41 protein-coding genes, 1 tRNA gene, 1 riboswitch and 1 other annotated feature are annotated in these 57,671 nt (G+C 40.0%); of the genes, 8 read left to right on the top strand and 34 right to left on the bottom strand.

The window, feature by feature from the left end; all coding sequences use genetic code 11:
• Positions 1-27: 27 nt before the first annotated feature.
• A tRNA-Ser gene (locus EO122_RS01045) sits at positions 28-118 on the bottom strand.
• On the bottom strand, positions 72-569 hold the full coding sequence (gene tadA, locus EO122_RS01040) for a tRNA adenosine(34) deaminase TadA (protein WP_127009080.1): 498 nt from the start codon (positions 567-569) through the stop codon (positions 72-74). Before tadA ends, EO122_RS01045 begins: the two co-directional genes overlap by 47 nt.
• 148 nt (positions 570-717) lie before the next feature.
• Between tadA and ispE the strand changes: the two genes are divergently transcribed.
• Positions 718-1,602, top strand: a complete 885-nt coding sequence (ispE, locus tag EO122_RS01035) for a 4-(cytidine 5'-diphospho)-2-C-methyl-D-erythritol kinase (protein WP_127008988.1) — start codon at positions 718-720, stop codon at positions 1,600-1,602.
• Positions 1,599-2,288 carry a GntR family transcriptional regulator gene (locus tag EO122_RS01030; protein ID WP_127008987.1) on the top strand — a complete coding sequence of 230 codons (690 nt, stop codon included), beginning with the start codon at positions 1,599-1,601 and terminating at the stop codon, positions 2,286-2,288. Before ispE ends, EO122_RS01030 begins: the two co-directional genes overlap by 4 nt.
• Positions 2,289-2,557: 269 nt before the next feature.
• Here the strand turns inward: EO122_RS01030 and EO122_RS01025 are convergent, their stop codons facing one another.
• The 10 genes from EO122_RS01025 to EO122_RS00980 form a co-directional block, all read right to left on the bottom strand.
• Positions 2,558-7,711 (bottom strand): TonB-dependent siderophore receptor, encoded by a 5,154-nt coding sequence (locus EO122_RS01025; RefSeq protein ID WP_127008986.1) that lies wholly within the window; start codon positions 7,709-7,711, stop codon positions 2,558-2,560.
• 495 nt (positions 7,712-8,206) lie between these two features.
• A complete protein-coding gene (gene gltB / locus EO122_RS01020) occupies positions 8,207-12,793 on the bottom strand; it encodes a glutamate synthase large subunit (protein WP_371413165.1) in 4,587 nt (1,528 codons plus the stop codon).
• Positions 12,794-13,162: 369 nt separating this feature from the next.
• Positions 13,163-14,182 (bottom strand): branched-chain amino acid aminotransferase, encoded by a 1,020-nt coding sequence (locus EO122_RS01015; RefSeq protein ID WP_127008985.1) that lies wholly within the window; start codon positions 14,180-14,182, stop codon positions 13,163-13,165.
• Between the two features lie 347 nt (positions 14,183-14,529).
• On the bottom strand, positions 14,530-15,108 hold the full coding sequence (locus tag EO122_RS01010) for a hypothetical protein (protein ID WP_127008984.1): 579 nt from the start codon (positions 15,106-15,108) through the stop codon (positions 14,530-14,532).
• 171 nt (positions 15,109-15,279) lie between these two features.
• Positions 15,280-16,182, bottom strand: coding sequence for a hypothetical protein (locus tag EO122_RS01005; protein ID WP_127008983.1), 903 nt, complete (start codon positions 16,180-16,182; stop codon positions 15,280-15,282).
• Between the two features lie 70 nt (positions 16,183-16,252).
• Positions 16,253-17,113 (bottom strand): hypothetical protein, encoded by an 861-nt coding sequence (locus tag EO122_RS01000; RefSeq protein ID WP_127008982.1) that lies wholly within the window; start codon positions 17,111-17,113, stop codon positions 16,253-16,255.
• A gap of 949 nt (positions 17,114-18,062) precedes the next feature.
• Complete coding sequence (locus tag EO122_RS00995; RefSeq protein WP_127008981.1) at positions 18,063-19,505, bottom strand: [FeFe] hydrogenase, group A; 1,443 nt, start codon at positions 19,503-19,505, stop codon at positions 18,063-18,065.
• Positions 19,506-19,820: 315 nt separating this feature from the next.
• Positions 19,821-21,005 carry a methylmalonyl Co-A mutase-associated GTPase MeaB gene (gene meaB / locus EO122_RS00990; RefSeq protein ID WP_127008980.1) on the bottom strand — a complete coding sequence of 395 codons (1,185 nt, stop codon included), beginning with the start codon at positions 21,003-21,005 and terminating at the stop codon, positions 19,821-19,823.
• A 36-nt stretch (positions 21,006-21,041) separates the two neighbouring features.
• Positions 21,042-23,225 carry a methylmalonyl-CoA mutase gene (gene scpA / locus EO122_RS00985; protein ID WP_126937583.1) on the bottom strand — a complete coding sequence of 728 codons (2,184 nt, stop codon included), beginning with the start codon at positions 23,223-23,225 and terminating at the stop codon, positions 21,042-21,044.
• Positions 23,226-25,400, bottom strand: coding sequence for a methylmalonyl-CoA mutase family protein (locus tag EO122_RS00980; protein WP_127008979.1), 2,175 nt, complete (start codon positions 25,398-25,400; stop codon positions 23,226-23,228).
• Between the two features lie 314 nt (positions 25,401-25,714).
• A riboswitch (cobalamin riboswitch) is annotated at positions 25,715-25,891 on the bottom strand.
• Between the two features lie 324 nt (positions 25,892-26,215).
• Here EO122_RS00980 and EO122_RS00975 point away from each other — a divergent pair.
• Positions 26,216-26,554 (top strand): TM2 domain-containing protein, encoded by a 339-nt coding sequence (locus tag EO122_RS00975; RefSeq protein ID WP_127008978.1) that lies wholly within the window; start codon positions 26,216-26,218, stop codon positions 26,552-26,554.
• Between the two features lie 98 nt (positions 26,555-26,652).
• Here the strand turns inward: EO122_RS00975 and EO122_RS00970 are convergent, their stop codons facing one another.
• Positions 26,653-27,588 carry a LysR family transcriptional regulator gene (locus EO122_RS00970; RefSeq protein ID WP_126937580.1) on the bottom strand — a complete coding sequence of 312 codons (936 nt, stop codon included), beginning with the start codon at positions 27,586-27,588 and terminating at the stop codon, positions 26,653-26,655.
• A gap of 391 nt (positions 27,589-27,979) precedes the next feature.
• Between EO122_RS00970 and metF the strand changes: the two genes are divergently transcribed.
• Positions 27,980-28,861 (top strand): methylenetetrahydrofolate reductase [NAD(P)H], encoded by an 882-nt coding sequence (gene metF, locus EO122_RS00965; protein ID WP_126937579.1) that lies wholly within the window; start codon positions 27,980-27,982, stop codon positions 28,859-28,861.
• A 179-nt stretch (positions 28,862-29,040) separates the two neighbouring features.
• Here metF and alr read toward each other — a convergent pair whose 3' ends face one another.
• The 15 genes from alr to EO122_RS00890 form a co-directional block, all read right to left on the bottom strand.
• Positions 29,041-30,150, bottom strand: coding sequence for an alanine racemase (alr, locus tag EO122_RS00960; protein ID WP_127008977.1), 1,110 nt, complete (start codon positions 30,148-30,150; stop codon positions 29,041-29,043).
• 187 nt (positions 30,151-30,337) lie between these two features.
• A complete protein-coding gene (locus tag EO122_RS00955) occupies positions 30,338-31,633 on the bottom strand; it encodes an SLC13 family permease (RefSeq protein WP_127008976.1) in 1,296 nt (431 codons plus the stop codon).
• A gap of 558 nt (positions 31,634-32,191) precedes the next feature.
• Complete coding sequence (locus tag EO122_RS00945) at positions 32,192-32,572, bottom strand: biotin/lipoyl-containing protein (protein WP_127008974.1); 381 nt, start codon at positions 32,570-32,572, stop codon at positions 32,192-32,194.
• A 58-nt stretch (positions 32,573-32,630) separates the two neighbouring features.
• On the bottom strand, positions 32,631-32,795 hold the full coding sequence (locus tag EO122_RS08180; RefSeq protein WP_164725921.1) for a hypothetical protein: 165 nt from the start codon (positions 32,793-32,795) through the stop codon (positions 32,631-32,633).
• 63 nt (positions 32,796-32,858) lie between these two features.
• Positions 32,859-34,388 (bottom strand): carboxyl transferase domain-containing protein, encoded by a 1,530-nt coding sequence (locus EO122_RS00940; protein WP_127008973.1) that lies wholly within the window; start codon positions 34,386-34,388, stop codon positions 32,859-32,861.
• 36 nt (positions 34,389-34,424) lie between these two features.
• The gene (gene mce / locus EO122_RS00935; RefSeq protein ID WP_127008972.1) at positions 34,425-34,847 is read right to left on the bottom strand and encodes a methylmalonyl-CoA epimerase; all 423 of its coding nucleotides are present in this window, start codon (positions 34,845-34,847) and stop codon (positions 34,425-34,427) included.
• Positions 34,848-34,948: 101 nt separating this feature from the next.
• A complete protein-coding gene (gene meaB / locus EO122_RS00930) occupies positions 34,949-35,890 on the bottom strand; it encodes a methylmalonyl Co-A mutase-associated GTPase MeaB (protein ID WP_126937573.1) in 942 nt (313 codons plus the stop codon).
• A 67-nt stretch (positions 35,891-35,957) separates the two neighbouring features.
• Positions 35,958-36,353 (bottom strand): cobalamin B12-binding domain-containing protein, encoded by a 396-nt coding sequence (locus EO122_RS00925; RefSeq protein ID WP_126937572.1) that lies wholly within the window; start codon positions 36,351-36,353, stop codon positions 35,958-35,960.
• Between the two features lie 30 nt (positions 36,354-36,383).
• Positions 36,384-38,030, bottom strand: a complete 1,647-nt coding sequence (locus tag EO122_RS00920; protein WP_126937571.1) for a methylmalonyl-CoA mutase — start codon at positions 38,028-38,030, stop codon at positions 36,384-36,386.
• Between the two features lie 20 nt (positions 38,031-38,050).
• The gene (locus EO122_RS00915) at positions 38,051-39,559 is read right to left on the bottom strand and encodes an acetyl-CoA hydrolase/transferase family protein (RefSeq protein WP_127008971.1); all 1,509 of its coding nucleotides are present in this window, start codon (positions 39,557-39,559) and stop codon (positions 38,051-38,053) included.
• A 597-nt stretch (positions 39,560-40,156) separates the two neighbouring features.
• Entirely contained in the window at positions 40,157-41,383 is a 1,227-nt protein-coding gene (locus EO122_RS00910; RefSeq protein ID WP_127008970.1) for an O-antigen ligase, read from the bottom strand.
• On the bottom strand, positions 41,356-42,648 hold the full coding sequence (locus tag EO122_RS00905; RefSeq protein WP_127008969.1) for a folylpolyglutamate synthase/dihydrofolate synthase family protein: 1,293 nt from the start codon (positions 42,646-42,648) through the stop codon (positions 41,356-41,358). The genes EO122_RS00910 and EO122_RS00905 overlap by 28 nt, the downstream gene beginning before the upstream one ends.
• Positions 42,649-42,659: 11 nt before the next feature.
• Positions 42,660-45,320 (bottom strand): valine--tRNA ligase, encoded by a 2,661-nt coding sequence (locus EO122_RS00900; RefSeq protein WP_127008968.1) that lies wholly within the window; start codon positions 45,318-45,320, stop codon positions 42,660-42,662.
• 33 nt (positions 45,321-45,353) lie between these two features.
• Positions 45,354-45,564 (bottom strand) — a binding site (T-box leader).
• A 47-nt stretch (positions 45,565-45,611) separates the two neighbouring features.
• Positions 45,612-46,205, bottom strand: coding sequence for a 5'-deoxynucleotidase (gene yfbR, locus EO122_RS00895; protein ID WP_127008967.1), 594 nt, complete (start codon positions 46,203-46,205; stop codon positions 45,612-45,614).
• Between the two features lie 164 nt (positions 46,206-46,369).
• The gene (locus EO122_RS00890) at positions 46,370-47,251 is read right to left on the bottom strand and encodes a mechanosensitive ion channel family protein (RefSeq protein ID WP_127008966.1); all 882 of its coding nucleotides are present in this window, start codon (positions 47,249-47,251) and stop codon (positions 46,370-46,372) included.
• A gap of 326 nt (positions 47,252-47,577) precedes the next feature.
• On the opposite strand from EO122_RS00890, the gene EO122_RS00885 reads away from it, so the two are divergent.
• Positions 47,578-48,315, top strand: a complete 738-nt coding sequence (locus tag EO122_RS00885; RefSeq protein WP_127008965.1) for an adenosylcobinamide amidohydrolase — start codon at positions 47,578-47,580, stop codon at positions 48,313-48,315.
• A 4-nt stretch (positions 48,316-48,319) separates the two neighbouring features.
• Here EO122_RS00885 and EO122_RS00880 read toward each other — a convergent pair whose 3' ends face one another.
• A complete protein-coding gene (locus EO122_RS00880; protein ID WP_127008964.1) occupies positions 48,320-49,297 on the bottom strand; it encodes an asparaginase in 978 nt (325 codons plus the stop codon).
• A gap of 206 nt (positions 49,298-49,503) precedes the next feature.
• Here EO122_RS00880 and EO122_RS00875 point away from each other — a divergent pair, with 206 nt between their 5' ends.
• Positions 49,504-50,949, top strand: coding sequence for an aminoacyl-histidine dipeptidase (locus tag EO122_RS00875; RefSeq protein WP_127008963.1), 1,446 nt, complete (start codon positions 49,504-49,506; stop codon positions 50,947-50,949).
• A gap of 231 nt (positions 50,950-51,180) precedes the next feature.
• Here the strand turns inward: EO122_RS00875 and EO122_RS00870 are convergent, their stop codons facing one another.
• The gene (locus tag EO122_RS00870; protein WP_127008962.1) at positions 51,181-52,794 is read right to left on the bottom strand and encodes a class I SAM-dependent methyltransferase; all 1,614 of its coding nucleotides are present in this window, start codon (positions 52,792-52,794) and stop codon (positions 51,181-51,183) included.
• A gap of 462 nt (positions 52,795-53,256) precedes the next feature.
• Here EO122_RS00870 and EO122_RS00865 point away from each other — a divergent pair, with 462 nt between their 5' ends.
• Positions 53,257-53,871 carry a sigma-70 family RNA polymerase sigma factor gene (locus EO122_RS00865; RefSeq protein WP_127008961.1) on the top strand — a complete coding sequence of 205 codons (615 nt, stop codon included), beginning with the start codon at positions 53,257-53,259 and terminating at the stop codon, positions 53,869-53,871.
• Positions 53,872-54,205: 334 nt separating this feature from the next.
• Here the strand turns inward: EO122_RS00865 and EO122_RS00860 are convergent, their stop codons facing one another.
• Positions 54,206-54,409 (bottom strand): hypothetical protein, encoded by a 204-nt coding sequence (locus EO122_RS00860; RefSeq protein ID WP_127008960.1) that lies wholly within the window; start codon positions 54,407-54,409, stop codon positions 54,206-54,208.
• Positions 54,410-54,421: 12 nt separating this feature from the next.
• Positions 54,422-54,655, bottom strand: coding sequence for a DUF2922 family protein (locus tag EO122_RS00855; RefSeq protein ID WP_164725920.1), 234 nt, complete (start codon positions 54,653-54,655; stop codon positions 54,422-54,424).
• Between the two features lie 565 nt (positions 54,656-55,220).
• On the opposite strand from EO122_RS00855, the gene msrB reads away from it, so the two are divergent.
• Positions 55,221-56,189 carry a peptide-methionine (R)-S-oxide reductase MsrB gene (gene msrB / locus EO122_RS00850; protein WP_127008958.1) on the top strand — a complete coding sequence of 323 codons (969 nt, stop codon included), beginning with the start codon at positions 55,221-55,223 and terminating at the stop codon, positions 56,187-56,189.
• 276 nt (positions 56,190-56,465) lie between these two features.
• Here the strand turns inward: msrB and EO122_RS00845 are convergent, their stop codons facing one another.
• Positions 56,466-57,278, bottom strand: a complete 813-nt coding sequence (locus EO122_RS00845; RefSeq protein WP_127008957.1) for a class I SAM-dependent methyltransferase — start codon at positions 57,276-57,278, stop codon at positions 56,466-56,468.
• A 317-nt stretch (positions 57,279-57,595) separates the two neighbouring features.
• Positions 57,596-57,671: hypothetical protein (locus EO122_RS00840; protein ID WP_164723757.1), on the bottom strand; the 76-nt coding region annotated here is incomplete at its 5' end.

Here is a 57,671-nt window from a genome sequence, read left to right as displayed (position 1 = left end):
ACATGCCAAAGGCATATGCTCTTTATCTGGCGGAGAGAGGGGGATTTGAACCCCCGCGCCAGTTTCCTGACCTACCGCATTTCGAGTGCGGACTCTTCAGCCACTTGAGTACCTCTCCGTATACGACGGCGCTCTTTAAAAAAGTCTTTCATAATTTGACTGCATTCTTCTTGCAAAACGCCAGCCAAAACCTCTGGCTCATGATTCAAATTAGGATGTGACAACACATTAAATAAAGATTCTACCGCTCCGCCCTTGTAATCACTGCTGCCATACACAACACGATCAATGCGACTGTTGATAATAGCTCCAGCACACATAGGACATGGTTCTATCGTAACATAAAGCGTGCAACCGGTCAACCGCCATCTTTCTAGTAAGGCATTTGCTTCACGAATTACGAGTACCTCTGCATGAGCCGTTGCATCATGATCGATTTCACGACGATTATGATGTCGGCTGATAATGTTGCCTTCATGAACTAATATAGCCCCGATGGGAATCTCCCCCATATCATAGGCCTTCCTCGCCTCTACCAAGGCTTCACGCATGTATAGTTCATCTGTCATAGTATCACATCCTTTCTTATCGTTACACAATAGAATACCATATTTTCCATCAATCGTCACTGCTGCTGCCATGTATTATATTAATTTATGGTATAATAAAAAATATATGCAAATTGATTTAATACATCTACTGAGGTGAATGAATTATATGGAACAACGCGCTTTTAGTAAAATTAATGTAGGCCTAGCCATCACGGGTAAACGCGATGATGGGTACCACAATATAGATACCATTTTCCAATCTGTTTTTTTAGGGGATTCTCTGTATTTTGCACACCACCATTCTGTAGTATTCTCCGGTGATGCCCCTGAACTTCCCTATTATATGGCTCAAATGATCCCTTATACAGAAAGTAATATCGCTATGAAAGCTCTCCGTATGGTGCAAGAGTACACAGGATGTACGCAAGGTGCAGCCATCCATTTATTGAAACGTGTGCCTCCTTGTGCTGGCATGGGTGGCGGTAGCGGCGATGGTGCTGCCATGCTATTAGGTCTTAACAAATTTTGGGACCTTCGTTTAACCGATGAGGAACTCTTGTCTATGGCTTCCAAGCTTGGTTCTGATGTGCCATTCCTTTTAAAAGGCGGCACTGCTCGCGGCACCGGACGTGGTGAAATCTTGGAATCATTGCCTACAGGACAAGCGCAGTGGCTCCTCATTGTGAAACCAGAAATTAGTATCTCCACAGCAGATGCGTATGGTCGTTTCTCTGGATCTTCTCGTGTCACTACGGACACGATGGATACTGTTACCGCACATATGAAAGCCAAAGACTTTCGTCAGGCTTTCACATCCAGCGACAATACCTTTGAAGAGTTAATCTTTCCTATACATCCAGAGCTTGTGGCATGCAAACAGTTTTTCTTAGATCGTGGATTCCCTACGATTATGACTGGTAGCGGCCCGACTATGGTGGTGCTATTAGAAAAAGCACTAGATGCAATTCGATTACAAGAAGAAATCAAAAAAGCTGGTTATAACTGGCTTTCACTAATTACGAAAACACATGATGAGGAGGCCTTACCATGAATGTACCACGTTTACAACCCATCCGTTTAGATGCGTACAAACCACTTCGTGAAATCGTTAGCGATGCCCTACGTCAGGCCATTCGAGATGGTGTCTTACCTCCTGGAGAACGGCTGATGGAAATCCCTCTTGCGGAAGAGCTCGGTGTGAGTCGTACTCCTATTCGTGAAGCCATTCGCATTTTAGAACAAGAAGGTCTTGTGGTGATGATTCCACGCCGTGGCACCTATGTAGCAGATATGAGTTTGAAAGATGTAACAGAAGTGTTTGAGCTTCGCTCTATCTTAGAAGAATTAGCCGCAGAGCTCGCAGCAGAGCGTATTACCAACGAAGAAATCGAAGCCTTAGAACAACATCTTGTAGAAATCGGCAACTACATGAATGAAAAAAATCTCGATAAAGTCGTACAGGCCGATATTCTATTCCACGAGATTCTCTATAAGGCTTCTCGTAACGATCGCCTTGTGGAAATGATTCATAATCTACGGGAACAAACCTTGCGGTTCCGTACCTTATCCATGAGCCAAACAGGTCGTCTTGCTAAAACTTGGGATGAACATCGTCAACTCGTAGAGGCTATTTCTGACCGCGATGTAGAACGAGCACGACATATTGCTCGTATCCATATGGAAGAATCAGAAAAAACATTGTTGGCTGGCATGCAGCTAACAGGACATGAAGAATAACTTGGGTCACAGAACATCAAATACTGAAAAGGGTCCTTCGGGACCTTTTTGTTTATAAAAGATGCAAATATACAAACACAAAAAAATAGAGGAAAGTTGATACTATTTAATCAACTTCCCTCTTTTTATGTATGAACTATTTTGTTGTAGTCCCTTTATAGACATAGAGGAATGCTAACACCATATCATCAACGGTCCTCTATGCTATTTAATGACTAGTAAGTAAATACACTTCTTGTAAGAAATTACACGCTATCCAATAGCATCTATTAGAATTTGTAAGTCATCTGTACTGTGGAGTAGTTACCTAATTTAAAACGTTCTGGTCCAAATAATGTATCTCGTTGTCCGATACCTTTAGCACCAAATGTATAACTTGCTTCTACTAACCAGTTTTTCGCTGGTACATAGGAACCACCTAATGTGAAGCTTTCAATACCATCTAAGTAACGATCAGTTAAACCATTCGTACCATTGCCACCAAAGAAGGAGCCATGTTCAAAGTGTTTATAGTCCGCATACATAGACCAAGTTTGCGGTCTCGCTATATCTGCCATACCTACTTGTGCACGCATTACCCAGAAAGTAGGAGTGCTACCCATTTTATGACCCAAGACAGCAAAGGTATTCGTAGACGTATTGTAATCATATGCTGTTTGACCATTCAAATGTTTACCTAAATTGGACAAGTTTTTACCATAGTCGAAGGAGAACAAGGCTCTATTACCTAAGTTATATCTTGCCCCTAATGCTACCACATTAGCTACTTGATTGTAACGATGAGTTTCATTGCCTTTTACGCCAGCTGTTTCTTTTGCCGTTTCAAAGACTACATCACGATTACCTTGAGAATGTAAGTACCATGCAGATACGCCTAAATTAGGTTTCACTTGTTGTTTTACTTCCACAAAGAAAGCTCGTTTAATGCTTGGCACTTCTGCGCGATCAAGAACATAGCCTTGTTGTAATACATGAACGCCTGTCGCTTCGCCTAATGGTACACGAGGGAATAGACTACCTTTTTCAGTGAATCGTAAATCTGAAGTGATTTTGTTCGCATAGGCTGCTACTGGTGCTACTAGCCCTTTATTGTCCACCCCGTCGGCAGGCAATGTATTTTCTTTTTCTAAAGTTGCCCGTAACACTTTTTCATCCACAGTGCCACCTACGATATCGGTAGCCGTAAATGGAGGACGGTTGATATTCTCCGTATCATCTTTAATTTTATCGTTGTAATAATCTACAAGCCAAGATGATAAATCCTGTTTTTTCAGTAACTCAAAATGTTCTTTTTCTGCATCCGTGAAAGTGCCATTCGCACTTTCTTTACCTCGATAACTTTCTAATGTACCTAGGCCTGTTGGATGAGCTGCTACAAAGTCAGCCAATTTTTTATTTACTGTATCTAAGTCGTTTTGTTTTTCATCTCGAGAAGCTGTATGAGATTTTAAATCATCCACTGCATAGCCATATTCTTCTTTGGCACTATCTTCTGCACTTTTGATAGCTTCTTTGATATTTTTATTATACCGCTCGATTAAAGTAGCTCCATGCTCTGCCAAGAATTTTTTCACAAATTCACTGCCATCACCTTGGATCGGTGCATCATCGTCATAACTATATCCTAAAATATCTTTATTCAATGATGGGTATAAATCCGCCGACATGGTTCTAGGGAATGTTTGTGACGCTGTAGCATATTTATCCGTATCTGTACTATAGAATGGATACGTACCAGTTTCTGTCAGATATTTAACCCCTGCTTCACCTACTTTTTCAGGTACTTTTCCAGTAGCTGGATCATAGGTTTTTGTATAGCCATACACAGCTTTTGGAATGCTGATATAGTATTTTGTTTCCTCAGACTTCAAGTAGTTTGGATACGCTTGTTTCGCCCAGTTGTAGTACTTACGAATCGTTTCATATTGGCCTGCTACATCGCCCACTTTTTCACGAACCGCTATGTTCATTGGCTTAAATGGTTTTGTTAGTTTCAACCCTTCTACACTATTCAAGAACTCATTCACTGTCAATGGACGTTCCATAGTTTTATAGGACATTTGCGTATACGCTGAATCTGTGATGCCTGTATTTCTAGAGAAATCACCATAGCCGACACGAACTTGCGTATTATCTTTCGTCCAAACAGCACGAACCCCATCAAAAGTTTGGTTGAACCAATAACCAGTTTCCCCTAATTTTTCTGGTAAACGTCCTACAGAGAAATCCCAAGATTTTTCTTTTCTTGTGATATTCGCTTCTTCTAATTTCACTTTACGTAAGCTTCGATTCGTATCCACCGTATCTTCTGTAGCATGGCCTGCATGACCGCTGGCGCTAGTGATAACTTTCACCGCCGTTTTATCATTAATACGACCTTCTACGCCGACTTGTACTTTTTGTTCCCAACCGTTTTCAGATGGATCTTGCATATTTTTCATAGCAGAACCAATAGCAGATGTTAACGTAGTGCTTACATCAGGACGGTTTTGACCTTCCATATAGTGCGTACGCCATTTGTAGTCCCCAGCAAAGCGCAAATCAGAGCTACTAATCTCACCAAATGGTGTCGTGATAAACTTAGCAAAGTCTACTGGACCTAAATCAATATTTGCCACTTCTTTACCGGACTGATCTTGTAATACTTTGTGAACATGTCCATCACTGCCAATTTTAAAGTTAATGCCAACGCGATATACACGACCTTGCATAGCTCGGTCATCATCACGGTAATTAAACAAGTTGTCTACACCAATGTAGGCTTTCATATCATTGCCCCAAGATTTTTGAACAATGAAATTCCATACACTATATGTTTTGGATTGATACTCTTGTTTTTTACCTTCTTTAAAGTATGTATCAATATGTGAAATATTAGGATTTTCATTCTCTGCTGGGCCATAGGAATCGATGAAGTTACCATTGCCTGCTAGGGAACGACTATCCAACATGTTCATATACAGATTGCCATATAAGGATGCATGCAAACCAGAATCTTTATCATCATAGTTGATGCCTACATCAATTTTGTGCTGTGGTTTATCCAACAATTGTTTCGGCAAGGTTGGATCCGATTGGTTTTCGGTATGCAAGAAGGTATATCCTAATTTACCAGACCATTTTTTATTAAAGTTATGTTTAACTTCTGCCTCTAACCCTGTAATGGATACTTTTCCAATGTTTTTAAAGCTATAGATCATATCTGGAGAATGTTGATATTTTTCAGACCCCAAATGCGTCCGTTCATTATATTCTGGATAGAAGTCTAATAAATGACCTGTGAAGTAAATGGAATGGTAATCACGAATGCGATTGTGGAAGGCACTAGCACGGTAGGATGTCGTTTTATTTTCATGTTCCCAACCTATATCCACATTGATGGATTTTTCAGGTTTTAAGTCAGGATTGCCAACCCAGTACCACCCCATTCGAGCCGTACCGCCACCAAGGCCACCACTCAATGGGTTACCAGAATACATTTCCCAGTTGTAATATAGTTCGCCCATACCTGGCTCATTATAACTCGTGCCAATATTCGCTTTCAAACGAGTATGTACATCCCCATGTAAGTTATGTAGCATACCTACATTGAAAGTCAAATTACTGCCAAATAAATTGCTATGGTCAAGACGTACGATTGGCGTTATCGTTGTATTCTTGTTAAGTTGCCAATCATCTTGCACGTACACATATTCTTTTTGAATCTCCGCTTCGCCTACCGTCACACGGTTGTGTAAGGCATCGCCCTTTTTGAATTGTACATCGTTCAACTTCACATCGTATGATTTACCATTGATGACCATCGGTTTACCTGTATAGTAATAATATACGATGGCACTTTGTCTCACACGAGATTCACTTGCATTGGCAGCTTTAATCTCAGGATTTTGCTCATACAATTTGTTTACTAACTCATTAAAACGATCTCTCGTTTCGGACGTAGTATGCTCCAAGAAATAGGAAATGCGGTTATTACTATTCATGTGAGAGCCTTCGATTTCTTTTGGTACATTGTCCACCAAATCAAAGGCATGTTCTTGGCTGAAAAATTCTTCATACGTAAAGGAAGGTAAATAATCCTTACCTTGTACACCTTTTTCATAGCCATACCACTCTTTCAAACGGTTCCAATATGGCGTGCCATCTGCATCCTTTTCAATCGGATAATCTTCCACACGAGATGCTACTTCATGCGTGATTGGATCTTCTTTCAGATGTTTATCATAATCCCATGGGTTGATGAACTGTTTTGTCGTTTTAGGCGCACTTTTTAAACGACTACCGCTACCTTTTTCTTTTTTAATACCAAATCCAGTATTGACGAAATGCTTGTCATTGACAGCAATATGAAAGTCCGAATGCACATTAAATTGGGAATGATCAATAGTATCCACTTGATTCAATTCATTGGCACCAAAGAAGGGTACATGACCTACTGTATTCGTTAAAGTCACATCATTTTCTTTCAATTTCGCGTAGTTCACTTCTACGTCCCAATTGATTTTTTCTTGATTTTTCGCATGCCAACCGATACTATATTGGTTCCGTTTGATACTCCGTTTAAATTGCACTTCTGGGGCCATTAAAGAGTTAGACCCTTTATTAAAACGATGCAATTCTTCTTTATGTTGGTCCACACGAATGTCTACCCCATGGTTTTTATTCGCTTGCCAATGGGCACTCATACCAATATTAGATTGTTCTCCAAAGTAACGCAAAGAGTTCTTTGCAAAGACAGTCATATCGTCATGCGCTAATTCCACACGCTTTCTTGGGTTCACTGCATACACAGGCATCACATCACGTTTGCTACCATAAATAGCCATATTGATATTGCCAATTTTACCTGTGTCGGCACGCATAAAGAAGTTAGAGTATGGCATAGACCCGTTGTCACCTTTTGTGCGCAAAGATTCTACATTAAATTGAAATCCGCTCTTCTTTGTCGGTTTCTTCGTTACTACATTGATGACGCCACCAATAGCACCCGAACCGTATTTCGCAGAGGCTGCCCCTTGGACCACCTCAATGTGATCTAAATTTTCTGCCCCCAGGCGCATCAACTCATCACCTTGCCCTGCATATTTAGCAAACTCACCAATAGCGGGTTGTCCATCAATTAAGATCAATGTATGGCGTGGGTCTGCACCCCGAATGGATACTCCTACACGACCCATCGCATCTACGGTACGAGATACACCCGTTTCATGGAACACTACATCTTCTACATTTTTAGCCTGTTTTGCTTCAATATCTTTTTGCGTAATGATCGTCGTATGCTGCGTCTCATATTGTTCCGCCGCTTTCAATCGATCCGCTTCTACATATACGGCATTTTCTGCGGCTACACCATGGAACAAACCCATCCACGTCATAATAGCACCGTATAATAGTAGGTGCTTACCTGTCTTTCTTTGATACATCCTAACACCTCATAGTCTTTCAAAAATAAGTTTACTCACATACAGACACACACATATCCGTATACTACATTATGATGCCTCGCAAGGTTTGACTACTATTACAAGTGAAAGAAACCAATTTATTACCTACACACACTTTTACTTGTCTATTGTAACCCTTTGCAATATTTTCATATTAACTATATCAATATTGAAAATGAAAGTCAATAATTTCTTCATCTTTTATTCATCTTTATCATATATGCCAATCATTTTTTCTGTGTTATATCAGCATTTATACATGTAATATAAATTTTATATAGGTATCGATATCCACGCCATATTGAGTGTATATATCAATAATTACTATTTGTAAAGGTGATTTTTGCTGATTCTATTACAACTATATACCTATGAACTCCACACCAAAAGAGGAATGGCGCTACATCATCAGTTCCATTCCTCTTTTATATTCTTATTCAACTAGACATAGCTAATATCTATCTATGACGCAGCTTATTTGCCACTCATGTATTTCGCTTTGAATGCTGCCAATTGTGCTTCTTCTAGTGCCATGCCTTCACCTTGGAATTGAGCGATACTTTGTTGCATTTCTTCGTAAGCTGTTGGCACAATTTTTGTAAAGCGATCTTTGTACAATACCCAGTTTTCTAGCATATGACGACCTTGTTTAGAGTTCGTATGCAATACATGTTGTTGTACTAACTCATGGATCCGTGCTAGGTCACTTTCACTAGGTTTGCGAAGTTCCACAAGTCCTGTGTTGCAATAGCGTCCATCTAAATCAAGCACATAGGCATAGCCACCGGACATGCCAGCCCCAAAGTTACGGCCCACACGACCAAGGACAAGGACCTCGCCGCCAGTCATGTATTCGCAACCATGGTCGCCCACGCCTTCTACAACGGCGGTAATACCGCTATTACGAACGCAAAACCGTTCCCCAGCGACGCCGTTGATATAAGCAGCACCGGAGGTAGCCCCATAAAATGCCACGTTACCGATTAAGATATTTTCATGAGCCTCATAGGTAGCTGCTTTTGGTGGGTACGCAATAATAGTACCACCGGACAAGCCTTTACCAAGGTAATCGTTGGCATCCCCTTCGAGTTCTAATGTCATACCATTCGGTATAAAAGCGCCGAAACTTTGACCTGCAGAACCAACGAAGTTCAATTTGATAGTATTCTCTGGCAAGCCTGCTTCGCCGTAGCGACGAACCACTTCGCCACCAACCAAGGTACCTACTACACGATTCACATTGCTGATAGCCAGTTTAGCACGAATTGGTTTTTGATCATCCAAAGCAGGACGACACATGCGAAGCAATTTTTTCATATCCAAAGTGCGTTCCAACTCATGGTCTTGGTCGATGCTATGCATATGACCTACAGAGGCATCTGTGTATGGTTTGAACAAGATTCGTTTTAAGTCCACACGAGACAATTTGAAATTATCGTCTTGAGAGCGTTGGCGTACCAAATCGATACGGCCTACTAACTCACGAACGCTACGGATACCTAAACGCGCCATAATTTCACGTAATTCTTGAGCAATGAACTTCATCAAGTTTTCCACATATTCTGGTTTACCTGTGAATTTAGCACGCAATTTTTCATCTTGTGTCGCCACGCCGTACGGGCATGTATTCATATGGCAAACCCGTGCCATACGACAACCTACTGCTACTAATGGCAAGGTACCAAATCCGAACAATTCTGCCCCTAACAAGGCTGCGATAGCCACATCATAGCCAGTCATGAGCTTACTATCTACTTCTAATTGCACACGGTCACGCAAACGATTCAACATCAAGGTTTGATGCGTCTCTGAAAGTCCCAATTCCCATGGCACGCCCGCATGTTTCACAGACGTACGACCGGCTGCGCCAGTACCACCATCATAGCCGGAGATAAGGATGCTATCTGCTTTCGCTTTTGCTACCCCAGCGGCAATGGTACCTACCCCAGCTTCTGAAGTCAATTTCACGGATATGGCTGCGCTTGGGTTAACGCATTTTAAGTCATAAATTAACTCTGCCAAATCTTCGATGGAGTAAATATCATGATGTGGTGGCGGAGATACCAGCTCTACCCCTGGTGTGGAGTGACGAGCTTTCGCAATGTCTGGATATACCTTTTTACCTGGTAATTGACCACCCTCACCTGGTTTTGCCCCTTGGGCACATTTGATTTGCAATTCTTTTGCGTGCACCAAATAATTTGTAGTTACCCCAAAACGGCCAGAGGCGATTTGTTTTACTTCGCTGTTGCGATTATCTCCATTGGCATCGAGAACAAAGCGACTTGTATCCTCTCCGCCTTCCCCAGAGTTCGATGTAGATCCTAAGCGGTTCATAGCGATAGCAATGGCCTCGTGCGCCTCTTTACTGATGGCACCATAACTCATAGCACCAGCTTTAAATCGTTTCACAATGTCTTCCACTGGTTCCACTTCTTCTACAGGAATACCGCCACCTACAGGGAAATTCAATTCCATCAAGCTACGCAAGGTCACGTGATAGTCATTACGAATCATTTTGGAATATTCTTTGTATGTATTGTAATCCCCTTCGATTAAGGATGTTTGCAACAACTTAATCGTATCTGGATTGAATAAATGCTCTTCCCCATCTTTCATAGGACCGTACCAACCGCCTGGTTCAAGGACTTTCACATCCTCTTTGAAAGCTCGTTGGAATCGCTCTAAGGTTTCATGAGCTACACCACCTAAGCCGATACCGCCAATGCGTGTCGGTGTATTCGGGAAGTAGGTACTAATAAAGTTCGTATTCAATCCCAATGCCTCAAAGATTTGCGCCCCATGGTAACTGCGTACAGTGGAAATACCCATTTTCGACATGACTTTCATAATGCCAGATACAGAGGCCTTGATGTAATTTGCTTCTGCCTCTTCTGGTGTAAGGTCACCCAAGCGATTAGTCGCTTGTAACTCACGAACCGTTGCTAATGCCACGTATGGATTAATGGCCGTTACACCATAACCTAAGAGTGTACAGAAATGATGTACTTCACGAGGTTCCCCAGATTCTAAAATTAATCCCATTTCTGTACGCAACACGGTGTTAATCAAATGATTGTGCACTGCAGCTACTGCCAATAACGCAGGGATTGGCGCATGGTGTTCGTCCACGCCACGGTCAGACAAAATTAACACATTTTGGTCGGTACGAGCTGCTTCCTCTGCATCTTTACACAGACGATCTAAGGCATCTTTCATACCTTCTGCACCTTTGGCTGGATCAAACAAGATAGGCAATGTCACAGATTTCATGCGACGGCAGTCCAATTGTTTAATACTTGCCAATTCCTGGTTCGTCATAATAGGAGTTCGCATGGATACTGCGTATGTGCCCACTTTATTAGGATCCGTCAAGTTACCGCTATTGCCAAGCATCACTCGTGTGGAAGTGACCATTTCCTCGCGGATCGCATCAATTGGCGGATTTGTTACCTGTGCAAATAGCTGTTTGAAATAAGAGTACAACATTTGCGGTTTGTCAGACAGAATCGCCAACGGTGCATCGGCACCCATAGATCCTACAGGATCTTTGCCATCTTTCGCCATAGGGATAATCATACGCACCAAATCTTCTTGTGTATAGCCGAACACTTGTTGTTGCATGAACAAGTCCCCTACCTCTGGGATGCTATCTTCCGTAGCTTGTTGAATCTCCGACAAGTGGATTACATGTTCTTTCACCCACTCATGGTACGGTAATTCTGTGGCTACTCGTTGCTTGATTTCCTCATCAGAAATGATGCGACCTTCTTCTGTGTCGATTAAGAGCATTTTACCTGGTTCTAATCGGCCTTTTGCACGAATCATATCATCTGCTTCGTTCACTACACCTACTTCAGATGCCATGATGACACGGTCATCAGCTGTCACATAATAGCGTGCAGGGCGCAAGCCATTTCTGTCTAACACACCGCCGATCACAGTCCCATCAGTAAAGCCCATTGCAGCCGGTCCATCCCATGGTTCCATCATGAAACTATTGAATTCATAGAAGTCATGTTTTTCTTGGCTCATCAAAGTATTGCGTTCCCATGGTTCTGGAATCATCATCATGATTGCATGTGGCAAGCTACGACCTGTCATATGCAAGAATTCAAGGGTATTGTCAAACATGGCAGAGTCAGACCCTGTATCGTCAACAACAGGGAATACTTTTTTAATATCTGGGAACAACGGAGACTCTGCTTTACCTTCACGAGCATTGATCCAGTTTACATTACCACGAATGGTGTTGATTTCCCCATTATGTACTAAATAACGGTTAGGATGAGCCCGTGCCCAGCTTGGGAATGTATTCGTGCTGAAACGAGAATGGACCATCGCCAAAGCAGAGGTGAAATCTAAATCGTTTAAGTCAAGATAGAAGTTTCGTAATTGTACTGGTGTCAACATACCTTTATAAACGATTGTTTTAGAAGACAAGGAAGCAATATAGAAATCGCTACTCATTTCTTTACTCAATGGGACGATTCGTTTCTCTGCAATTTTACGAATCATATATAATTTGCGTTCAAACTCTGCTTGATTTGTCACCTCTGAACCTTTACCGATGAGGATTTGGATCATCCAAGGACGAATCAATGCTGCCTCATGACCAACTGCTGTAGAGTCTACTGGCACTTCACGCCAGCCCAATACGATTTGACCTTCTTCGCGAACTACCTCTTCTAAGATCCGCTTTTGCTCATTCCGCAATGTTTCGTACTTATGAGCAAAGACCATGCCTACCCCGTAATCGCCAGCTGGTGGTAAATGGATACCTAACACTTCGCACTCACGGCGGAAAAAGTCATGTGGAATTTGCACTAAGATACCTGCTCCATCGCCAGTATCCTTATCGGCGCCAGCACCACCACGGTGCTCCAAACGCTCAAGAATACGCAAGCCATCGTCGATAATATCATGGGACTTTTTACCTTTAATATTCACTACAAATCCCATGCCGCATGCATCTTTTTCAAATTGGGAACTATACAAACCATTTGCTTCCAAATGGCGTTGCTCCTCATGTTGTTTTGCAATGGTACTCATTTCCATCATAACCCTCTCCTCCTGTAGGCTCTCTATGACTATACTAGTGTACTTAACACTAGGTATACATATACTGAAAGTTCTTATTTCCCTATGCTTAGTGACTATACGTATAGCAGTTCAACTATGAACCGTATTAGTATATACCTTTTTATTCTTCCTTCTTTCAGCATTAGACTCTTATCATAAAACATAACTTCAATTTATAGCAGTCATATATGACAGTTATCTTTCTATAGAATATAGAACTGCATACTATACTAGCAAAAATTAGTATATATTTCAATACATTTTACTTATGTATACATGTATTCTTACAAGAAAACGCACAGCTACCCTAAGATAACCATGCGTTTACATCATTGTAAAAGTATTCTATTATACGATGCGAACAATCCAGCCTTCTGGTGCTTCGATTTCACCATGTTGAATGCCCAGTAATGTTTCGCGCAATTTTGTTAATGTTGGGCCCATTTCATCCATGCCGCTTGGGAAGAAAATGTCTTCTTCTTTTGTATGCACCATGCCAACAGGAGAAATAACAGCCGCTGTACCACAAAGGCCACATTCAGCGAAGTCTTTCAACTCTTCTTTGTACACTTCGCGATGTTCTACCGTCATACCCAAATAATGTTCTGCCACATACATCAAAGAACGACGTGTGATGGATGGAAGAATACTATCAGATTTAGGCGTTACTAATTTACCATCTTTAGTAATGAAAATAAAGTTCGCTCCACCAGTTTCTTCTACTTTTGTACGAGTTTGTGGATCTAAGTACATGTTCTCTGCATACCCTGCTTCATGGGCTGCCTCTAAAGCATGTAAGCTCATAGCATAGTTCAAACCCGCTTTAATATGACCTGTACCATGTGGTGCTGCACGGTCAAAATCGGAAATTTGAATTTTTAACGGTTTTACACCGCCTTTGAAATAATCTCCTACAGGAGTACCAAAAATACGGAATTGGAACTCATCTGCTGGTTTAACACCGATAACACTGTTCGTACCCATCAAGAATGGACGAAGATACAAACTACCACCAGTACCATAGGCAGGTACATATTCTTGGTTTGCTTTCACCACTTCTTTCACAGCCTCGATAAAACGATCCGTTGGAAATGGTTTCATCACAAGATATTTCGCAGAATCATGCAAACGCTGTGCATTTAAATCTGGACGGAAACACACAATGTGACCATCTTTTGTGTAATACGCTTTCAAACCTTCAAAAATCGTTTGCGCATATTGGAATACACCTGCACATTCATTGAGGACAATATTCGCCTCACCCGTTAAACCGCCTTCATCCCATTGACCATCTTTGAAATTAGACACATAACGGAATGGCGTTTCTTTATAACTAAAATCTAAATTGTTCATATCAATCTTTGCCATACTGTCCTCCTACTATTTCATACCTGTGAAAGCCGTGAAAGTATACGTATATCCATCCTTCTAGCCCTTCACATCATATGAATATTTACTGATTTGTATTTTAGATAAAAACTATTATACACCCAACACGGAAAATGTACAAGAGTACATGCTAAAAGATGGGCGGGGATCTAAATATGCAGCCTATCCTACCATTGGGGAACTTTTTTGTACTATTTTTCTAAAAAAGTTCCCCAATTATTTATCACATTAGTTTCACTATAGCAAGCAACCCTAGGATTAATTCGCAAATCACCTTGCCAGGCAGTTCTTTTCAAGTAAGTTTCTAAATCATAATCTGTGAAACCTTACATTGATTGAATACATATAATCTCATCAAGTGTCAGCTCCTTGCCTTTCGCTTCTTCCCAACCTGTATCCTTATATATTTTTTCTAAAATACCATGTGAAATCCAAGCTCCTCCTGATAGATATCCAGCATTAGTAGATTGATATACTTCTACATAAGACCATTTTGCCTCAGTCTCCTCGGTCTCTTCATCTGCTGATATTTGATGAAGCAACATAGTAGCTAGATCACGAATCTTTTGTATTTTCTCCGCATCAATTTTATAAAAAGAATCAGTAATGGTAGGCACGCCTTCTCCATGACCTATCTTTCGTACATGATTCCTCAATGCACTATCATTCTTCAAGGTACATATATCGATTGCTTTATCCCAACACATTTCATGAAGAATCATTACATCAGCTTTTGCTATATCTATATGATTAGCATAAAAACTATACACATATTTTTTCTGATTAGGCCTATCTTCCACAATCCTGACAAGTAAATTATCCAATACTACAGAAGGCCCATCTATTAACTTAATCCCCTCGATCCGTTCATAATAGGAATCTATGTATCCCTCAACTTGCCACATCACCAATATAGGAGATTTCCTATGTTCTATATACTTTTGGTCTATCAAATTACTTTCACCTCTATGTGTACCATATAAACTACTGCTCTTATTTCTAAAAGTATTCTATCATTGGGGAACTTTTTTGTTCTATTTTCTAAAAAAGTTCCCCAATTATTTATGAATCTCCTTCTACCACTCTTCAGTTACATACAAGGTAAACTCTTTTTTCCATGATTCTGGCATAGGCGTACTTTCATAAAACCAATAACATATACAATATTTTATAAAACTCAAGCCCACTCTAAGTGGTACATCATCATAACTCTTACTCTCATTTCTACAATAAGAGAGAAAGTCTTTTAAGAAAAACACAATTTGTTTCGGTTTTGTCGTATCGCGCAACCCTCTAAGCATATATCGTTCTAGTTCATCCAAAGAGTCAATCTTTCCATTCACATACTTAGACATAGCATGAATAAATTCCGCAGCATCATGTGCTTCTGTTAGGTCCACTACAAATATATCTTCATTAGTTGTTATCTTGTCTCGCAACAAATCATACTCTGATTCTTCCAAATAAATAATTTCATTATGAGGCGGATCTATCGTTTCTGTCCAAGAAGTCTCTTGCACATAGTATAACTTGCACAGCTCTAATGGTATGGATGACCAAGATTCCATAGCTTCTGTTTCAACAGCCCATCTAGGCATAACATTACCAGCAAAAAACGTCCACACCAATAGAGCATCTAAATCTCTATGCATATTAAAAGAAAATATGTCCCTCAAATAACCTAGAACTCCACTTTTTCTTTTCATCGCTATATCCAGATTTCTAAAAATGATATAGAGTTCTCGAACGGGTTCTACTCCTTTAGCATTACCATACAATAGGATATCTTCCAAATGATACAAGTTAACAATATTTTCATCAATGAGTAACTTTTCCTTAACAACCTTGTATATATCATCCCAAGTATCAATATGATTTCCATCAAACTCTATCATCATTCTATGGTCCGTACTATTCTCCATATACAAAGACCTATACTGTGTTTCCGAAATCGCTTCCATAGAAACTATACGTGCCACTGGATATTCCCCTTTCTCTTTTTATATTCATTCTCCAGAGAGCTATTTGCATCTCTCTTTTATCTTCTAACTATTGCACTATCTCTCCACGTTTTTCCTTAACCTTTTTAACCGCCTCTACATAAAATTTATATATCTCTTGAGATGAAATAGGCATCTCATCTATATTATGTACGTATATGCTATTAAAAACACTAGGTTTTTGATAATCATGATTTCTAACTTCTGTACTAGTATTAATCACATGTACAAATTCATTATAATTCATAATCGCTTCTTTGCTAGAAAAAGGGAACTCCTTATCTCCAATCGTATAGATTTGTTTCTGCTTCAAATCTATAATCAGAATGCCAACCTCAGTATATACATACACATTCTTAGATTGAATCCTTATATATTCCGGATATGTTAACAAACGATGTTGCGTTATATCCATTAACACTCCATCATATCTGAAAGGTAAATATGTTAACTCTGATACTATATCTTCACTACCTACTGTTTGGTCTGAATATTCCTTTATCCACTTTTCCCAACTCTGTTTTCTATATTTTGAAAGTAAAACCTCACCTCGTTCAGCAGAATACTCCTTTGTCCACATTCTTTCAGAATAACCCCCATTATATGTTTCAGAATATACCAAGGTTTCACCTAGAAAAATATAATATCCATCAAGGGTTACCACTAAGACCTCATTATCATCCTCACTGTAATAGTCTAACACTGACTGTAAAACAGTCGCATTATCTCGATTCCTAACTAAAATTAAAGTCCAATTTTTATCATCCCAAGTATGTGTATCTTCCACCTTATAATACTGAAAGCCATGCACAACATCATTACTAAGCATATAAAATATGCCACCAACGAGAATAGAACAGAGCAATAACAACATGCCACAAACCGTCAGAATTATCTTAACAACCTTCATTAACACCTCACAGTTTCAATCAGATATCATCACTCTAAATGCAGTAGTATTACCAATTATGCCAACTAATATGCCCAACAGTATTTATTTATATTCTATCATAACTACTCTCCATTTTCCTAAGATTGATTCGTGGATCATCGCTGGGTATACCTATCCTATCGTGCTTATATACTTAGAAAATTGGAACATGTGCCTCCTCCCCAGGATGCCACTCATTCGTAGATTATCTTGGGGCGGTCCACTCTTCTACATTAAGCAAGCCTAGAAGAGTGGACCATGTAACGGAATAAGCTTCATAAGCAGTAGACTGTGGGTATAATACTCCTACATCAAGCAAACAAAGAAGAGCGCGGCATATTCCGGAGCAAACCTACCGTAGAATCAATTTATGGAGGAATGTGCCGTACTCTTCCTAGAATTGCCCTCATTCGTAGATCATCTCTTGGGGACTCAGTCCTATACAGGCCAAACCAGAAGAGCACGACATAGTCTGAAGCAAACTTCATAAGTAGTAGCCTGTGAATATCTTATATCTACATCACACAAACGAAGAAGAGCGTGGCATATTTCGGAGCAAACCTACCGTAGGATCAGTTTGCGGAGGAATGTGTCACGCTCTCCCACCACCTTAGAATTGCCCTCATTCGTAGATCATCTCAGGGTATTTCTCTACATTAGATAAACCTAGATGAGCAGGACATGTTCCGGAGCAAACCTACCGTAGGATCAGTTTGTGAAGGAATATGTCCTGCTCATCCCTTTGCCAAAGTCAAGATAAAGTCCCGAGATGGAATAGAATAGAAAAGACTCCTATGGGATGATCCCCATAAGAGTCTTTTCGTCTTGCAGTATGTTGTCATGCTTAGATGACTATATAATAACTTCGTTCAGCAGCAAACCAACTTACACATTCGCTGACTCACCGGAGTTGAAGTTACTAACTAAATTATTCCGGCTTTTTAAATTTTGGAGATGTTGGACATGTTTCAGGAGTCACGTCTTTACGAGCCCCTAAGTCACCGCTACGATCTACATACGTAGTATGTAATAATTCATGAGCAATATGTCCTAATGGTTTTTCCAAGAAATTAGCGTATGCATCTTTAATCTCAGGGTTTTCATAAGAAGAACGAAGCTTCATGTTGGAATCCCAATTATAAAGACCATCGATACGCTCACCTTTTACTTTATTAGCAACTGGTAATTTTGCACGTGGTTGTCCACCACCGCCGATACAGCCACCTGGGCATGCCATCATTTCGATGAAGTCATATGTTTTACCAGATTCTTTCAATTCGTTCAAGAACTCACGGATATTTTTACCGCCATGACAAACAGCCACATTAATAGTATGTCCACCGATTTCTACGGTTGCTTCTTTCACACCGTCCATACCACGCACATCTGTTAAGTTAAGAAGTGGAGCTGGAGATGGTTCGTCACCAGTGATGAATTTGTAGGATGCACGCATCGCTGCTTCCATAACACCACCAGTATTACCGAAGATAACGCCGCCACCAGTCGCAGCACCGATGAATTTATCGTATGCAGAGTCTTCTACTGCGGCAAAATCTAATTCTGCTTCACGAATCCATTGTGCAAATTCACGTGTAGTGATGCAGATATCTGTATCTGGACCTAAGTCTTCACCACTGTAACGAGATGCGTTATTTTGCTCAGGACGACGAATTTCTGCTTTTTTAGCAGTACAAGGAGCTACGGATACGGATACAATTTTCTTAGGATCAATGTTCATATTTTTTGCAAAATATGTTTTGACCATAGCAGATTCCATAGCGATACAGCTACGAGCTGAAGAAATATGAGGTACATATTCTGGGAAGAATGTTTCACAGAATTTTACCCATGCTGGACAACAGCTAGTAAATTGTGGTAATGGACCTGTGCCATGTAATTTACGTTCTAACAATTCGTTCGCTTCTTCCATGATAGTTAAGTCAGCACCGAAGTTAGTATCTACTACATAGTCAGCACCTAACGCACGAAGAGCGCCTACCATTTTACCTTCTTGGTATGTACCAGGCTCAAATCCAAATTCTTCACCGATAGATACACGAACAGCTGGAGCTGTTTGGATAACTACAATTTTCTCTGGATCTGCAATGGCTTCTTTTACTTTATCTAATTCTGTACGTTCGTACATTGCACCGAATGGGCAAATCACCGCACATTGACCACATTGGATACAAATAGGATTGTCTCCTGTTGCTTCCAAATCATAATAGTCAAGTACGCTCATAGTGTCAGCACATGCTTTACGACAAAGAGTACAGTTCTTACATTTTTCTAAATCGTGAATAATCGCCACATTATCCTCAGCAATTGGGGCACGGCGATCAAGATGTTGGAATCGACTTTCGAAACTCATTATTATGCACCTCACATAGTGTAAACAATACTAGTTATGTATTCATTAACTTTCCGTCATATTATAACAAATAATTGGCTTTGTGAAAAGAAATCTATACGCCATTTATTTTGCTATTCTTTTAAGTTCTAAATAAATTTTACACATCCATTGATTATGTACATTTATATCATTTTTATGTTACTTTTATCACACATGTAGATTTTTATTACATATTTTTCATTTTATATCTTTCAAAATCCATATACCCCAAGAACTACTAGGATTTCGCCTATTCATGCAGAAAACAGGAGAGTTTCCCCTCCTGTTTCTATGTTATTTCAATTCAAATAACGGAACATTTTTAGCTTGGTCTCCCAATGCTGTTTGTGTGAAAGTAGTAATAAACTGTTGTACTGCCAAAGTCGGTGTCAAACGCCCCTCGATGACAGCATCTTCAATACCACCTCGACAAGCTACAATTTCTGGAGCTCGATAGAACAAGTTTTGCAAATGTTCTTCCACCATGGAATATACCCATGATAAAGTTTGATCACGGCGACGCGCTTGTAGCACTCCATTGCCTTGACATTGTTCCATGAATTTTTCGATAACACCTTGCCACAATTCCATGATGCCATCCCCTGTGTAAGCAGAGCATGTGTACGCATGGGTTGTCCATTGTTCCGTGGCATCGCGAATGAACCATAAAATACGTTCGTATTCTTGGCGCGTCACTTTGGCACGTTGCAAGTTATCCCCATCGGCCTTATTAACAACGATGGCATCTGCCAATTCCATAACACCTTTTTTCATACCTTGTAATTCGTCGCCAGCACCAGTCAATACAACGAGTAAGAAGAAGTCTACCATGGAACGTACTGTAGTTTCACTTTGACCTACCCCTACGGTTTCTACAAGAATCGTATCATACCCTGCCGCTTCACATAACAGCAAGGTTTCTCTACTTTTACGAGTCAAACCGCCCAAGGTCCCTCCTGATGGAGATGGACGAATGAATGCATTCGGCTCCCGTGACAATTGTTCCATCCGCGTTTTATCCCCTAGGATAGAACCACCTGTCACTGTACTCGATGGATCCACCGCAAGAACAGCCACTTTATGACCGTTTTGACATAGCTTTGTACCTAGTGCTTCAATCAAGGTCGATTTACCAGCCCCAGGCACCCCTGTAATCCCTACACGAGTAGATTTACCTGTGTACGGTAACAAACGTTGGATGACTTGTTGTGCCATTTCAAAATGGGCTGCTGCATTACTTTCAATTAATGTGATAGCACGGGATAAAATCATCCGATTACCAGCCAGTACCCCTTCCACATAGTCATCAACGGTCAGTTTTTTCCGTTTTACTACTTTAGGAGCTACCGGTTTTTGTGGTGCATGGGTATGTGCATCCATCCCATCATGACCACCGTCCACGCCACGCATAACACGGCATGCAAATTTATCATCTTTCTCCTCAGGAACCCAAGAAGGCTTATAGGTATCATCACTCATAAGACACCCTCCTTTCACCGATTCGAATATGACCGATTATTCTTCCTCTTCTAGACGTTCTTCTAACAATTCAAGTACTTTTTTAGCACACACTGGAATGATGGTACCAGGTCCGAAGATGGCTGCTGCACCATGCTCATAGAGATAATCATAATCTTGAGCTGGGATAACACCACCGATAACAACCATAATATCTTCACGGCCTAATTTTTTAAGTTCTTCACATAATTGTGGCATCAATGTTTTATGACCTGCTGCTAAGGAACTCATACCTACGATATGTACGTCATTATCTACCGCATCTTTTGCTGCTTCTTCTGGAGTTTGGAATAGAGGTCCGATATCTACGTCATAGCCCATATCTGCGAAGGCTGTAGAAATTACCTTAGCTCCGCGGTCGTGACCATCTTGACCCATTTTCGCTACGAAAATACGAGGACGGCGACCATGTTTTTCTTCAAATTTTTCAGTCATGCTGCGTACTTCTGTGATTACATCGTCATCGCTGAATTCGCTGCTGTATACACCGGAAATAGAGCGAATGATCGCTTTATGACGGCCGCATACTTTTTCAACTGCATCAGAGATTTCACCTTTAGAGGCACGAGCACGAGCTGCTTCTACGGCTAATTCAAGCAAGTTTCCTTCTCCTGTTTCCATCGCTTTTGTAATGGCATCCAAACAGCTACGTACTTTGTCATTGTCACGATTAGCACGCAATGTTTTCAATCGTTCAATCTGTGCCAAGCGTACAGCTGTATTGTCTACTTCCAAGATATCTAATGGATCTTCTTTATCAAGGCGTAAGTAGTTAACACCGACGATTTTTTCACTACCGGAGTCAATGTGCGCTTGGCGACGAGCTGCCGCTTCTTCAATACGCATTTTTGGAAGACCTGTATCAATCGCTTTAGACATACCGCCTAAAGCTTCAACTTCTTGGATATGAGCCCAAGCTTTGCGGATTAATTGGTTAGTCAAGAATTCTACATAGTAAGAACCGCCCCATGGATCGATAACTTTACATACGTTTGTTTCATCTTGAATATACAACTGCGTATTACGAGCAATACGAGCCGAGAAATCTGTAGGCAATGCAATCGCTTCGTCAAGCGCGTTCGTATGCAAGGATTGCGTATGACCCAAGGCTGCTGCCATCGCTTCGATACATGTACGAGTGATGTTATTGAATGGATCTTGTTCTGTTAAAGACCAACCAGATGTTTGGGAGTGCGTACGCAATGCCATAGATTTAACATTTTTTGGACCAAAGGATTTAACAATTTTAGCCCATAGCATACGGCCTGCACGCATTTTAGCGATTTCCATGAAGTAGTTTTTACCCATCGCCCAGAAGAAGGATAAGCGCGGTGCGAATTGGTCAACTGTAAGGCCCGCTGCCACACCTGTACGCAAGTATTCCAAACCATCGGCCAATGTGTAACCTAATTCAATATCCGCTGTAGCGCCTGCTTCTTGCATATGGTAACCGGAAATGGAAATACTGTTGAATTTAGGCATGTATTTAGATGTATAGGCAAAGATATCACCGATAATACGCATAGAAGCTGCTGGTGGATAAATGTAAGTATTACGCACCATGAACTCTTTCAAGATATCATTTTGGATCGTACCTGCCATAACGGATTTATCTACACCTTGTTCTTCACCAGCTAAGATATAGAAAGCCATAACTGGTAACACGGCGCCATTCATTGTCATAGATACAGACATTTGGTCCAATGGAATACCAGAGAACAAAATTTCCATATCCAAGATAGAGTCTACCGCAACGCCGGCTTTACCAACGTCACCAACTACACGAGGGTGATCAGAGTCGTAACCACGGTGAGTAGCCAAGTCGAAGGCGATAGACAAACCTTTTTGACCAGCCGCTAAGTTACGACGGTAAAAGGCATTGGATTCTTCCGCTGTGGAGAAACCTGCGTACTGACGTACTGTCCAAGGACGTTGTACATACATCGTACCGTATGGTCCGCGAAGATACGGAGGAATACCCGCTACGTATTGTAAATGGTTACATTGATCATAAATTGAGGAATCATACACTGGACCTACATCAATTTGTTCCATAGTACGAATGAAGTTTTCATCATAGGATTTACCGGTTTCAGCTTTTAACTGCTCTTTCCAAGCATCTAAGTCAGAAGATTTTGGGCTAGCCGGAGTAAAAGGAATATTTCTAAAATCTGGAATCATTTACATCATTCCTTTCTCGCGTTGCATTGCTAATAATGTTTGATAGCAATTGGAGCGTACACTAATATAATCATCCATACCTGCTGCATCGCAAAGTTCTTTTAACTCTGCAGATGGAGCCCCTGCCAAGAATACTTTCATAGCTGGGCGAGCGGCTTTGATTGCTTTTGTCACTGCTGGTGCCAATTCTGGATATGTATCGTCAGTAGAACATACGATTGTCACATCTGCATTCGATGCTAAGGCAGCTGCTACTGCTTCGTCTACAGTTGGGAATCCATCATTGGTAAGCACGTCAAATTCAGCTACTTGCATGAAAGAAGTAACGAAGTCCGCTCTCGCTTTATGTTGTGGAATTGGTCCCATGTTAGCCAAGAAGATCTTAACATTTTCCCCATTATGTGTTTCTTTGAAAGTTTCAGTGCGCATACGTAATTCTTCGTATTGTTCTGTCCAACGATGAGATAGAATTGCTTTCACTGTCACACCTTCACTGCCATCTGCTAAGGCTGCAAAAACTTGACCAAAGCTAGCGCCTGCTACTAATGCAGTATACGCAGCACTTACCAAAGAACCTAGTTCACTGAAATCAGATTCTTGTAATTTTTTAAGAGCCAATTCTGCTGCATCTGCAGTGCCTACATTAGCTAATACTGCTACGCGAGCTTGGCGTAAACCTTCAAAATCCACCACTGGCACTTCTAATAATTCTTCTGTCATGTTAGGATACATATTACTACCTACAGCACGGTCTTTACGGGTAGCCAAGTTTTTAAAGCGGCTTTGTAAAATAGCATCTACAGCTTCTTGTGTTTCACCAGATACTAATGTTTCTAAAATGCCACCTTTTCCTTCTAATTCTTGGAATAGTGCCCAAGATTTTTCAGTCAATTCTTGTGTTAATGGTTCAAGGTACCAACTACCACCTGCTGGGTCAACTGGTTGAATGAAGTTGAACTCTTGTTGCTCCATAATTTGGATGTTACGAGCAATACGGCGAGAGAATTCATCACTTGGACGAATACATCCATCAAGAGGTCGTACGAACATGCCATCCATACCACCTACTACAGCAGAGAAGGATTGAGAGCCTGCACGCAACAAGTTTACATATGGATCGAATACAGTTTGTGTGAAGTGAGATGTACTTACGAATAAGTTAATTTTCTTCGCTTCTTCATCACCGCCACAATGTTCAATAATTTGCGCCCAAACCATTTTAATAGCACGTAATTTAGCAATTTCCATAAAGAAATTAGCCCCTACGCTTACATGGAAACGAATTTGTTTCGCAAATGTATTGACATCAATACCACGGCGTTCCATAGCACGTAAATATGTCACGGCTGTGGACATAGCAAACCCTAATTCTTGTACGTCATTACCGCCACCATTATGATATACATCTGTATCGACAAGAACTGTCCGTAATTGTGGCGCATGTGCATTAGCCCATGCAATAGTATGTGCCATATCATCGAAATATTCATCCATAGGGCGTGGTAAATGTCCATCTTGTGCCAAAGTACCAATTGGATCTGCCCCAATCATACCGGACAAGGATTTCACATCCACCCCTTGAGATTCGCAAAGTGCATGTAATGCAGCCGCCCAGCATACACTACTAGCGCCTGTACGAATATCTAATTCTTTTATTGTTAAATCCATGCCTTTTAACAACGCTTCTATTTCTTCTATAGTGGACAAGGATACCCCTACGTCAGCTACGTCTTTAGCATCAGCTGTCGTAGCATCTTGTCCTTTTCGAGTAGCACTATCTAACGTAAAGCTGATAGCTGTGCTACCTTTATCTAATTCAAATTGTAACATGTCATGCATGTCAGCAATTGTTTTTCCATCACAACGTTGTGCAATTGTCCAAGGTTTGTGGATGTATCCACTGGCTTTCGCTCCCCGCAAATTGCTATCGCGACCAGGATATGTCAAGTTTTGAGTCAATCCTTCTTGGTCGCTCAACCAATACATTGGTTGTAAAGTAATTCCTTCATATGTTTTTGTAAACATACTTTTTTGGAAATCTTTTCCTTTTAAGATACCTTCTACCGTCGTTTTCCAGTCCTCATAGGTAGGGATAGAAAACTCATCAAACGATACATCTGGTAACTCAAACTGTTCTTCGTGAACTTGTGGTTCATGATGCTTGTCTTGTCCCATAGTCTAGCTTCCTTTCTTTGACCACACAGGCATACGTTCCCTTATACAAACCATATATACTATATATTTTCGTGACACTATAGGACTCTAACCGTTTATATAATACACTTGCAGCTCAATAAAAATAAAATAAACAATTACACGTTGGGTATACCCTACCCAATCCTATGGCGCACAACCTTACATAGCTTCTTTGTAAAAGATACAACTATAGTACCTTCTAAAAAAGAAAAACCGTCTTCAATAGAAGACGGTGGTTATGACTTAGCGTATGCACTTAGCGCAAAACCATCTCTACCCGTCTCTCGCGGATCTAACGACATGCTTCTTACGGCAGTTCTTCTGACTCAGGATCTTCGCTACGCTTCGCCTTCCCAGTTTCCCAGTGACGTTTCATGAAGTTTCGCTCCCCTTTACAGCGGCGGGACCGTGTTGGCTTTTCACCAAGCTTCCCTATTAAGCCTTGCGGCACCAGTAAGGCAAATATAAAGTTATACTTTGATTATAAACTGTTTTGTAAAAGAATAGAACGGTCTTTATGAACTATAACTAAATTTCACCATCGCATAACATGAGGTTATTAATTCGTTAACAATCGCTATATATATTCTAGAACTATCATCAATTTTAAAGCAGTTACCAAGCATATCTCCGCAAAACTAATATAGGTCTCACCAACATATTACCATCTGTTATTGTATGTATTAAAAATAATTATTTTCAAAATACAAGAACTCAATCAATATTATGAACTTTCTTTCAATTAATGCTATAATAATAAAAAGTATATTTTCTTATAGTAAGGAGGCCCCATTATGCAACCACAGTTTTATCCATTTTTTAACGAGCTAACACCTGAACAAAAAAATTATGTTACATTAAAACTAAGTAGTGAAAAAGAATCTTTAATCGCCTATATTTGTTTCTTTTTATTAGGCGCTCATTATTTCTATGTTGGTCGTCCCTTAACCAATATTTTATACTACATTACTCTTGGTGGGTTTGGTATATGGGCTCTCATCGATCTTTTCCGTATCCCTTCCATTGTAAAAGAATATAATACTAACTATACAATCCGTGTGATTGAAGAAGCTAAATTATTATATCCAAGTAATCCAGGATTCCAAGGTGGCTACCAAAACTACCAAGGATAGTAATTCATCAGAAATTATATCTATATATTAAAAAGGATACTGAACAACTTTCGTTCAGTATCCTTTTCTTTCTATTGCTTTATGTATTATGCAGAGTATTATTTCTTCTTCTCTTCAATAATCTCAAAGCCATAGTTTCGAATATGCTCTTTCAGCAATTCTAAATATTTTTTTGCAATCGCACTCGGTTCCAACATATGTGGCATCAAGTAGCCCATTGTCATCGTGTCTTCTACATCAAGAGGAATCGCAATAATTTTGTCATCATTTAGCTCACGACTCAAAATACCTGAACTAATCGTATATCCATTTAAACCAACCATCAAATTAAAAATCGTAGCTCGATCTGATACTTTGATGGTCATTTTTCTATCTAATGTACTCAAAATTTCTTCTGAAAAATAGAACGAATTATCTTCTCCCTGATCATAACTCAAATACGGGAAGTCTTCTAAGTCTTCTAGTGTAATCTTTTCTTGATTAGCTAATGGATGCTCTCTACATAAGAACACATGTGGCTCCGCTTCAAACAGAGGATGAAATGTTAACTTATATTCTTTGAATAATTTTTCCATAACTTGACGGTTGAAGTTATTTAAATACAAGATTCCTATTTCACTTTTAAAGGTAGCCAAGTCTTCAAAAATATTTTGCGTTTCTGTTTCTCTTAATCCAAATTGATATTCATCTGTATCAACACTTTTAATTAACTCTACAAAAGCATGGACTACAAAAGCATAGTGCTGAGCCGAAATAAAGAAATGTTCCTTTCTCTTTGTGTTGGATTTATATCGTTCTTCTAATAGTTGAATTTGATCTAATACTTGGCGAGCATATATCATAAACTCTCGACCATCATGGGTCAAAGTAACACCAGATTTTGTCCGCAATAATAGTTGAACACCCATTTCATGTTCTAACTCTTTAATCGCATTGGACAAACTTGGTTGCGATAAGTATAACTCCTTAGCCGCTTCATTAATAGATCCTTTCTCTGCAATTTTTTCTAAATATTGTAATTGTTGTATTCTCATTGTGTTTTGCCTTTTCTATATCTATTCATGAAGTTCTATACATACAAGGTTCCTGTATGAAAGTAAACAAAACCTAACGAATAAAGTCCGTTACTTTACACGTTAGGTACATCATTGTATAACTTAATTTTCTGCGCCTAATGGCATCTTTGACTATTGATTTTTTTAGTATATACATAATACAAAAAATAATACCTACCGTCAAGATATATTTTAAAATATGTGACAAAATACGTCTATCTACTAGTATCTGTGGCATAAAATTAGCTGTATATAATATCCTTATTAATTATAGTTTTAAGCTATATCAATTCATATATATTAAGAATTGGTCTATATACGTAAAAATTGGTATGATAGACCATATTGATTACAAGAAAGGACATCAGCCATGAGCGAATCTATACAACAAAAACGACCAACCTTATCATACGAAATATTTCCTCCCAACACACAAGTGGGGGACGAAAAAATTATTACTGTCCTAGATGAGCTAAAAAGCTTAAAACCAGAATTTATTTCTGTTACTTGCAGTAATAAACAACGTAACATTGAAGAAACAACCATAAAACTATCTAATTATGTACAAAACACATTGCACATTCCTACGAAAGCACATTTACCAGCTATCTATTTGTCAAAAGAACAAGTGAAATCTGTTATAGATAGACTCGATGAACTTGGCATTCACAAACTATTAGCTCTTCGTGGCGACATTCTAGAAGACTTACCACCCGTTGGTGATTTCAAATATGCTACAGAGCTTGTACATTTCGTCAAGGAATATGCACCTCACTTTCAAATCTCAGGTGCTTGCTATCCAGAAGTACATCCAGATTCACCGAGTCAACTTCAAGATATTAAATACTTAAAAGAAAAAGTAGATGCTGGTTGTGAATTATTAGTGACACAGTTCTTCTTAGATAACAATGTATTCTACGAGTTCCAAGAAAAATGTGCTCTCGCAGGTATCGAGGCACCTATCTTAGCTGGGGTAATGCCAATCATCAACCGCAATCAAGCATTGCGCTTACTTACATCTAATGCAACCGCTATTCCACGCAAATTCAAAGCGATTTTAGATAAATATGAGCACGATCCTATCGCTCTTCGTGATGCCGGCCTTGCCTACGCATTAAATCAAATCGTAGACTTGGTAACCGAAGGTGTCTCTGGTATTCATTTATATACTATGAATCAATCCAATACAGCTCTATACATTGAACAAGCAGCTCGTTCCTTATTTAGCTCTCCTGTTTATGAAAGCCAATAAATAGGATTATTACCATAGTTTTTATACACCTATCATACATACAAAATATTGCAAGGATGCTCTATGTAGTTCCTCTCGTCAAGAGAAAGCCCTACATAGAGCATCCTTATATTGCTTTATTAGCATATTCTTTTTTATTGAGATCTACAACCCCATTCATATATGGAATATCCGTCTATTTAAATATAATGCCGTGGTACCCGTTCTGAAAAGTTACAGAAGATTTCATACGGAATAGTTCCCACTAAATAGGCTAATTCCAAAGCGGTAATACTTTCTTGCCCTTGTTTTCCCAATAGCACTACACTATCACCTGGTGAAACCTGAATATGGTTCGGGACTTTCACCATAAATTGATCCATGCATATACGCCCTACAATCGGGCATCGTGTTCCATGAATGAGTACAGACCCTTTATTAGACAAAGCCCTCGGGTATCCATCGGCATATCCTACAGGAATGGTTGCAATCGTTTCTTCTCCCGTCGTTGTATACGTACTACCGTACCCGATAGAAGCCCCTTTTTGTAAGTGTTGAACATGAACGACTTTACTATATAAACTTAAGGCTGGTTTTAACCCTAAGCGATTGGGTACATCCATAGATGGCATGATCCCATACTGAATAATCCCCGGCCTAGCATCATTAAATAAACTATCTCTTACTGCTAACAATCCTGCACTGTTAGCCAAAGAAAACCGATACGCCTCATCTCGATGAGCTCGAATCGTTTCTACCACTTGTCTAAACTGTTCCACTTGAAAGTTAGCATGACTTTGATCCGCAGCATCACCATTTGCTAAATGTGAGAAGAACCCATCTACACGAAGATACTCATAAGATTCTACACGTTCTAAAAATGCTAGTACATCCTGTGGTTTGCTTCCGATGCGATGCATACCTGTATCAACTGCAATGGCACATTCTACTATTGTTTCATGCCTTTTGGCACATTCATTAAGTGCCTCTAGGTCAGTAGACTCGCAAATTGCAGGCCTAGAGTTTCCCTCAATAACTAAATCAAAGGACTGCGGTAAGGTCAGCCCTAGCAAATAGATAGGCACAGTAATCCCTGCTGCGCGCAATGGTATCGCTTCTTCTGGAAAGGCTACCGCTAATGATTCATAACCTTCTTCAACGGCAATACGCCCTACCATGACACTACCATGACCATAGGCATTAGCCTTTACGACGGCAGTGCTCGTACACCATTCTGGTAAACAATCTTTAATTTTTCGTAAATTACTTCGTATTTGTGCTGTATCTATTTCTACATATGTAGGTCTCACAACTTCACCCTCTTGTTCTTAGTCTAGTACAGGTTACCTATACCAAGGTTCCTAATCATATTCTATCACATTTAAGTCAATTATCTCTACAAAAAGGACTGACATTAGAATCATATACTTTCGATTCCTTGTCAGCCCTTGTATATACTATATAGTTATGTATCTTTCATATCCAGTATGATATCTGTTATGGCATATTGAATGGCCATACCATAGGAATGATCACTAAACTTACGATAAAGCATACAACAATCAGTGGCGTGCCAGCTTTCACGTAGTCCATAAATTTATAATTCCCTGGCGTCAACACAATCGTATTCGGTGGTGTACCCACTGGCGTAGCAAATGCACAAGAGGCCGCTACACCTATGGCCATTAATACTGCATGTGGACTGGCACCCATAGCTTGTGCAATCGAAATACCAATAGGAGCCAATAATGCACAAGATGCTGTATTAGACATAAATTGTGTTAATACACAGGATAGCAAGAATAAAATAGCTGTTGCAAAGTACGGACTAGGATTATCTCCCATAATATCCACCACAGCGTGAGCAATCATTTGACCTGCACCAGAATCATTCATTGCAGAAGCTACAGGCATCATGCCTGCAAATAAGAAAATTGTTACCCAATCTATAGATTGATACGCTTGTTTTTCTTTCAAACAACCAGTCAATACCGCTAATACAGCGCCAATGATGGCTGCCAAATGTAAAGGCACATCAATGCCGATTTTTTTCAATGTTGTAGACAATGCCATGAATAGAACAACACCAATCAAGATGATACCGGAGTACCACATTTTTTTAGGATCATTCGAAATATCATTAGCATCGACCTCTTGTGCAACTTCAGCTTTTGCATTTCCATCATGAGAAGGAAGGAAATGTTTACCAATAGTCACCATATATAGCATGAAGGCGATTGTCAAAGGAATCCCTATCCATGCAAATTCAAAGAATCCAAATTGAGGAAGTTTAGCTTGCCCTAAGGCACCATTAATAATAATATTTGGTGGTGTACCTACTAGTGTAATAATACCACCAATGCCCGCCGCAAATGCCATCGGCATTAATTGACGAGATGCAGGAATCTTAGCAGATGCACATATACCAATTACAACTGGCAATAAAGCTGCTGCTGTTCCCGTATTAGAAAGAACAGAGGACATAAATGCAGTGACAAGCATTAAGGCAATCATAAGTCCATTTTCACTATTGCCTGCTTTTTTTACCACTGTAATACCAATTTTTTGAGCTAAACCTGTATGAAACAAGGCTGCTCCAATAATAAACATACCAGCAAATAAGACTACTGTACTATCGGATAAACCGCTAAATACTTGTTTCATAGGTATAACACCTAATAAGCCAAGTGCCATAGCACCTCCGATAGAGGTAATTGCAAGAGGTATAATTTCCGTTACAAATAGTAAGGCCATGATACCCAGTACAATTAAGGTCAGTACAGCCGGATCCATAAGAATCAACTCCTTTCCATTCAAAATGTGCCTAATATCGAATGTTTAATATATCACAATACTGTCCATATAATATAGGAAGATATACCGATCAAGCACAACATGATGGTCGTCACTCCATACCCTTCTACTGTACAAGGGTACCCGAAATGTAACCATTCTCCTAGTACTCCACGACGGAGAAAAAAACTATAGGTGGTTCGTTTCTGAAACCATTTTGATTTCCGTTCTTCACCTATGAGGAGTGCGGTACAAATACAAATAAAAAGCGCCATACAAATGCACGTAAATACCTTTGCTTCATCTGATAGTATCATGATTCCACCTCATGGAGAATAAAAATAAATACAAGATTACGTGTTATGTAAAGCGCATACCAACTATATATTTCTCATATGAATTCATAGTCATCCTGCCATATTTGTAACAAGCCTAGGTAACACTAAGTATTACCTAGGCATAGTACAATCATATATATAGTAGGCATATTCATTCCTACTACTGATGTAAATGGCGATACTACAAATCACATTGCGTATATCACCAGTTAAGCTTTGATTAGCCTAATACAACTAAAGCATCGCCAGTTGCTACTGTTTGGTTAGCTGCTACACGAACTTCAGCTACTGTTGCATCATGTGGTGCAACGATTTCGTTTTGCATTTTCATAGCTTCTAAGATACAAAGAACATCGCCTTTTTTAACTGCTTGGCCAGCTGTAACAGCTACGGACAAGATTTTACCAGGCATTGGACAATCAACAGTTTGAGCACCTGCTGGAACTGGAGCTGCCGCTGCTGCTGGAGCCGCTGCTGGAGCTGCTTTAGGAGCTGGAGCTGCAGCTTTAGGAGCTGGAGCTGCTACTGGAGCCGCGCCACCAACTTCGTTTACTTCTACTTCATATACTGTACCGTTAACTGTAACATTGAACTTTTTCATTATAACTTCCTCCTGAATTACCTATTTGTAATGAAATTATTTCATAAGCTGAGCTAGCTTATAGGGCCTTTAAACGACCAGCTAATCGCCAAGAATTAGCTACTACTGGGCGAATAGATGCAATTTGATTTTGCGAATAACCCATTGCAACGATTGCACTGATGATAGCTGCTACTACTTCTGTTTCTTTATTAGCAGCTTGTGCATTGGTAGTTTTATTCATTAAGTTCTCCTCCATTGTCATATTGATGGCCATAACCAGCCACGTGTATGTCCCTGATTCGTATTATAGAGGGATATTACCGTGTTTTTTAGGAGCACGGGTTTCGCGTTTGCTAGCTAGCATTGCTAGGGCATTTACAATTGCCGGACGAGTATGTTTTGGTTCAATAACTACGTCAACGAATCCACGTTCTGCTGCTTTGTATGGAGTTGCGAATTCTTCTACATATTTAGCAGTTTTTTCGTCTTTATCTTCATCGCGTTTGAAAATAATGTTTGCAGCACCAGCTGGTCCCATTACAGCGATTTCAGATGTAGGCCATGCATATACTTGGTCAGCGCCCAAGTCTTGGGAACACATTGCAAGATAAGATCCACCATATGCTTTACGAGTGATAACAGTAATTTTTGGTACTGTAGCTTCAGAGTAAGCATACAACATTTTCGCACCATGACGAATGATACCGCCCCACTCTTGGTTTGTACCTGGCAAGAAGCCTGGAACGTCAACAAAGTTTACGATAGGGATATTGAAGGCATCGCAGAAACGGATAAAGCGAGAAGATTTATCGGATGCATTGATATCTAGACAACCTGCCATTACGCGTGGTTGGTTAGCAATGATACCTACGCTTTGTCCTGCAAAACGTGCGAAGCAAGTAATAATATTTTGTGCATAGTGTGGTTGTACTTCATAGTATTCACCATTATCAACTGTTGCACTGATTACATCAAACATGTTGTATGGCATGTTTGGATTATCTGGAAGTAAAGTATTTAAACCTTCATCTTCACGAGCTGGATCATCACCAGTATCAACTAATGGAGTATCTTCCATATTGTTGCTTGGTAAGAAGCTCAATAAATAACGAATTTGCGCTAAGCAATCATCTTCGTTTTCTGTAGCAAAGTGAGCTACACCGGACACACGGTTATGTGCCATTGCACCACCAAGATCTTCTGCTGTTACTTCTTCTGCTGTTACAGATTTGATAACCGCTGGACCTGTGATGAACATTTGAGATGTATTTTTTACCATGTAGATAAAGTCAGTTAATGCTGGAGAGTATACCGCACCACCTGCACATGGTCCCATAATTACAGAAATTTGTGGGATAACACCAGAAGCATTTGTATTTTCAAAGAAGATTTTACCGTAACCTGCCAATGCATCTACTGCTTCTTGAATACGAGCTCCACCGGAGTCATTGATGCCGATAATAGGGGCACCCATTTTCATTGCCATACGTTGTGCTTTAACGATTTTAGCAGCGTGCATTTCCCCAAGGGAACCACCTTCTACTGTGAAATCTTGAGCGAAAGCAAATACCAAACGTCCGTCGATAGTACCATAACCAGTCACTACACCTTCACCTGGTAATTCTTTTTTCTCTTGACCAAAGTTAACACAACGATGTTTAACAAATTGATCTAATTCAACGAAGCTATTGTCGTCGAATAATTTCGCAATACGCTCACGAGCAGTATACTTGCCGTTAGCGTGTTGTTTTTCTACACGTTTTTCACCGCCACCTTGTTTTACAGTGGACAGTTTTTTATGCAATAATTCAATCTTTTCCTGAACTGTTGCCATTTTACACCTCCATAGGATTATTACGGATACAGTTGATTACTTCATGCGTTGGCAAAGTTCTAATAAAACGCCACCAGTTGCTTTTGGATGAAGGAATGCAATAGCAGATCCACCAGCACCGTAGCGAGGTTCTTCATCAATTAATCGAACGCCTTTAGCTTTTAAATCAGCGATAGCTGCTTTGATATCATCTACACGAAGTGCTACGTGTTGGATACCATTACGACCACCATTTTTTTCGATAAAACGACCGATAGGGCCATCTGGAGTTGTAGATTCTAAGAACTCAAGTTCAGCGTCTCCGCAAGGGAAGAAGCTTACTTTAACTTTTTGCTCTTCTACTACTTCATCTTCTGGAAGGTGTTCCATGCCAAGTGCGTTTTTATAAAATTCTTTTGTTGCTGCTAAATCGGATACACCGATACCGATGTGGTCCACTTGTAATACTTTGAATGCCATAATAACTCTCCTTTCAAATGAGCTGCAACTCGAAAGTGACATGCATCACTTTTCGATTACTTATATGATACCACGATATTAGATTTTTTTCATTCTTTTAATTATCTTTTTAAAGACTTTTCTAACACCGCGTTAACAACACTATAAGGGTCATTAGTTCTATTATTTACGGCCGCTACATCTTGTTTGAAAGCATCGCTTTCTACAACATGTTCATGTACATAACGCATAATTTGTTCATTGATCATAGCTACTAACTCATCATGTGTACGTTCAGCACGACGAGCTGCTAATTCTCCACTATCTTCTAGATATTCAAAGTGTTCATCTAGTGCTTCCACTAATTCATCAACACCTACGTCTTTGCTAGCGATAGTACGCTTAATTGGTGGTCTCCAATCAAGTTCACGAGAATCTAAATCTAGCATCATCTCAATTTCAACATTAAGCTTATCACAACCATCGCGGTCTGCTTTATTGATGGCAAACACATCGCCAATTTCTAAGATACCCGCTTTAATCGCTTGGATATCATCACCCAAACCTGGTACTAGTACTACCAATGTGGTATCTGCATTTTTCACAATATCCACTTCGGATTGACCAACACCAACTGTTTCAATGATGACAAGATCCATGCCGAAAGCATCCATTAATTTGACAACGTCTGCTGTTTTCTTAGATAATCCACCTAGACTGCCACGTGTGCCCATGCTTCGAATAAATACATTTTCATTCAATGTTAAATCATTCATTCGAATGCGGTCACCCAAAATAGCACCACCTGAGAATGGACTCGTTGGGTCAACAGCTACGATACCAATTCGCTTACCTTGTTCTAGATAATGTTTGACAACTTTATCTGTCAACGTACTTTTACCAGCTCCTGGAGCCCCCGTAATACCCAAAATACGAGCATTACCAGTACGTGGATAGATGGCTTTCATAATGTCAATGGCATTATCATATTCATTTTCCACAGCCGTTATGGACCGTGCCAAAGCAAGACGAGATCCTTCTAACAATTCTTTAATTAAATCCATATTGTCACCGCCCTACTCTATAGATGACTAGGCCCGAACATGCATGCCCGAGCCTAGCTCAAATATATTATTTTACGTTAGCTTTGATGAACTCAATTACATCAGCTGTTGGAGTACCTGGTGTGAATACTGCAGATACGCCAGCTGCTTTCAAGCCAGGAATATCAGCATCAGGAATTACCCCGCCACCAACTACTAATACATCGCCCATGCCTTTTTCTTTCAACATTTCAACGATTTTAGGGAACAATGTGTTATGCGCACCGGAAAGAAGAGATAACGCAACTACGTTAACGTCTTCGGAAAGAGCTGCTTCAACGATTTGTTCTGGAGTTTGACGAAGACCTGTGTAGATAACTTCGAAACCAGCATCGCGAAGTGCGCGTGCTACTACTTTTGCACCACGGTCATGACCATCAAGACCTGGTTTTGCTACGATTACTCTGATACGTTTTTCTGCCATGATGTTATACCTCCAAATAGGTTCGATTAATTATAATGTGGAATGAGCTTGGTATTCACCGAATACGCCGCGCAATACGTTACAAATTTCACCTAATGTAGCATATGTTTTAACGGCAGCCAAGATTAATGGCATCAAGTTTACAGATTCATCTTCTGCACCAGCTTTTAATGCTGCTAATGCTGCATCAACTGCTGCTTGATCGCGGTCTGCGCGAACTTGTTGTGTTTTCTTGGATTGGTTGATACCTACAGAAGCATCGATGCGAAGAAGACCTTCAACTGGTTTTTCCTCTACTTGGAATTTGTTAACACCTACGATTGTACGAAGGCCAGATTCCACTTCCATTTGCCATTTATAAGCAGACTCTTGGATTTCTTTTTGGATGTAACCTTTTTCGATAGCTTCAACAGCGCCACCCATTTCGTCGATTTTTTGGATGTATGCTTTAGCTTCTTCATAGATAGCATTTGTCATAGCTTCTACATAGTAGGAACCGCCCAATGGGTCAACTACGTCAGCTAAGCCGGATTCGTAAGCAACGATTTGTTGTGTACGAAGAGCGATTTGTACAGATGCTTCAGTTGGAAGAGCCAATGCTTCGTCACGAGAGTTAGTATGTAAGGATTGAGTACCACCCATTACAGCAGCTGCAGTTTGAAGAGCAACACGAACGATGTTGTTGTCAACTTGTTGTGCCGTCAACATGGAACCAGCTGTTTGAGTATGTACACGTAACATCATGGATTTAGGTTTTTTAGCACCAAAACGTTCTTTCAAGATATGTGCCCATAGACGACGGGATGCACGGAATTTTGCAACTTCTTCTAATACGTTGTTGTGTGCGTTCCAGAAGAAGGACAAACGACCTGCGAAATCGTCAACTTCTAAGCCAGCTTTAAGAGCTGCTTCGATGTATGCAATACCATCAGCAATTGTGAAAGCGATTTCTTGCGCAGCAGTGGAACCAGCTTCACGAATATGGTAACCGGAGATGGAGATAGTATTCCATTTTGGCACGTATTGAGAGCAATATTCGAAAATATTAGTGATCAAACGCATGGATGGTTTTGGAGGGAAGATGTAAGTTCCGCGAGCTGCGTACTCTTTCAAAATATCATTTTGAATAGTACCGCGAAGTTCAGTGGAAGGTACACCTTGTTTTTCAGCAACTGCAATGTACATAGCAAGAAGTACAGATGCAGGAGCGTTGATTGTCATAGAAGTGGAAACTTTACCTAAGTCGATACCTTGGAACAAGATTTCCATATCTTTTAAGGAGTCAATCGCAACACCTACTTTACCAACTTCGCCTTCAGCCATAGCGTCGTCGGAGTCATAACCGATTTGTGTTGGTAAGTCAAATGCGCAAGAAAGACCAGTTGCACCGGACTCGATTAAGTAACGGTAACGTTTGTTGGACTCTTCAGCAGTTGCGAAACCAGCATACATACGCATTGTCCAGAAACGGCCACGGTACATTGTAGGTTGAACGCCACGAGTATAAGGATAGAATCCTGGGAATCCTAGATCACGTTCGTAATCGAAACCTTCTAGATCAAGCGGTGTATATACCGGTTGTTCTGGTAAGTTTTGACGTGCAGGTACTTTCTCACAGTTTTTAGCGTACGCTGCTTCATATTCAGCAAGTTTGGCTTTTAAGTTGTCATTAGCCATGTCATCATCCTCCTAAAAAATTAACCTTGTTTTTTCATGCTTCCTGTTTCAGTGAAGCGTTTATGCCAAGAAAGAGCTTCATCTAATAAGATAGGTGTATGGGCGCCATTTGTCTTTTCAATAGCTCTTTCGAGGTAATCTAATAATTCTTGTTTGTAGTCTGGGTGAGCACAGTTTTCAATGATTTTGTATGCTCTTTCAATTGGAGCCAAACCACGAACATCGGCAATACCTTGTTCTGTACAGAATACTTGTACATCATGTTCTGTATGGTCAATGTGAGATACAAAAGGAACGATGGAGCTGATGTCTCCGCCTTTTGCCACAGAGTTCGTACAGAAAATGGAGATATAACCATTTCGAGTGAAGTCCCCGGAACCACCGATACCATTCATCATTTTGCTACCCATGATATGAGTAGAGTTTACATTACCGAAGATATCGAATTCAATAGCTGTATTCATAGTGATAACACCAAGTCTACGAGCTAAGCCAGGGTTATTGGAAATCTCTTGCGGACGCAAAAGAATGTGTTTGCTGTATTTGTCGATATTGTCATAGAAGCGTTTCAATCCATCTGGGGATGGGGACAATGCTGTACCAGAGCAATCTGTTACTTTACCTGCATCGATTAAGTCCAACATACCATCTTGGATAACTTCTGTGAAAATGGATAAGTTTGTGAAAGGACCTTCAGCCAAGCCAGACACAACCGCATTTGCTACGGAACCTACGCCAGATTGTAATGGCAATAAGTTTTCAGGTAAACGACCTGCTTTAACTTCTTCTAAGAAGAAGTTAATCAAATGTTGACTCATCGCTTTTGCATCATCATCGATTGGTGCTAGTGGACGAGTTGTGTCAGGTACATCACATGGAACGATAGCTACGATTTTTGCAGGGTCACATGGGATGTAATCTGTTCCGATACGATCGCCAGCCGCTTTGATTGGGAATGGCTCACGGTATGGAGGGTCTTGTGGTTCATAGATATCATGCATACCTACCAAGGACATTGGTTGAGATACGTTCACTTCTACGATAACTTTTTTAGCTTGGCTAACAAATGTTGGGGAGTTACCAACGGATGTACTAGGAACGATACCACCATCCTCACGGATACAAACCGCTTCAATGATTGCTACGTCAGTATCACCAAAGAATCCATAACGAATTTGTTGAGCCATTTGGCTAAGATGCATATCAATGTAACGAATTTTTTGGCTATTTAACGCTTTACGAGTATCGTTATTTGTTTGATATGGGAAACGACGACGAATACCGTTTGCACGAGTTAATGCTCCGTCTGCTTCATCACCAACTGATGCGCCAGTCCAAAGATCGATTTGGAAAGGATCTGATTCCATGCGTTTTGCTAGAGCCAATGGCACTGCTTTAGGATAACCAGATGGTGTAAAACCACTGATACCTACATGGTCTCCTGGATTAATCAATTTAGCTGCTTCTTCTGCTGTAGTAATTTTTGCCTGCAACGCTGCGCCTTGCACGCGATCTAAAATGTCGATCATACTACCATCTCCTTTAGTTTGAATGACTTATTCAGCTGTGTCACAAGATAAGTACAGTTACATCCTTCCACTCATATTATACAATCACTATGTGATTGCTTTTTATCATAACTAAAACGTTAGTGTTTTGTAATCTATACCTAAAGTGTGATATTTGTTAATTCTCATAAATAGTACCGATTTTTCATCATATTGTCAACCTCATTATGTAAATATATGCATAATAGGCATACAGAATGCAAAAAAATAGAGGGCCTATAACTTTTTGTTATACCCTCTATCTACCTATATCTATAATTGTTGGAGTAGCCCAACTTTTTTCGATATAGTTATTCCTATCAAGATTACCTACTTATGTTTATGCATTGCTCTCTGTTATATTATTCATAACTAATAGTTATTTGCAATTATAACTATTAGTATGATTGGGAAAGCCCCCTATCTTCTATCTATGTTTTATCAAAACTCTACAGGTCGATATAAGCTTTCCCTTCATCATTCTATACTTTGACAATCACATTCAAAATTAGATAGTCCATATAATGATTATATTATATAAACTTTAATGCATTTAGATCGTATTGCACTATTCTCTTATTACGACTCATCGCGTATGACACTCATAGCAAATCCCAATAGTTGCCATAATACTAGACTCACTTGTTGACTATATAGGGCATGATCAAAGAGGCCACTGACTAATACAGAGACAGTTACCAATGTCATCCCATAGCGATACGGAATCCCTCTAGTATTACCTTTTTGCATATTGCGACTATGGCCTAGCAAAATAGCTAACAACAAGCATAGCGAAATCGGTCCTGTTTCTGCCGCCACATGTAAGTATAAATTATGAGCATGATAAATGATTACCCTTGGATCTTGGATGAAGTAATTATAGTCTGGATAGGTCATCCAAAATGCATCCCATCCGATACCAAACACAGGGAAGTCCTCCACCATGTACATGGTACTATCCCATAGAGCCCATCGGAGCATAACAGATGTATCTTGACCGCTAAATAAGGACCACAATCGGCTGGATACTTCTCCATGGTAAAAGAATAATACCAATGGCACTACTAGCAATGCATATAATAATCTTCGTTCTACACAGAGCCCTGCTACAAATACTGTCACGGCTAAACTCAGCCACATACCTCGAGAGTACGTGAGTACTAAACACAAGAGCATAATGAGTAGAGCTAAACCCATTTTACTACAACGCTTCCAGTCTTTTTCTTTCAGAACTTGTATCGTCCCTAAGCCTCCTATGGATAGGACAAACAACAAATATTCCCCTAGCAAATTCGGATTCTGTAAAGTTCCATACATACGACGCATAAGCCCTGGAAAGTGAACATTATCCACCCACTCATGGATATGCGTAGATATCATATAAAAGTACTGATAGGCTGCGCCTAAACAGACGAGGACACCAGTGATACAAAACAAAGAGAGAAACCTCTTGCGCCGTTCTTCTGTATTCATATAATAGGTCATTAACCAATACACCGTACCATAGATAGCTATGTGATAGCCCCAACTCATAGCCGACCATTGGACATTCACAGAATTTATAATAGAAATCCCTGTCCAAATGATATAGGCCAGTACGGTCCACTGCAACCAATGTAGGGCCCCAGAAAATCGCTGTCTATCGAAGAGCAAAGCCAATAGTCCAGCCAAGATGACAAGTACATTTCCACCTATAGGAAATAGTGGAATACACAGCGTAGCCCCATAGAGGAGGTAGACTATCCATTGATCTACAGATAGTCTACGTAGGGCATCCATTAATGCCCCATTTCTTGGGCGAGCCATTGTTGCACGTCACCAAGAATGTATAAGGACCCCACCACAGCGATGATATCGCCTTCCTTCGTTGTTTTCATTGCATGGTCTAACCCCGATTGGATAGTCTCCATAGGATCTGCTTGGACGGGCATTTGTTTTGCCAATTGTACTGGATCAATACCACGTGGAGTAGGAGCTGGCACCGTGATCACTCGGTCTTTTTGTCCCACTAAGTAGCTGACCATAGTGGATACATCTTTATCTTCCAAAATTGACAAAACCACAGTTTTCGGTTGTTCTGGGTACAGTTCATTGTATGTCATAGAAAAGGCTTCTGCTCCGCTCGCATTATGAGCCCCATCTAAAATGATTGTCCTGCCATGAACTTTGAAGGTTTCAAACCGTCCTGGCCAATTAGCACGAGCTAAGCCTTCACGGTACGTTTCTTCGCTCACTGCTGGTTCTTTGTCTTTCAAGATTTGCAATACCCTTGCTGCACACGCTAAATTTAGGGCTTGATGGATACCATGCATAGATGTGAAGAGCATGTCTTTATGGCCTGCTTTATCTTTTACTGTAATCATTTGTCCCATCGCCATGGCACTACGACTATCGATAGTAAAATCTTCGTTAAACACATGATATTTCACACCTAACGATTTTGCCGTTTCTTTGATTACATCAAGAGCACCGCCTTGAGCTGCGGTTACAAGAGGCACTCCTTGTTTGATGATACCTGCTTTATGGCGAGCAATTTCCTCTACTGTATCTCCACAGTACGCTTGATGGTCGATGGTTACGTTTGTAATCACAGCCACTTCTGGAGTGATGACATTCGTAGAATCTAACAGTCCACCTAAGCCTACTTCAATAACAGCATAGTCTACTCCTTGTTCTTGGAAGAATAAGAATGCCGCTGCCGTCAAGATTTCAAATTGTGTAGGTGCTTCTACGCCGCGGTCCATAATAGCTTTTACTGCGTGGCTTACACGTTCAATCAAATCAGCAAAGGCCTCTTCCGTAATACACGCCGTATTTACACGCATACGCTCCGTATAGGAGTGCAGGTGAGGGGACGTAAATGTCCCCACTCGAAGTCCGCTCATATACAATCCATAGGTAATATAGGTAGAAACAGACCCTTTGCCATTCGTCCCTGTTACATGGATGGTTTTATATGTATCTTGTGGATTCCCTAGCTCTTCTAGTAGAGCTGTAATCCGCTCTAATCCTGGATGAATCCCAAAGGAGGCTACCTCTTCTAGGTAGGCAATCGCTTCCGTATAATTCATGATGGATCTCCTTATGCTAATGTTTTTAAGAACTCTTCACGTTCGTTTAAAGCTTGTTGTTTTTGTTTGTACTCTTCCAATTTTTCTTTTTCTTTCGCAACCACCGCTTCAGGGGCTTTTGCCAAAAATCCTTGGTTATTCAATTTGCCTTCTAAACGAGCGATTTCTTTCAATACTGTAGCTTGTTCTTTGGCAATACGTTCTTTTTCTTTATCTGCATCGATTAAATCTTTCAACAACAAGTACACCTCTAAGCCATTCACCACGGTTACTGTAGCATTTTCTGGTTTTGGTGCATCCGGTGAAAGTACTGTTACTTTTTCAGCCCAGCCTAATGTGTGGAAATAATCACCATGGGTTTCTAAGATACCTTTCAATTCTTCTGTAGCAGGCACCAAGATAACTTCAGAGCGTTTGCCCATTGGTACATTCATTTCTGCACGCATGTTACGGATACCTTTAATGCCGTCCATCATCACATTCATATGAGCCGCTGCAGATCCGAAGCCTTCCATGGATAATGTACTTGGCCATGGAGCAACCATGATGCTCTCCCCTTCATGTGGCAAGTGTTGCCAAATGTGTTCTGTGACAAACGGCATGAATGGGTGTAATAATTCCATCATATGACGTAGGATGGATACCAATAAGTATTGTACTGTTTGACGGTCACGGCCACCTTCTTTATTGTATAAACGAGGTTTCGCTAATTCAATGTACCAGTCGCAGTACGTATTCCAAATGAAGTCATATACAGCGCTCGCTGCTTCCCCTAATTCAAATTTATCAAGGTTATTCGTAATATTAGTAACCGTTTTATTGTATTCTTCTAGAATCCATTTATCTGCCAATGTGTAGTCTTCTGCACTTGGTACGAAACTTTCATCAAAGCCTTCTAAGTTCATCAACACAAATTTGGAGGCATTCCAAATTTTGTTGGCAAAGTTACGGTTTGCTTCCACACGTTCCATGTAGAAACGCATATCGTTGCCCGGTGTATTACCAGTTACCAAAGTAAAGCGCAACGCATCGGCACCGTATTCTTCAATGACTTCTAATGGATTGATGCCATTGCCCAAGGATTTACTCATTTTACGACCTTGGCTATCGCGTACTAACCCATGAATGAACACGTGTTTGAAAGGAATTTCTTCTTTAAATTCTAAGCCCATGAAAATCATACGAGCTACCCAGAAGAAGATAATGTCATACCCTGTGACCATAACGCTAGTTGGGTACCAATGTTTCACTTCCTCTGTATTTTTAGGCCAACCCATTGTGGCAAATGGCCATAAAGCAGAGCTGAACCATGTATCTAATACGTCTGGATCTTGTTCTACTTTGCCATGGCAATGTGGGCATTCTGTCAATGTTTCTGTGGTTACGATCGTTTCCCCACACTCTTGGCAGTACCACGCTGGAATACGATGGCCCCACCATAATTGACGAGAAATACACCAATCACGAATAGACTCTAACCAGTTAGTATATGTTTTAGTAAACCGTTCTGGTACAAATTCAATAGATTTGTCACGTACAACTTCTAAAGCAGGTTTTGCTAATGGTTCCATGGATACGAACCATTGTTTCGACACCATAGGTTCAACAGTTGTATTACAACGAGAACAATGACCTACACTGTGACCATGTTCTTCCACTTTTTCTAATAAACCTTGTACTTCTAATTCAGCTACTACTTGTTTACGCGCTAATTCACGTGGCATATTCACAAAATGACCTGCTCCTGCATTCATGGTGCCATCTGGATTCATTACCACGATACTTTCTAAGTTATGTCGTTGTCCCATTTCAAAGTCATTAGGGTCATGAGCTGGTGTAATTTTTACGCAACCAGTACCAAAAGATTGATCTACATATTCATCGGCAATGATCGGGATGTGACGATTGACAAACGGAAGTAATAATTCTTTGCCCACTAAGTGCGCATAGCGTTCATCATTAGGATTCACCGCTACAGCTACGTCACCAAACATCGTTTCAGGGCGAGTTGTGGCTACCGTTAAGAACACATCTTCTTCACCGATTACAGGATATTTAATATGCCATAAATGACCATTTTCATCTTCGTGTTCTACTTCAATGTCAGACAATGCAGTCAAACAATTAGGGCACCAGTTAGTAATGCGTTCTCCACGATAGATTAAACCTTTTTCGTATAACTCTACGAATACTTTTAATACTGCTTCATGGTAGCCTTCATCCAAGGTAAACCGCTCTCTCGTCCAGTCACAAGAAGCACCTAAACTACGGATTTGTTTTACGATGGTGCTACCGTATTCTTGCTTCCATTCCCATACACGTTTCAAAAACTCTTCACGACCCAAATCATGACGAGATTTCCCTTCCGTTTTCATGATATTTTCTTCTACTTTTACTTGCGTTGCAATCCCTGCATGGTCTGTGCCAGGCATCCACAATACATTGTAGCCTTGCATGCGTTTCGTACGAATCAAAATATCTTGCAATGTGTTATCAAGGGCATGACCCATGTGCAATTGACCAGTTACATTTGGTGGTGGCAACACAATGCTGAAAGGCTCTTTATTCGCATCTACTTCTTCGTGAAAGTACCCTTTCTCTTCCCAATATGTATACCATTGTTGTTCAATCTCCTTTGGATTGTATGTAGTTAAATTCTTATATTCTTTCATGCGTCCTCCTATATACAAAAAAGACCCCTCGTCCATTAGGACGAAAGGGTCTATACTTCCGCGGTACCACCTAGATTATTGCCGTAGCAATCACTCATTATCGTTAACGCTGATCAGCGGGCACACTTACTCTAGTTCACCATGCCAACTCCGAGGCTACCCTCTTCCTACTACATACATTGTTCCACCAATCCAATGCTCTCTGTGATGCGTTCAAAAGATTTTTCCTCTTCCTAGTTATTATCCATATAGTATTAGTATACGTGAAAGTATGCAGATTCGCAACCCTCATTACTTTGCAAAGGATACATTCATTTCATCCAAAGACTTCGTTAAACTAGGCACATACACTTTCAAAAATAGATCTACCTCTGGTAATTGCATATTCACTAATCGTTCGTGAATCGTATCGTAGGCTGCATTAAACTCGTCATTACCTGCGGCTTTTTCTGTTACGCATTTCATGAATGCTGATAAAGTGTCCGCTGCTTTTACTAGTACTTCGTATTCCTCTGGAACAGATACTAAGGCTTCCTCATAGGCTGGTTGCACTGGTTCCGGCAACGTATGCCATAAAGTTTCATTCGCCAATTGCTCTACTTCTCCGTAGAGAGCCCGCAACTTAGGGTTAAAATATTTCACAGGCGTGGGCATATCTCCTGTAAAAACTTCACTTACATCATGGTACATGGCTAGCACTGCCAAGCGATTCACATCTAACGTACCATTAAAATATGTATTTCGCAGTATTCCTAATTGATGGGCAATCATAGCAGTTTCCAAACTATGACCTTGTAAATTTTCCACTTCTGTATTGCGCATCAAGCTCCAACGCTGAATATATTTCATACGCCCTAAGAGGGCAAAAAAATGGCTCTCTTTCATTGTCCCTTCCTCCTATAGTATCTTATATATGTATTATACTAAGATTTGTTCCACTTTAATACAGTTCTTCTCACATATATTGCAAAAAACAGAGACATGCTGACAACTATGCATCAACTGCCTCTGTTATATAAGAGGATAGCCCCTTACCTCTGGTATTGTTATTAATATTTCACCATATGAACCACTCGCTGTGGATATGGAATATCGATACCTTCCGCATCAAAGCGATCTTTCACATCGGACATAACCCCATAGTACACATCACGATAATCTTCAGCATTAATCAATGGATAAGCTACAATGTTGACAGAATTATCACCAAATTCTTTAATACCAATTTCAAGAGTATCCATATTGAGCACCTTTCCAGTTTGCTGAAAAATCTCTTTCAATACCTCGATGGCACGATGATGATCTGAACCGTATCCAATGCCAAATATGAACGTCACATAACGAGTACTCTCATAATTACTATTCATCAGATTATTAGAAGTAATGGCAGAGTTCGGAATGAACACGATACGATTCTCTTTGGTGGCAATAGCGGTATTGAAGAAATGAATTTCTTTCACAGATCCTTCCACACCATTCACAGAAATCAAATCACCCTCTTTGAAAGGTTTAAAGATTAAAATCAGCAACCCAGAAGCAAAATTTGACATATTATTTTGTAAAGCTAAACCAATAGCAATACCAAAAGCGCCAAAGGCAGCTAAAAAATTATTCGTTGGGAATCCCAGCATAGATAGGGCCGACAATATAACGATGGACAAGATCCCATAATAAATAATTTGTCCCGTAAAACTGCGTACTGTGGCATCATAATTCGCGCGGTTCATAACCTGTAAGACTATTTTTCTAATGAACATCGCCAAATAACGACCTATCACAAATACAACAATAGCCAACAAAATACTCGGCAAATATTCCATTGCTAAGTCTTGTAAATGGCCGATAAACGTAATACTATCTTCTACGTGCTCAGCTACCTTATCAACACCTGCTGCCGTAGACTCCACAATTTTTTCCTCTGCTACTAACATACTAACTCCTTTCAAAATAATATATCCATTTCTAACAAGCGTTCTACTTTTATCATTGTATTATACCATGATTGCACCTATACCGTCCTCTATTTACACCCAAGTAGATTCAATTCATCCCAAACTGGCATATGTCCACTATATGTCACCATCCTTCTGGATTTTCTGAAAGCTAGCCACCTCAAAATATGATATACTATACACATTGACCCCCCCTCAATTACAAAGGTCATAACATTATACAATAATTTTTCTTATGCACACATATCATAAGAAATACTATATATACGAATCGTAACTAGAAATCCTAGTAGTATGGAGACCCTATGCAAACTCAACAAAACCCTTATCATGCACCAAATCTATTACAATGCGGTGGATATGTAGATATCCATAGCTCAGCTATTACTGTTACCTATGACATGCCCTACTATGCCATTAGCACCAGTCCATTCAATGGTGGGTTGCACCACGTCATGGCCGTACGAAATCAGCAACTTACCTTTTTCGTCAACGATGAAAGTGAGTTACCTGGCGGATCTACCTCTGCCTATCTTGCCAAAGAATGCGTGCAATTAGACTTGCCAATCCATTTTTGTACCGCCTTATTAACGAGTGCCTCTATGAACCGTCATGCCTATGTATGTCAAACAGAAGGATCTATCATCATAGAAGTAATTGCTACAGCAGGCGTTGAAAAAACAGCACATCGCGCAGGTGATGGCTATACATACTATGAAAAAGATGGCACCTTCCACTCTGGAGGCACCATCAATCTATTAGTATTTACAAATTGTGCCCTCACCGACGGAGCACTTACAAAATCATTGCTGACTATCACAGAAGCCAAAACAGTAGCTCTACAATCTATGGGCATCACTAGCATCTTATCAGGAGAGCCTGCCACAGGCACCTCTACAGATGGCGTGATTATGACCATCGACCCTAATGGAGCGGTACTGACCGATACAGGCACGTTCTCCCAGTTTGGTGACACTCTGGCCAAAGCTGTTCGAAGTGCCATCGAAAAAGCACTAGAAAACGCAGATACTCTAACTATCTAACAATCTAATAGATAGCAAATATTCGCTCTAAGTCTTCTACGCTTCGCTCTTGCTGCAATGCTAACATCAACAATATTCTAGCTTTCACAGGCGATAGAGAATCGCTTACGATAAGGCCCTCTTTCACGTCGGACGAATTACTAGATACAATACCATTTCCAATCCGCGACGAACGCACTTTGGGAATGGTAATTTTTTTTAGCACCTCTCGCGCAGATTGTGGCAATGTACCATGGCCAAATCCACCTATAATCAAACCTTTAGACCGTTGTGCCATAAAATCAATCACATCTAGATCCAACCCAGCATATAAATTGACAATACCTATAGGCGGTAGCTCCACCTCTTCACGCAATATAAACTCGCTGTCCTTCGTATGTGTGCGACAAGGTGCATAATACAAATACACTCTTCCATTTTGCACACAGCCCATATGCCCAAGCTGCATATTCCCGAAGGTTCCTACATCCGTAGTATGTAACTTAGCCACTTCACGAGCACTATCGATGTAACCATTCATGACAACCAATACACCTTGGCCTTTTGCACTTTCACTGCGAGCCACTTGTACCGCTTGCAATAAATTTACTGGACCATCTGCACTAAGCGCTGTAGCAGGTCTCATAGATCCTGTCATAACAACCGGGATATCTACATCCACGGTCAAATGTAAAAAGTATGCCGTCTCTTCCATTGTATCTGTACCATGGGTGATAACAATACCAGCGATATCATCGCGCTTGGCTATGTCATTGATAAGTAGCGCCAACCGTACCCAACGATAGGGACTCATCTCCGAACTATCAATATTGGAAAATTGAATACTTTCAAAGGGTCCATACCCTTCTAGCGTAGGCACAGCTTGCATCAATTCTTCCACTCCAATCGATCCCGCTCTATATTCAGTAAGGGCACTAGCACCATTCCCGGTGCCCGCAATAGTACCACCAGTTCCCATTATCATAATTTTTTTTACATTCATACAGTATCCTCCCCGCACATCAATATCTTTATTATACCATTCTAGTCCTTAAAAGTATCTATACCTATACTACAAAAATCTATCCTACAGCACATACGTTCATCACATGTATCCATCATATTTTCACATCATGTATTGACCCTATTCCTAGAAAAGAGTATAGTTAATTTATCAATACCATACATTATACTAGAGAGGTAAAGACTATGACAGACACAACATATACAACCAATGTCATGCATTGGTTCCGACAAATCAGCCAAATTCCTCGTGAATCTGGTAACGAACAAGGCATTAGTGATTTTTTAATGCAATTTGCAAAAGATAGAGGATTAGACGCAGAGCAAGATGAAGAGCGCAATGTCATCATCCGCGCTAATGCCACACCAGGCTATGAACAAAATCCTCCAATCATTTTACAAGGCCACATCGATATGGTGGCAGAAAAATCTGCTACCTCTACTCATGACTTTGCCAAAGATCCTATTGAACTTATCGAAGAAGGCGAATGGTTACACGCCAACGAAACCACATTAGGGGCCGACAATGGCATCGCTGTAGCAATGGCACTAGCTGTTCTTGATGACCCAACGATTCCTCATGGACCACTAGAATGCTTATTTACAACGAACGAAGAAACTGGTATGAATGGAGCTATGGTCGTAAAAGGTGAGCGTCTACACGGAACCTATTTACTCAACATCGATACAGAACAAGAACATGAATTTATCGTCGCTTGTGCTGGTGGTTGTCGTTTAGACCTTACACTAGAAACTTCCCCTGTTTCGACCCCAGCTGATCTAACAGCCTTTCACATCGCAGTTGATGGATTACATGGTGGTCATTCTGGCATCGAAATTGGTAGCCAATTTGGCAATGCCTTAACAATCTTAGGCCGATTACTCCATGAAGCAAATCATACAACATCTATTTACATCAGTCATTTTGCAGGCGGTTCGAAACACAATGCAATACCACGTACAGCAGAAGCCACTTTCTTATGTGAAACCAAACACGTGGGATCTATGCAACGTCAACTGTCTGAAACTATCGATATTATTCGTCATGAACTTGTACCACAAGATCCAGATTTCCAAGTTCATATCACCCCTTGCGATACGCCTAGTGCCATCTTCGCACCTACACAATCACAAGCATTACTCCAATTCTTGTATTTAGCCCCACATGGCGTATTTGGAATGAGTAAAAAATTAGACGGCCTCGTAGAAACAAGTAATAACATTGCCATTGTAGAAGATCATGCCACACACATCGACGTGTTAATCTCTGTTCGCAGCTTGACAATGAGTCAATTAGCATATCTACGAGATCGCATTATGACACTGGCAACCCTTCATGGCTTTACCGCTTCGGAACAAGGTCGTTATCCAGCATGGGAGTACGAGCGTGGTAGCCAACTAGAAGAACAAGCTGTCGCACTCTACAAAGAAGTCATCGGTGTCGACCCATATGTAACAGCCGTTCATGCTGGCCTTGAATGCGGCCTACTAAAAGCACAATTGCCAAACACACAAATGTTGAGCTTTGGTCCCACAATTTTAGGAGCCCATACACCAAAAGAACGACTACATATACCATCAGTCACAACCGTATCTAAGTTCTTATTAACCTTATTAGAAAAATTACAATAACACTATGAACAAGGGGAGTCGCCATGCGATTCCCCTTTGTTATAGATCAACCACTATACTGCTACCTACTCCTAGATACCTTCATAACACAAAAAAACTGTACTCCCATGTCACATAGATATGGGAGTACAGCTTTTTTAATGAATACATGTATAGGTCCAATACAGTTACAGCTAAAGAAGTTATGAAATTCTTTGGAGTAACTAGTCCCAAAGTTGACCGCAGATAGTTCTAATTGTTACGCAAGAACCCCAGTTGACCTAAAACCTCTAATGTATTATCTACCACAGTACGGCCTTTTAACGCCACCACTTCACCAGATGGTTTCGTTTCATCTACTTTCAAAATTTCATCAGCTACTTTGTATAGCTCTTCTAAAGTTTTTGGCGTTTCTAATTGTTTCATCATCAGCACATGAGCAGAGTTAAATCCTGTAATGCTGTCATTGTACAAATCGGAGATGTTAATAAATCTGGATCCACCTCGATCCACAACAGTTTGTACATAATTAGCCATCTCTTTTGATACCGTAGACACACCTTCTTTGAATGTTTGGATTTCTTTTTTCTCCGTCACAGGTGAAATAAATCCACACAATAAGAAACGAATCAACATGCTATATAATTCCACATCATCATGCTCTGTATCATCTTGTAGTCGTTTTAAATCTGCTTTGCAATCAGCAACGGTGAACATTTCTCCTTTACGACATTGATTAACAATAGCTTGTTCTACCATATTTGTTGCATCCTGTAGCTCCTTACCCTTATTGATCATACCAAAATACAGGGAATCAAGAGTGGTAATTAAAAACTCTTCATTATGACGTAGTAAATGAGCTTGAGACTCGTGACATAATAAGGAACGACGGAATTGAGTATCGAAATAGAAGTCTAAAATTTGTTCTTTTGTATTCCAATCTCCACCAGACATAGCTTCAATTAATTCTCTACGTTCTTTTTTCATCCATGTAATAGCAGACAATTGGAAATCCGTATCAGCTACATAGACTAATTTATGTTTGTTAGCACGGTCAATAAAATCCGTTATATATACAGGGTCATTAATAGGCTCTAAATATTCGTGCGCAATATAATATGTTTTATGATCTAAGGCAGAATCAAAGCTATCTGTTTTCCAACCTAATTTAGGTACCACATCCTTAGAGCCTTTGATAAGCTCATTCATATGATGTACGAAGGAAATACCTTTTTCTGTGCGGGGTAATAAATCCATATCCTGATCATATCGTGTAGCAAAGAGCATCATCTCCCGCACTTGGTCCAATCGATGCCAACCTGGATATACATTATAAGAAACGTAGGCTACCCCTCGTTCCGATAAATTCACATTACAAATTTCTAAAATTTTATCTTTTACCACATCTGGTACCCAAGACCAAATGCCATGGACAATGATGTAATCGAATGTACCAAACTCTTTATCAATTTTTAAAATATCTTGTTCCAGAAGTTTTATATTTTTTAAGTCTATGGCGTTAATAATTTCATTACCGATTTCAATTTGAGATCCACTGAGGTCAACCCCTACAAAGGACGCCTCTGGATGATACACAGCTTGACCAATAATATTGCCTCCCATAGAACAGCCCAGTTCTAAGACACGAGCCTCTTTCGCTGGAACTGGGTTTAGGCCCCATAACTTTGCCTTTGCTTCTAAACTGTTGATAGAGGTTACTCCAAAAGATTTTGAAGGATATACTAATTCATCATAGGAGTTTTTTAAATGTTCAATCGCATCAGTTTCTTCTTTTGTAATCGTTGCTTTTGTGTTTACTTTCATGCTAAAACCTTTCTTATATATTTCTATACGAACTACTTTCATAGTAACTACACGTAATGCTGTTTATATCTTTTTAAAAAATCATTATATCATATCTAGCTATTTCTATATAATATATTGTATCAGCTTTTTAGGTTCCTAGCCAATAGAAATAGTATAAAAATTACATTTATTTCTACCTATCGTTATATAACTCACCATGTATACTCTATCATTTTCTACCAAATGGACCGACATTCCTTATAATACTCCATTATACTCATTTTATAGCGCTATTCCTATAGATATAGACCTAAACAGTATAGTCCCCCTAGATTTCCTAGCCTCTATGCCAATTTGATATTTATGCAATTTTTATTAATTTAAAAGGTGACTTTTTATACTCCTTGATTTATAATTCTAACTAACAGATATCTGGTTCTATGTTAGCTATATTACAAATTACATACGTATGTAACAATCAGTAGGTATGGTAAGACATATCATCTTTCAAAGTAGGTTCGTATGAAAGCATCATACATTACCACATGTTTGAATACCATGACACCTGATCTTGGATATGATTCTTACACAGATGAAGAGCTCGTGATATTAGTACAAACAGGATATCCGTCCGCTAAAATTGTACTCTGTCACCGCTATGTACCTCTAATTACAAAATACTCCCATGTCAGTCAGCTACAAACGATTCAAAGTGAATTAGAAGCTACCTTATGGGAATGTTTTCTTGAAGCCATACAAACATATGATACAACAGGTACAGTGCCTTTCTCTGGATTTGTAAAATCTCGTATCCATTATTGTGAAATGAATTTATTTCGACGTATGCGCACCCAATGGACCCACGAGACCACGTGTATCCAAAACGAAGAGGAGTCAGATCCTCTATCCGAGCTTCCCGCTCCGAACAGCACCGAAGAGGAAGCTTTGGATCATTTGCAGCAAGCAGCATTAATAAAGGTTCTTCCCCAAATAGATCCTATCTATGCTAGTATCCTCATCGATATTTTATATCATGGGAAACACATTAGCCAATTGGCAAAAGAGTACGGGATCTCTCGCCAGGCGATGCATAAAAAATATAAAAAAGCAATTTCTCTAGTGCAACAATGCATATAATCGTACAGAATTAATCATTTTATCATACTGTCTCACCATACCCCATGTCTTAGAACCTGAGTCAATGCACCTATGATTCAGGTTCTTTGCCTGCGTATCGCATATCCCCTTACGCACCTGATCTAGTATCTTGCATATAAAAACACCACCTTACCATATTCGGCAAGGTGGTGATAAGTCCTTGGTACCATTCTCATATACTATTTGCTCTTCGTGTATCTCCTATACAATGGAACGCCTGTCTAAAGGTCTTATCCTACCTTAACGTTTCCACCATCGAATCAGGATCACGGCAATACGGATAATTTGTAACGCTTTTTCTAGCGTGTTCATCTTACGCCTCCAAGGCGATTGCATTGTTGCGGACAACACCTGTTAATGGGTATGCATAGAGTTTACCTAATGCTTCACCCACAGCTTTCATATCATCATCACTAGCGGCTTCATTGATATATGCAAAATTTGCTACTTTCAATGCATGACCGGCTTCCCCTTTTTTAAACTGTAATTGTAATTTCGTTACCATTGTGTTTGACATCTAATCTCCTCCTTATTCTACCATCGTAGATTCTGTTGTTACTAATGTACCATGTTGAAAGCTAGTCAATGGATGATCTTTGCGACCACGGATCACATCTTTTTCCACCATTAATTGGCCTACTGTGTCAATCTCTGTTTTGGTCACCCCTTCTTTAGGAAATGTCACCACAATCTCCACATCTTGCTTCGTCGCATCGGTAAACACTAAATGTAATTCTTTTTTAAGCACTGTACTAGTTGCCATATGTAAACTCCTTTCTGAGTACCAAGTCCTTACACTTAGATACATTCAGAAATATAGAGTGTGTCAACTATAGTTATTCACTATAAGCAGTAAGATTTTATTATTATTTTACTTAATCCTACTAATCTGCTATACTAAATTTGTCGATGTGATACTCGACAGGAATATTGTGAGAACACTCCTGTATTCCAACCTTTCAAACTACTTACATATGTCGTGACAAGGGTGACTTCCCATACACACCTATACTTGTCACAACAAAAGCCACCTGCTCGGCCCCATACGAGCCAGGTGGCTTTCACCTTTATAAGCATGTCTTTTAACAATATAATGACTAAAACTCGTGATACTACCATGTATCTTATACGGGCTATATCATATATATATCAATCCTCGTGCAGTATTTCTAATACGAATACGTGCTATAATTAAGACGAGCTATCGTATAACAATTTGATGATACGGAATCGATACAATACTAGTATCTTAGCTAGCAACCTACATATAAAATATATTATGAATTATCACTAACATAAATTATATTACATTGAAAAGGAGTGATACTATGAACCATACGATTTATTTAGGCGGCGGTTGTTTTTGGGGTGTTGAAAACTACTTTCAACGCATTCCTGGGATTATAGATACAGAGGTTGGCTACAGCAATGGTAACCATCCGAATCCCAATTATGAAGAAGTATGCCATGGCAGCGGTCATGTAGAAACGGTCAAAATTACCTATGACTCCTCTGTCATTTCCCTATCTAAAGTACTACAATATTTCTTGCGCATTATTGACCCTTTTAGCATCAATAAACAAGGAAATGATGTGGGTATACAATATCGAAGTGGTGTGTATTACGAAAATCCTGACGACAAGGCCATTATCGAATCTACGTTATCTCGTGCCAATAGTCATTATAAAGAGCCCTTTGCCATCGAGGTATTGCCTATACAGTCATTTTATCCAGCCGAAGAGTACCATCAAGATTATTTAGATAAAAATCCGAATGGCTACTGTCATATCAATGTGTCTAAAGCATACGAACCCTTAATTGATGAAAGCGACTACGAACGCAAATCCGATGCTGTTTTGCAAGAAGAGCTCAATGACTTAGCCTACTCTGTAACACAGCATAGCGCCACAGAACGCCCTTTCTCTCATGAATATACCGATGAGTTTCGTCCCGGTATCTATGTTGATATTACCTCGGGAGAACCTCTGTTCATCTCTGCCCAAAAGTTTAACTCTGGTTGTGGCTGGCCTAGTTTTGCGCAACCGATCAACAGCGATGTCATCCGTTACTACCAAGACGATAGCTTAGGACATCGTCGCATCGAAGTACGCAGTCGCATTGGAGATGCTCATTTAGGGCATGTCTTTGAAGATGGCCCTCAGTCCATGGGAGGTCTCCGGTATTGTATCAACGGCGCGGCTTTACGCTTTATTCCTTTAGAAGAGTTAGAAGCAGAAGGGTATGGTGCTTTGCGTGAGTTTGTAGAACGTAGTGAAGCTCTATCTCAAGATTCTTAAAAATATTAGCATACTATAATATTGCATGTCTTTAGGCTCACGTTCATGACTACAGCTCATCGCAACTGACAACATAAAAAGACTGTAAACACAGGGTGTTCCCAAGTGTTTACAGTCTTTTATTGTTATATAGATAATATAGTTTATGTATTCTCTCTATAGCGATAGATCTAGCATTCTTGAACACTATGTTTATACTGCTAAAGTACATATCCCTATAGATTATGCATATACTAGGGTAGCCCCGTAAATTCTATATCTTACAAGTTCAGAAGATTAAACTCGCCATGAAATCCACGCAATGGTATCCGTTGTGTGGTTCTCTAATTTCCCATCGACCGCTTTCGCAGATAAGAACTCGCGGATTTCTTGTTTAATCACATCTAAATCACCACCCACTTTTCTTTGTACTCGTATACAGAAATAGTCCACTGCTTCATCGACAGTTAAGTTTTCTACTTCTTCTACTGTTTTGTAGGTAATTTTCACATCTTTTCCAATTTCGTTGATTGTGCTCAAGCAATCTTGTAGCATGGATTCCCATGGGCTTACGCCTACACCATATCGTTCGGAATAGATAGCATCTAAATATTCATCTTTACGATCGGCGAACATGATGCATAAACAGTTTTTGCGACTAGCTTTGTGCAAGGCGTGAAGATTAGCCGTATCCGACATAATGGGGCAGAAAATGCTATACACCAAGTCAAATTGTTTGTCCCATCCCAGGGCTTGTCGAGCCTCTTCGGACCATGGTCCTAACCATAAATCTAGTGAAAGCCCTTCACTTTCACTAATGGCTTTACCACCTTCTAGCATGCCAGTAGAAAGATCGACACCGGTTACTTTCACCCCATTACGAGCGAGTCCCATCACATAGTCACCAGTACCACAGCCTACATCGAGGGCCGTTTCACCTGCTGCTGGATGTATCCCTAATTCTTGCAATCGTGCTACAAAATCCACTACTTGCGCGACGCGATCCTCACGTTTATGCATATTCACAAAGAACTTAGATGTTTGATTCCAAGATTGTTGCTCCTCTTGCCAGCCTTCCATAGAAACAGGCATCGTTGTGATTGTACTCATAGAAACCTCCTTATCACTTTCTATTTCATGGAATAGATATCGTTTATACTCCTATTACTAATAGTTGTAATAGAAATAGTAATATTAGTACTATTCTTACTACTATCATTATATACGATATGTCTTACATTATATATGATAAAAATTATCAATTCATGTATTTTGATTATACTATACAATGAGCACTTATATTGTGTCTATGGCAACAAAATCTATACGACCATACTATATAAGTTTATATACACATCTATAATTCTAGAAGAAAACAAAAAAAGCGACCTTGCGGTCGCTTTTCTAATTTAGAATCTATGATTCAATTATGCTTCGATAGCTGTAACAACACCAGCGCCTACTGTATGGCCACCTTCGCGGATCGCGAAACGTAAGCCTTCT

It is taken from the genome of Veillonella sp. CHU110, assembly GCF_003992255.1.
Taxonomy (GTDB): Bacteria; Bacillota; Negativicutes; order Veillonellales; family Veillonellaceae; genus F0422.
This window is presented reverse-complemented; position numbering and strand designations above follow the sequence as displayed.

Excerpts from the sequence above, each read along its gene's own strand:
- tadA (WP_127009080.1), bottom strand. The coding sequence starts at position 569 with ATGACAGATGAACTATACATGCGTGAAGCCTTGGTAGAGGCGAGGAAG.
- ispE (WP_127008988.1), top strand. The coding sequence starts at position 718 with ATGGAACAACGCGCTTTTAGTAAAATTAATGTAGGCCTAGCCATCACG.
- EO122_RS01030 (WP_127008987.1), top strand. The coding sequence starts at position 1,599 with ATGAATGTACCACGTTTACAACCCATCCGTTTAGATGCGTACAAACCA.
- EO122_RS01025 (WP_127008986.1), bottom strand. The coding sequence starts at position 7,711 with ATGTATCAAAGAAAGACAGGTAAGCACCTACTATTATACGGTGCTATT.
- gltB (WP_371413165.1), bottom strand. The coding sequence starts at position 12,793 with ATGATGGAAATGAGTACCATTGCAAAACAACATGAGGAGCAACGCCAT.
- EO122_RS01015 (WP_127008985.1), bottom strand. The coding sequence starts at position 14,182 with ATGGCAAAGATTGATATGAACAATTTAGATTTTAGTTATAAAGAAACG.
- EO122_RS01010 (WP_127008984.1), bottom strand. The coding sequence starts at position 15,108 with ATGTGGCAAGTTGAGGGATACATAGATTCCTATTATGAACGGATCGAG.
- EO122_RS01000 (WP_127008982.1), bottom strand. The coding sequence starts at position 17,113 with ATGAAGGTTGTTAAGATAATTCTGACGGTTTGTGGCATGTTGTTATTG.
- EO122_RS00995 (WP_127008981.1), bottom strand. The coding sequence starts at position 19,505 with ATGAGTTTCGAAAGTCGATTCCAACATCTTGATCGCCGTGCCCCAATT.
- meaB (WP_127008980.1), bottom strand. The coding sequence starts at position 21,005 with ATGAGTGATGATACCTATAAGCCTTCTTGGGTTCCTGAGGAGAAAGAT.
- scpA (WP_126937583.1), bottom strand. The coding sequence starts at position 23,225 with ATGATTCCAGATTTTAGAAATATTCCTTTTACTCCGGCTAGCCCAAAA.
- EO122_RS00980 (WP_127008979.1), bottom strand. The coding sequence starts at position 25,400 with ATGGGACAAGACAAGCATCATGAACCACAAGTTCACGAAGAACAGTTT.
- EO122_RS00975 (WP_127008978.1), top strand. The coding sequence starts at position 26,216 with ATGCAACCACAGTTTTATCCATTTTTTAACGAGCTAACACCTGAACAA.
- EO122_RS00970 (WP_126937580.1), bottom strand. The coding sequence starts at position 27,588 with ATGAGAATACAACAATTACAATATTTAGAAAAAATTGCAGAGAAAGGA.
- metF (WP_126937579.1), top strand. The coding sequence starts at position 27,980 with ATGAGCGAATCTATACAACAAAAACGACCAACCTTATCATACGAAATA.
- EO122_RS00955 (WP_127008976.1), bottom strand. The coding sequence starts at position 31,633 with ATGGATCCGGCTGTACTGACCTTAATTGTACTGGGTATCATGGCCTTA.
- EO122_RS00945 (WP_127008974.1), bottom strand. The coding sequence starts at position 32,572 with ATGAAAAAGTTCAATGTTACAGTTAACGGTACAGTATATGAAGTAGAA.
- EO122_RS08180 (WP_164725921.1), bottom strand. The coding sequence starts at position 32,795 with ATGAATAAAACTACCAATGCACAAGCTGCTAATAAAGAAACAGAAGTA.
- EO122_RS00940 (WP_127008973.1), bottom strand. The coding sequence starts at position 34,388 with ATGGCAACAGTTCAGGAAAAGATTGAATTATTGCATAAAAAACTGTCC.
- mce (WP_127008972.1), bottom strand. The coding sequence starts at position 34,847 with ATGGCATTCAAAGTATTACAAGTGGACCACATCGGTATCGGTGTATCC.
- meaB (WP_126937573.1), bottom strand. The coding sequence starts at position 35,890 with ATGGATTTAATTAAAGAATTGTTAGAAGGATCTCGTCTTGCTTTGGCA.
- EO122_RS00925 (WP_126937572.1), bottom strand. The coding sequence starts at position 36,353 with ATGGCAGAAAAACGTATCAGAGTAATCGTAGCAAAACCAGGTCTTGAT.
- EO122_RS00920 (WP_126937571.1), bottom strand. The coding sequence starts at position 38,030 with ATGGCTAATGACAACTTAAAAGCCAAACTTGCTGAATATGAAGCAGCG.
- EO122_RS00915 (WP_127008971.1), bottom strand. The coding sequence starts at position 39,559 with ATGATCGACATTTTAGATCGCGTGCAAGGCGCAGCGTTGCAGGCAAAA.
- EO122_RS00910 (WP_127008970.1), bottom strand. The coding sequence starts at position 41,383 with ATGGCTCGCCCAAGAAATGGGGCATTAATGGATGCCCTACGTAGACTA.
- EO122_RS00905 (WP_127008969.1), bottom strand. The coding sequence starts at position 42,648 with ATGAATTATACGGAAGCGATTGCCTACCTAGAAGAGGTAGCCTCCTTT.
- EO122_RS00900 (WP_127008968.1), bottom strand. The coding sequence starts at position 45,320 with ATGAAAGAATATAAGAATTTAACTACATACAATCCAAAGGAGATTGAA.
- yfbR (WP_127008967.1), bottom strand. The coding sequence starts at position 46,205 with ATGAAAGAGAGCCATTTTTTTGCCCTCTTAGGGCGTATGAAATATATT.
- EO122_RS00890 (WP_127008966.1), bottom strand. The coding sequence starts at position 47,251 with ATGTTAGTAGCAGAGGAAAAAATTGTGGAGTCTACGGCAGCAGGTGTT.
- EO122_RS00885 (WP_127008965.1), top strand. The coding sequence starts at position 47,578 with ATGCAAACTCAACAAAACCCTTATCATGCACCAAATCTATTACAATGC.
- EO122_RS00880 (WP_127008964.1), bottom strand. The coding sequence starts at position 49,297 with ATGAATGTAAAAAAAATTATGATAATGGGAACTGGTGGTACTATTGCG.
- EO122_RS00875 (WP_127008963.1), top strand. The coding sequence starts at position 49,504 with ATGACAGACACAACATATACAACCAATGTCATGCATTGGTTCCGACAA.
- EO122_RS00870 (WP_127008962.1), bottom strand. The coding sequence starts at position 52,794 with ATGAAAGTAGTTCGTATAGAAATATATAAGAAAGGTTTTAGCATGAAA.
- EO122_RS00865 (WP_127008961.1), top strand. The coding sequence starts at position 53,257 with ATGAAAGCATCATACATTACCACATGTTTGAATACCATGACACCTGAT.
- EO122_RS00860 (WP_127008960.1), bottom strand. The coding sequence starts at position 54,409 with ATGTCAAACACAATGGTAACGAAATTACAATTACAGTTTAAAAAAGGG.
- EO122_RS00855 (WP_164725920.1), bottom strand. The coding sequence starts at position 54,655 with ATGGCAACTAGTACAGTGCTTAAAAAAGAATTACATTTAGTGTTTACC.
- msrB (WP_127008958.1), top strand. The coding sequence starts at position 55,221 with ATGAACCATACGATTTATTTAGGCGGCGGTTGTTTTTGGGGTGTTGAA.
- EO122_RS00845 (WP_127008957.1), bottom strand. The coding sequence starts at position 57,278 with ATGAGTACAATCACAACGATGCCTGTTTCTATGGAAGGCTGGCAAGAG.